The following is a 54,343-nucleotide window of genomic DNA, read 5'->3' as shown; positions in this document are numbered from 1 at the left end:
CGCTGGAGGGGGAAGACGGCGGAGCTGTTCCCGACGTGGCCGTAGGTGACGTGCGACTGGATGGAGAGGACGGCGGTCACGCCGGCCACCCTGGCACACCGCCTCGCCGCGGGGAGCAGCTCACCACCCGGCCACCGCTCGTCCTCCCTCACCTGGTGGGGTCCTCCCTCACGGTCTGCGGTGAGGGAGGGCGCCCGGCGATCAGGGAACCTGATCGTGGCGGGAGGTCAGGCCGTGGCGCCGGTGGCCCGCCCGGGGGAGAGCTCCACGTGCGGGCGGGACTGCCACAGCGCCCACTCGGCGCTGATGTCGCCGGCGGTGCGCAGCAGGCGGGGCAGGTGCTCGCCGACCAGCCGCTCGGTGGAGGTCTCCGCGGCGTGCACGGTGACGTTCACGGCCGCGCGGACGACGCCGTCGCCGTCCCGGACGGGGACCGCCACCGACCGCACCCCGGGCGCCAGCTCCTCGTCGGCGAGCGCCCACCCGCGGGCGCGCACCTCGGTGAGCTCGGCCCGCAGCTGCTCGGGGGTCCGGCCGATCACCGGCGGCAGCCCCGCGCGGCTGGGCTCGGCGAGGACGCCGGCCAGCTCGTCCGGCGGCAGTGCGGCGAGCAGCACCTTCCCCTGCGAGGTCTGGGCCGCGGGGAACCGGGTGCCGATGTCCACCCGCAGCGTGATCAGCTTGGGCACCGACACCCGCGCCACGTAGACGATGTCCGAGCCGTCGAGCTGGGCCATCGAGGAGGACTCACCGGTGCGGGCGACCAGCGCCTCCAGGTGCGGGCGGGCGATGTCCCAGAGCCCGAGGGCGCCGACGTAGGCCATGCCGAGGGTGAGCACCTTGGGCGTGAGCGCGAACGCGCCGCCCGAGGAGCGCACGAAGCCCAGCTCCTCGAGGGTCAGCAGCAACCGTCGCGCGGTCGGGCGCGCGAGCCGCGCCGCCGCGGCCACCTCCGACAGCGTCATGGCCGGGTGGTCGCGATCGAAGCACGCGAGGACGTCGAGGCCCCGTGCCAGCGCCTCGACGAAGTCGGGCCCGCTGCCGCGCCCTGCCATGTCCCTCGTCCTCTCCTCGGTGCCCGCGTCGCGGCCCCCTGCCCCCCGCCGCGACCGTGCGGGCGGCGGGGGGCAGGGGGTCCTTCCTCAGTGGTCGGTGACGGACCCGGCCGGCCGCTCGGTGGCCAGGTGCTCCTCGAACACCTGCTCACGGGCGGCGTGCGTCCCGTGGGACTTGTAGTCGGTGTACTGGTAGGGGTTGTCGAGCACCTGGGAGTCGGGCAGGTCCGGGTACATGCCCGACATCCAGGCCTCCTCGCCCATGGTGCTCCGCAGGTGGCCCACGGTCTCGTCGATCTCGCGGCGCGCGGCCGCCAGGTCGACGTCGACCAGGCGGTGCGCGTGCTTCACGACCCGGCCGTCGACCAGCACGGTGTGCACGTCGCCGCGCTGCGCCTGGAACGCCACGTGGCCGAACGGGTTGAGCAGCGGGAAGGAGACCGGCGAGGCGTCGTTCTTGATCAGCACGACGTCGGCCTTCTTGCCCGGCTGGAGGGCGCCCAGGTCGTCGCGGCCCAGCGCCAGCGCCCCGCCGCGGGTGGCCCACTGGACGACGTCCTGGGCGCGCAGCTGGAGGTGGGTGACGGTGTCGCCGGAGAGGTGGGCCTCGAAGTGCTCCCGGGAGCGGTCGGCGCCCAGCGTGGTGCGCATGGCGGAGAAGAGATCACCGCTCCACCACACGCTGGTGTCCATCGACAGCGAGACGGGGATGCCGTGCGAGCGCACCTGCCAGGTGGGCGGGTAGCCCTGCCCGGCGCTCTGCTCGGACTCCGTCGACACCGAGATCGAGCCGCCCGTGGCCGCGATGCGGTGGTAGGAGTCAGGCGTCAGGGTGGCTGCGTGCACGTACACCGTCTCGGGCGTCATGAAGCCGTGCTCGTGCATGAGCCGGATGCCGTCGTCGTTGGTGGCGCCCCAGACGCCGGCGTGCGTGGTGACGGGCAGGCCGAGCTCGCGGGCGACCTCGAACGCGGCCTTCTCGGGGAAGGCGGGGTCGCCGGTGACGTCGAAGGCGAGCTGCAGGCCGAGCATGTCGTCGGCGGCGTCGCGCTGGCGCTCGAGGAAGGCGCGGACGTCGGCGTCGGCGGTCCACTCCCACGGTGCGGCCTGGATGTTGCCGTAGGCCAGGACGAAGCGGCCGGGCACCGAGCGCAGGGCGTCGACGGCGGCCTCGGCGTGCTCGACCGACTGCAGGCCGTGCGACCAGTCGACGGTCGTGGTGACGCCGGCCTCCAGCGCCTCCAGCGCCGAGAGGCGGTTGCCCGCCGCGACGTCCTGGGGCCGGAACTTCCGCCCGTGCTCGAGGTAGTACCAGACGAAGTACTGGGTCAGCGTCCAGTCGGCGCCGTAGCCGCGCATCGCCGTCTGCCACATGTGCCGGTGGGTGTCGACCATCCCCGGCATGACGATGCCGCCCCGGGCGTCGATCTCCTGTGTGCCCTCGGGGACCTCCAGCGCCGGCCCCACCGCGGCGATGCGGTCGTCGACGACCAGCACGTCCGCGTCGGGCAGGACGGTGCAGGTCTCGTCCATGGTCAGCACGGTCCCCCCGCGCAGCACCACCGGGCGACCGGCCGCCGGAGCGGGCTCGGAGTGGGTCATCGTCTCCTCCTGGACGTCGTCGTCGCGTCGCCGGACCGGCGTCCGTACAGCGGACACCCTGTGCGACCTGCGTCACCATGTCCTGTGGACCAGGAGCTGTCAACCGGGTCGCGTGGAGATGGCGGGCCATCGGACCAGCGGTTGACAGCCCGGTACGGCCGTCGGAGACTGCGGACGCCGAATGCGGACGGTTGTCCGCAGCCGTCGAGGACGAGGAGTGTGCGACCCGGATGAGCGTTGACGCCGAGGACTCCGGGGGAGCGGCGGCGGGACCCCTCGCCGGCCTGCTGGTGGCCGACTTCTCCCGCATCCTGGCCGGGCCGTACGCCACGATGCTGCTCGCCGATCTCGGCGCCGAGGTGGTGAAGGTCGAGGGCCCGCACGGCGATGACACCCGCACCTGGCAGCCGCCGGTGCGCGAGGGCGTCTCCACGTACTACATGGGCGCCAACCGCAACAAGCGCTCGGTCGCCCTCGACCTGAAGGACCCGGGCGACCTCGCGGCCGCGCGTGAGCTGGCGCGGCGGGCCGACGTGCTCGTGGAGAACTTCAAGCCCGGTGGGCTGGCCCGCTTCGGTCTGGACTACGACGCCGTCGCGGCGGGCAACCCTCGCGTCGTCTACGCCTCCATCAGCGGCTTCGGCAGCGCCCCCGAGGGCGCCGCGCTGCCCGGCTACGACCTCATCGTCCAGGCGATCTCGGGCTTCATGAGCCTCACCGGTGACCCGGACGGCTCCCCGTACCGCGCGGGGGTGGCGCTCTTCGACGTCATGGCAGGCCTGCACGCCACCATCGGGGTGCTGTCGGCGCTCAACCACCGGCACGCCACCGGGCGCGGGCAGCACATCGAGGTGAACCTGCTCTCCTCGGCGCTGTCCGGCCTGGTCAACCAGACCAGCGCCTACGTCGCCGGCGACGTGGTGCCCTTCCGCATGGGCAACAGCCACCCGAGCCTGTTCCCCTACGAGCCGCTGCCCTGCGCCGACGGCGACCTGATCATCACGGCCGGCAACAACGGCCAGTTCCGCCGGCTGGTCGAGGTGCTCGGCATCCCCGAGCTCGCGGACGATCCGCGCTTCAGCCGCAACGAGGACCGCACCGCCCACCGGGAGGAGCTGCGCCCGCTGCTGGTGGAGCGGCTGCGCACCCGGAGCAAGCAGGAGTGGTTCCGCGACATCATCGGCGCCGGCGTGCCGTGCGGGCCGATCAACACCATCGACCAGGGCGTGGCGTTCGCGCAGGAGGTCGGCCTGGACCCGGTCGTCCGGGTGGGGGAGGGAGCGGCCGCGGTGCCCACGGTGCGCAACCCGATCACCTTCTCCGAGACGCCGGCGGCCTACCGGCTCCCGCCGCCAGGCCTCGACGAGCACGGCGCGGAGATCCGGCGCTGGCTCTCGACCGAGGAGGGGGCCCCGTGACCGCCGAGCGCCCGCGGTACCCGACGGCGCTCGGCGCCTCCAGCCTGGAGTCGATCACGCTCCTGGGCACGGACCTCGCCCGCGACGTCATGGGCAGCGTGGGCTTCGGGGAGCTGGCCTTCTGGCTGGCCACCCAGCGGCGGCCGACGCCGGGGGAGACCCGCGTGTTCGAGGCGGTGCTCGCCGCGCTCGCCGACCACGGGTTCACGCCGACCGCGATCGTCACCCGGCTCACCTACCTCTCGGCCCCCGACTCGATCCAGGGCGCCCTCGCCGCCGGGCTGCTCGGCGGCGGGTCGCGCTTCCTCGGCGTCACCGAGGACTGCGGCCGCTTCCTGCACGACGTCCTCACCTCCGTGGACGGCGACCTGCCCGCCGACGACGCCGGCTGGGACGCGCTCGCCCTCGAGACGGTGACCGCCCAGCGGGCCGCCGGCCGGTTCGTGCCGGGGCTGGGGCACCACGTGCACAAGCAGGGCGACCCGCGCACGCCGCGGCTGTTCGAGATCGCGGCCGAGGAGGGCCTGGTCGGCCCGCACCTGCGGCTCTTCGCCGCCATCGGCCGCACGCACGAGCAGGTGCTCGGCAAGCGGCTGCCGCTCAACGGCGCGGGCGTCTGCGGAGCGGCGCTGGCCGACCTCGGGCTGCCCCTGGAGCTGCTGCGGGGGTTCGCGCTGCTGGCCCGCACCGCCGGGCTGATCGGCCAGCTCGCCGAGGAGCTGCGGCACCCGGTGGCCGACGAGGTCTTCCTCTCCGTCGACCTCAACAACCGGCCGGTGCCGCCCGACCCCTACGTCCCCGCGCCCCTGCCCGGCGCGCGGCCGCGGGGCTGAGGGGCCGGCCGTGCGCGCCGCCGTCCTGCACACGCCGGGGGAGACCCCGCAGCTGCGGGAGCACCCCGATCCCGAGCCGGGCGCCGACCGGGCCGTCGTCCGCGTGACCGCCGCACCGCTGGTCCCCCTCGACCTGCTGTGCGCCTCGGGCACCTCCTACTTCGGGCGCCCCGCGGTGCCCTACGTGCCGGGCGTCCAGGGCGTGGGCGTGGTCGAGCACGGCCCCGGTGCCGCGCCGGGCACCAGGGTCTGGTTCGCCACCAGCGCCGGCATGGCCCCCGGCGACGGCAGCCTCGCGGAGCGCTGCGCGGTGGCACCCGAGGACCTGGTCCCGGTCGACGCCGACGTCCCCGACGCCGCGCTGGCCGCGCTGGGGCTCTCCGCCGTCGCCGCCTGGATGTCGCTGACCTGGCGCGGCGGGCTGCTGCCGGGTGAGCACGTGCTGGTGCTGGGCGCCGGCGGGGCCGTCGGGCAGGCCGCGGTCGGCGCGGCGCGGCTGCTCGGTGCCGGGCGCGTCGTGGCGGCGGCCCGCTCGGCGGCGGCCCGGGAGCGCGCGCTGGCCGCCGGCGCCGACGCGGTGGTGGCGCTCGACGCCGGCGTCGACGCGCTGGTGGAGCGCTTCGCCGACGCGGCGGGCGGGCGGCTGGACCTGGTCGTCGACCCGGTCTTCGGGGCGGCGGCGACCGCGGCGGCCCGGGCGCTCTCCGCGGGCGGGCGCCTGGTGAACCTCGGCGGCGCCGCGGGCGACACCGCGGACTTCTCCTCGGCCGTGCTGCGCGGGAAGTCCGCGTCGGTGCTCGGCTACACGAACAACGCGCTGACCCCGGCGCAGCGGGCGGAGGCGGTCGGCGCCGTCGCGCTCGAGGCGGCGGCCGGCCGGCTCGCCGTCGCCCACGAGCAGGTCCCCCTCGCCGACGTCGCCACCGCGTGGCGGCGGCAGGCGACCGGGGACCCCGGCGTCCGGCTGGTCCTGACGCCCTGAACGAGCACGCCCCACGCGGGAAGCGCGGGGGAGGAAGCGCGCGGCCGTCAGCGGCCGCGCCGGACGGCAGGAGGACCGTCGTGGACCTGGTCACCGAGGAGAACATCACCGAGCTCGCGGTGGAGCGCTGGGCCACCGCCCGCGACCCGCGGCTCGCGGAGGTCATGACGGCCCTCGTGCGGCACCTGCACGACTTCGCCCGCGAGGTGCGGCTGACCGAGGACGAGTGGATGGCCGCCGTCCAGTGGCTGACCGCCACGGGCAAGATCAGCAGCGAGAAGCGGGAGGAGTTCATCCTCGCCTCCGACGTGGTGGGCCTGTCGATGCTCGTCGTCCAGATGAACCACCGGCTGGACCCGCGGGCGACGCCGGCCACCGTGCTCGGGCCCTTCCACATCGAGGGCTCGCCCGAGCTCGGCTACGGCGAGGACATGTCCGAGGGGCTGCCCGGGACGCCGCTGTACCTGCACGGCCGGGTGACCGACCTCGACGGCGCCCCGGTGGCCGGGGCGGTGCTCGACGTCTGGCAGGCCGACACCGAGGGCGCCTACGAGTCGCAGATCCCCGACATCGACGAGGCCCGGCTGCGGGCGAAGTACACGACCGGGGAGGACGGCGAGTACTGCCTGCGCACCATCGCGCCGCTGGGCTACACCATCCCGATGGACGGGCCGGTCGGTGATCTCGTCGCCCGGACCGAGATCAGCCACTTCCGGCCGGCGCACATCCACTTCCTGATCAACGTGCCGGGCTTCGAGCCGCTGATCACCCACCTGTTCCAGCAGGGGGCGCCCTACCTGGACAGCGACGTCGTGTTCGGCACCAAGCAGGAGCTGGTGACGGCGTTCGAGGAGCGGGAGCCGGGCAGCACACCCGACGGCGGCTCGATCGACGTGCCGTGGCTGGAGTCGCGCTACGACTTCGTGCTGCAGCGGCAGGCCTGATCGCCCCCGGCCGGATCGCGGCGGCGCCCGCGACCGGCCACGATGGGGGGCCTCCACGCCGGACCGACCGAGGAGCACGGGATGACCGATCCGAACACCCAGCCGGAGCAGCCCGACGAGGGCTCGCACGCCAGCGTGGGCGACGACCCGGCCCGCCCGGGCGGCGGCCGCACCGACGGCGAGACCTCGGTCGACGAGGCGGTGGGTCAGGAGCCGGCCGACCCGGCCTGAGCTGAGGCGGCGGCGTGGCGGCGCGCGAGCTCGTCGTCCTGGGTACGTCGAGCCAGGCCCCCACCCGCGACCGCAACCACAACGGCTACCCCCAGCAGCGCGATCACCCGGATCTCCGTCTCCCACTTCCACGGGGACCACTGCCTCGGGCTGCCCGGCGTCCTGCAGCGGATGAACCTGGACCGGGCGGCGCACCCGGTTCCGGTGCACTTCCCCGCAGGCGGGCAGCCGTGGTTCGAGCGGCTGCGCCACGCGTCGGTGTTCCACGACGTCCTGGACGTCCGGGAGCGGCCCGTGACCGGGGACGGGCCGCTCGCGACGGGCGGCCCCGGGCTGCTGGAGGCGCGCCGGCTGGACCACCCGGTCGAGACCTACGGCTACCGCCTGGTGGAGCCCGACGGTCGCCGGATGCTGCCCGAGCGGCTGGCCCGCGCCGGCATCGCGGGCGCGGACGTCGGGCGGCTGCAGCGGCTGTGCGACGCCGTGTGGGCGCTGGCCGACGGCGCCGACCTCCTGCTCATCGAGTCGACCTCCCTCTCCTCCGACGAGCGGCTCGCCCGCCGGTACGGGCACCTCACCGCCCGGCAGGCGGCGACGGTGGCCGCCGACTGCGGCGTCCGGACGCTGGTGCTGACGCACTTCTCCCAGCGGTACGACGACCCCCGGCGATTCGCCGAGGAGGCGGGGGAGGCGTTCGGCGGGGAGGTCGTCGTGGCCGCCGACCTGCAGACGGTGCCGGTCCCGCGGCGCATCCCCGTCACCGCCGGGTGAACCAGGACGGGCGCGTGCCGGCGGCGGTGCGGGGTAGAGCCACCTGGGCCGGTTGCGAACCCCATCGAGCATCGAGGAGGCCTTCCGTGGCCCTGACCTACCCGACCCTGCCCGGCGACATCGACCACCTCATCGCCGACGACCACGCGATCGTCGAGCGGCAGTTCCAGCACCTGGAGGCCGGGCGCGGCAACCGCCGCGTGCTGGTCGACCAGGTCTCCTTCGAGCTGGCGCTGCACGCCTTCGCCGAGGAGACGGTGCTCTACCCGATCTGGACCGAGATCGGGATGACCGACGAGCACGACGACGCCGAGCACGAGCACCAGGAGATCAAGGAGCTGCTCGTCGTCCTGGGCCGCACCGAACCCGGGGAGCAGGAGTTCGAGGAGGCCCTCAGCAGGCTGATGCGCGTCGTCCGCCACCACGTCGGCGACGAGGAGGGCGAGGAGCTGCCGGAGTTCCGCCGCAAGGCCGGGCCCGAGCGCATGGCGCAGCTCGGCAGGGAGTTCCTGGCGGCCAAGCGGATGGCCCCGACCCGTCCGCACCCGCACGCCCCCGACGAGGGGATCGCCGAGCGGATCGCCGGCATGCTGGCCAAGCCGCTGGACCACGTGCGCGACCTGCTGTCGGGCCGGCAGAAGGAGATGGCCACCGACGCCTCCGGCCTGCTGGACCCGCAGGCGCAGGCGATCGTCGACGCCCACTCCTCGCTGGGCCCGCTGCCGTTCGAGATCCTCGAGCCCGACCAGGCGCGCTCCCAGCCGGGCCCCGACGACGCCGTCAGGAAGGTCATGGCCGACAAGGGCATCGAGGGGCCCGAGGAGGTCGGCTCGGTGGAGGACATCGTCATCCCCGACGCTGCGGGCGGCCAGCTGCGGATGCGGGTCTACAAGCCGGTGCGGGCGACCGAGGGACCGCTACCGGTGATCATGTGGATCCACGGCGGCGGCTGGGTGCTCTTCGACATCGACACCTACGACGCGTCCTGCCGCGGGGTCTGCAACAAGACCGGCGCGATGGTGGTCAGCCCGGACTACCGCCGGGCACCGGAGGCCGTGTTCCCGGCCTCGCACGACGACGTCCTCGCCGCCTACCGGTGGACGGTCGCGCACGCCGCCGAGCTGGGCGGGGACCCGTCGCGCATCGGCATCGGCGGGGAGTCCGTGGGAGGCACCATGGCGGCGGCGACGGCGCTCCAACTGGCGCAGGCCGGCGAGCAGGTGCCCGCCGCCGCGGTGTGCGTCTACCCCCTCACCACCGGGGAGCAGCTCGGTGAGTCGATGGAGGACGCCGCGGACGGCCGCCCGCTCAACCGCGCGCTGCTCTCGTGGATGGCGATGCACGCGTTCGAGGGGAGGCCCGAGGGCGCGCGGGACCCGCGGGTCGACCTGCTGGGGTGGAGCCGCGAGCAGCTGGCGCTGATGCCCCCCACGCTGGTGATCACCGACGAGCGCGACGTGCTGCGCAGCCAGGGGCAGCTCTTCGCGGAGAAGCTCGAGGCCGCGGGGGTGCCCACCACCCACCGCTACTACCCGGGCGTCATGCACGAGTTCTTCGGCGCCGCCGCCGTGCTGGAGAAGGCCGAGCAGGCCCAGCAGGAGGCGGCGCGGCACTTCATCCGCGCCTTCGGCGCTCCCCGCCCGGCCGTGGGCGCCGTGCCCACCAGCGGGGGGACGGCGTGACGACGGCGTGACGACGGCGCGGCCGGGAGGAGTGGCGCCCTCCCGGCCCGGCCCACCGCCCGGTTGCCGCGGCCGGGAACGGGCGGGAGGCTCCCTGGAGCGGCGGACCACCCACGGGAGGCACGACCATGGCGGCACGGGAACCCAAGGAGATCGCCCAGGTCGCCACGGCGACCGGCACCAAGAAGGTGGGTCGCACCTGGGACCGCGTGCTGGTGAGCGCCTTCCTGGCCGGGGCCTACATCGCCTTCGGCGGGTTGGTCGCGATCACCGTCTCCTCGGGGCTGGACCCGGAGACCTGGGGCACGCTGCCGACGCTCTTCACGGGCGCCACCTTCACCCTGGGGCTCGTGCTGGTCCTGGTGGCGGGCTCCGACCTGGCCACGGGGAACATGATGCTGGTCCCGCTGGGCGCGATGCACGGCAAGCTGGGCATGGACGACGTCGTCCGCAACCTCACCCTGGTCCTGCTGGGCAACCTGCTGGGCGCCCTGTTCGTCGCCTACTTCCTCGCGGTCCAGACCGGCGTGATCGGGGACGCCGACGCGACGGGGACGGGCGGGCTGACGTACGAGCGGCTCGCCTCCATCGCCGAGGGGAAGGCGCTGGAGGAGTCGCCCTGGCAGACCTTCCTGCGCGCCGTGGGCTGCAACTGGCTGGTCTGCCTGGCCGTGTGGATGTCGCTGGCGGCGACGTCGGTGTCCGGGAAGATCCTGGCGATCTTCTTCCCGATCATGGCCTTCGTCGCCATGGGCTTCGACCACGTCGTCGCCAACATGTTCTTCCTGCCCGCGGCGATCTTCGCGGGCGTCCCCGACCTCGGCTGGGACGACACCCTGCTCAACTGGCTGCTCGCCGGGGCGGGCAACCTGGTGGGCGCCGTCGTCTTCGTCGCGACGTCGTACTGGTACCTCTTCCTCCGCGACGAGCCGGAGCCCTCGCCGGAGGAGGCCGCCGCCGAGGACGCCGAGCGCGCGTGACGGCCGCGCGGCGCGCACCCGTCACGGGATCGTCATGGGCCGGGCTGCGTGCCGGAGCCGGCGACGGGGGTACGGCGGGTGCGGCGAGAGCCCCCGGACGCATCCGCGTCCCGGACCACCACCACGGAGGAGACCGACGTGACCGTCGCCGCCCAGATGCTCGACACCTACCCGAAGGACCTCGGCGGTGTGGACAAGCAGAAGCTGCTCGAGTGCATCGAGGCCTGCGTCGAGTGCGCGCAGGCCTGCACCGCCTGTGCCGACGCCTGCCTGAGCGAGGACTCGGTGGCAGAGCTGACGAAGTGCATCCGCAGCAACACCGACTGCGCCGACATCTGCGACACCACCGGCCGGGTGCTCTCCCGGCACACCGGCTACGACGCGAACCTGACCCGGGCCGTCCTGGAGGCCTGCGCCGCCGCGTGCAAGTCCTGCGGCGACGAGTGCGGCAGCCACGCCGAGATGCACGAGCACTGCCGGGTCTGCGCGGAGGCGTGCCGCCGCTGCGAGACGGCGTGCCGGGAGCTCATCGCCAGCCTGGGGTGACCCCGTGACCGCGATCAGCGCGGCGGCCGGTGCTCCCCGGTGACCGTCGACGTGCTGCTGGCGACGGCGGGCGCACTCGCGCTCGTCGCCGCCGCGTGGTCGGACCGGATCCGCCGGCTCCCGTTCAGCGAGCCGCTCCTGGCGCTCGCCATCGGCGTCGTCCTCGGCCCGGCGGTGCTCGGCGTCCTGCCCCTGCCCGATCTGCTCGAGGACCACGGCTGGCTGCACACCGCCGCGCGGCTGCTGCTGGCCGTGTCCGTCATGGCGGTGGCGCTGCGCTACCCGGCCCGCGTCGTACGCGCCCGCTGGCGGCCGGTCCTCCTGCTGCTGGCCGTGGTGATGCCGGTCATGGCCCTCGTGACCGCCGGGCTGGCCGGGATCACGCTGGGTGCCGGGGTCGGGGTCGCCGCGCTCCTGGGCGCCGCGCTGGCGCCGACCGATCCGGTGCTCGCGTCCAACGTGGTGACCGGCAAGCCCGCCGAGGAGGACCTTCCCGACCGCGACCGGGAGGTGCTCTCCCTGGAGTCCGGCGCGAACGACGGCCTGGCGCTGCCGCTGGTGCTCGTCGCGATCGCGCTCGCCGGCCCCCTCTCGGTGGGGGAGGCGCTGCTCGAGTCGCTCTGGCAGGTCGCCGGGGCCATCCTGCTCGGCGCCCTGCTCGGCTGGCTGGGCGGCCGTGCCCTGCGGGCCGGAGCCGACCACGGGGCGACCGACCCCGGGCCGGAGCTGGTGTTCACGGTCGTCCTGGCCCTCGCCGTGCTCGGCGTCGGAGGCCTGATCCACATCGACGGCATCCTGGCCGTCTTCGTCTGCGGCCTGGCGTTCAACGCGGTGAGCACCGGACGCGAACGGGTTGCGGACGTGCGCATCGACGAGGCCGTGAACCGGTTCGTCATCCTCCCGCTCTTCGTGGCGTTCGGTGCGCTGCTGCCGTGGGCGCAGTGGCGGGAACTGGGCTGGTCCGGGGTGGTGTTCGCCGTGCTCACCCTGCTGCTGCGCCGGCCGCCGGTGATCTACCTGCTGCGCCGTCCGCTGCACCTCGCCCCGCCGGACGGGGTCTACCTCGGCTGGTTCGGCCCCATCGGGATCTCGGCGCTCTTCTACCTGACGCTGGAGTCCGAGCGGCTCTCGATCGACCCGGTGGTGCTCGCGGCCGGTTCGCTGGTGGTCGCGGCCAGCACCCTGGCGCACGGGCTGACCGCCACGCTCGGCCGGCGGTTGTACCGCCGGGCCACCGGCCCGCCGCGGGATGCCGGAACGCGCAGCGCTGCGTCGTCGCGGGGGTCGGCGGGGTAGGGGGCGTCCATGTGGTTCGACGAGTGGTCCGGAATCATCCGAGTTCTGCTGGTGGGATCGGCGGCCTACGTCACCGTGGTGGTGATCCTCCGGTTCACCGGCAAACGGACGCTGACCAAGCTCAACGCCTTCGACCTGGTGGTCACCGTGGCGCTGGGCTCCACGCTGGCCACCATCCTCCTCAGCACCGACGTCGCCTGGACCGAGGGTGCGGTCGCCCTCGGGCTGCTGGCCCTGCTGCAGCTCGTCGTCGCCTGGCTGACGGTGCGCTGGCCCGCCCTCCGGGGGGTGGTCACCTCCCGGCCGACGCAGGTGCTGCGCGACGGGGAGCCACTGCAGGACCGGATGCGGGACGTCCGCGTCGGGATCGACGAGATCCGCCAGGCGGTCCGCTCGTCGGGAGCCGGGGACCTGTCCGCGGTGGCCGCGGTCGTCCTCGAGAGCGACGGCTCGCTGAGCGTCATCCCGGCGGAGAAGTACGGCGCGGGGACGGCGCTCGAGGGGGTCGCGGGGGCCCACGAGCACCACGGGTGACCTGCTCGTCCCCTGGCCGGGCTCTTCATGACGAAGTCGTGTCAGCCGTCTGGGCCTGTCCGCTCCACCGTTTCACCGCGCCGGTCGGGGGAAGGGTGGCCCAGGCCCCGCCGGTGCAGCAGCCGCCGGCCCGTCCCGCGCAGGGGCACCGCCGGCACGACAGCGCGTGCACCCACCTGCGCCGATCCCCGCACGACAGACGCTTCCTGCCGGAGGACGCACGTGACGCGCATCGACCGAATCGCGGAGCCCTGGGGCACCCGCACGCCGTACGGCCCGGGCGAGGAGTGGCCCACCCGGGTGGACGTCCACCTCGCCGACGGGCTCACCGAGGACGACGTCGACCGCTGGGTGCAGTCGGCGACGATCCTGCACAGCAACGGCGACGGCCTGGACATCGCGGTCAAGGACGACCGGATCGTCGGGGTCCGCGGGCGGGCCGTCGACCGGGTCAACCACGGCCGGCTCGGGCCGAAGGACCTCTTCGGCTGGCAGGCGAACAACTCCCCGGACCGGCTGACGAAGCCGTTGATCCGCCGCGGCGGGAAGCTCGTGGAGACCGACTGGGACACGGCGATGGAGGCGGTGGTCGGCCGGGCGAAGGAGCTGCTGGACGAGCAGGGGCCCAGCGCGATCAGCTTCTACACCACCGGGCAGCTGTTCCTGGAGGAGTACTACACCCTCGGCCTGATCGCGCACGGCGGCATCGGCACCAACCACGTCGACGGCAACACCCGGCTGTGCACCGCCACCGCGGCGGCGGCACTCAAGGAGTCGTTCGCCTGCGACGGGCAACCGGGCTCCTACACCGACATCGACCACGCCGACGTGATCGCCCTCTACGGCCACAACATGGCCGAGACGCAGACGGTGCTCTGGACGCGCATCCTCGACCGGCTGGCCGGCCCGAACCCCCCGAAGGTCGTCTGCATCGACCCGCGCGAGACGCCGGTCGCCCGGCACGCCACCGTGCACCTGGCGCCGCGGCCGGGCACGAACGTGATGCTGGCCAACGCCCTGCTGCACGAGATCATCGCCAACGGCTGGGTCGACACCGAGTACGTGGGGAAGCACGCCGTCGGCTTCGAGGAGCTCAGCAAGCGGGTGGCGAACTACTCGCCGGAGGTCGCCGCCGAGGTGTGCGACGTCCCGGCGGAGCAGATCCGCGAGGCCGCCCGGCTCATCGGCACCGCCGAGCGGCTGATGTCCACGGTGCTGCAGGGCTTCTACCAGGCGAACCAGGCCACCGCATCGGCCGTGCAGGTCAACAACATCCACATCCTGCGCGGCATGCTCGGCAGGCCCGGCTGCGGGATCCTCCAGATGAACGGGCAACCGACCGCGCAGAACACCCGCGAGTGCGGCGCGGACGGCGACCTGCCCGCCTTCCGCAACTGGTCCAACGACGAGCACATCCAGGACCTGGCCCGGGTCTGGAACGTCGACCCGATGGACATCCCGCACTACTCGCCGCCCACCCATGCCATGCAGATGTTCCGGTACGCCGAGGAGGGCTCCATCCGCTTCATGTGGGTGCAGGCCACCAACCCGGCGGTCTCCCTGCCCGAGCTCGGCCGGATCCGCGAGATCCTCGCCCAGGACCGGCTGTTCCTGGTGGTCCAGGACATCTTCCTGTCCGAGACCGCGCAGCTCGCCGACGTGGTGCTCCCGGCCGCCACCTGGGGCGAGAAGACCGGCACCTTCACCAACGTCGACCGCACGGTGCACCTGTCGGAGAAGGCCGTGGAGCCACCGGGCGAGGCGAAGCCGGACTTCGACATCTTCCTGGACTTCGCCCACCGGATGGGGCTGAAGGACAAGGACGGCGCGCCGCTGGTGAAGTGGTCGACGCCCGAGGAGGCCTTCGAGGGCTGGAAGGAGTGCTCCCGCGGGCGCCCCTGCGACTACACGGGCATGAGCTACGACAAGCTCCGCGGCGGCAGCGGGATCCAGTGGCCGTGCAACGACGAGCACCCGGACGGCACCGAGCACATCTACGTCGACGGGCAGTTCTGGTCCGACCCGGGCTACTGCGAGAGCTACGGCCGCGACCTCGTCACCGGGGCGCCGCTGTCGCCGGTCGAGTACAAGGCCATGAACCCCTCGGGCAAGGCGGTGCTGAAGGCGACGGAGTACGTGCCGCCGCACGAGGTGATCAGCGAGGAGTTCCCCTTCCAGCTCATGACCGGGCGGACGCTGTACCACTTCCACACCCGGACGAAGACCGCCCGGGCACCCCAGCTGCAGCAGGCGGCGCCCGAGGTGTGGGTGGAGATGTCGGCGAGCGATGCGGCCGACCGTGGGTTCGCCGAGGGCGACCTGCTCGAGGTGAGGACCCCGCGTGGCCGCGTCGAGGCCAAGCTGCGGATCAGCGGTATCCGGCCCGGAGTGGTCTTCCTGCCCTTCCACTACGGGTACTGGGACGAGCCCGACGGTCACCAGCCGGCGGGCAAGCGGGGCAGGGCCGCCAACGAGCTGACGATCACCGACTGGGACCCGGCCTCCAAGCAGCCCATCTTCAAGACCGCGGCCGCCGCCGTGAAGCGGCTCGGGAAGGGTCGTGGGCCGTCCCTCGCGCCGACGACGACCGGATCGAAGCCCGTCACCGACGGTGTGCCGCCCACCACCGGCGGTGACGCCGCCCTCTCCACCGAGAAGCTGACCACCGAGGAGCTGCCCGCCGGGGAGCCGGCGACCGTGTCGGGAGGCACCCGATGAAGCTGCACCTGGCGATCGAGGAGCTGCACCGCTCCGAGAACCACCTGGCCGGCGCCCTGCTGGCGATGTCCGACCGGCACAAGGCCGACCACGAGGTCTTCCACGTGGCCAGGGACATCGCCCGCTGGTCGCAGGACCACGTCCGGGCCCTGGCCGAGGTCGGCAGGGACTTCGGACTGGAGCTGGACCCGGAGCCGAAAGGGGACCCCACCGTCCTGGAGAAGGCCCGGCAGAAGGCGTCCGACCTGATGGGGCGCAGCAGCACGCCCGGGATGCTCCTGCTGGCCGACCTGCGGCACATCTACCGCGAGGCGTCCGGCACGTCGCTGGACTGGGAGCTCCTCGCCCAGGGCGCGCAGGGCGCCCGGAAGAAGGAGCTGCTCGAGCTCGCCGAGCGCTGCCACCCCGAGACCCTGCGGCAGGTCCGGTGGGCCAACGGCAAGCTCAAGGAGTCGGCGACCCAGGTGCTGGTCAGTTGAGCCCCGACGGCGCGACGGGGGCGGCCGGAACGCGGATCGTCCTGCGGCCGCTGGCCACCCCCCTGCCCCTGGGGTTCCTCGCCCTGGCGCTGGCGACGACGATGTTCAGCGCCGTGCAGCTGGGCTGGATCCCCGCCGCCGAGGGGCGGGTCGCCGGCTGCACCGCGTTGTTCGCCACGTTCCCCCTGCAGCTGCTGGCCTCCGTCTTCGGGTTCCTCAGCCGCGACCCGGTGGCGGCGACGGGGATGGGGATCCTCAGCGGGACGTGGGCGGTCGCCGGGTTCACCACGCTGACCAGTCCGCCGGGCTCGGTCAGCAGCGGGCTGGGCGTCCTGCTCCTGGTGGCCGGACTGGGCATGTTCACCCCGGCCGCCGTCGCGATGGGCAGCAAGGTCGTGCCGGCAGCGGTGATGGCGCTGGCGGGGACCCGGTTCGTCGTCACCGGCGTCTACGAGATGACCGGGTCGCAGGCGTGGAAGACGGGGGCCGGGTGGATCGGCGTGGCCCTCGCGGTCCTCGCGCTCTACGCCGCCCTGGCCCTGGAGCTGGAGGGGGCCCAGGAGAAGACCGTCCTCCCGCTCGGCCGGCGCGGACCCGGCCGCACCGTGATGGCCGGTGAGGGACCACTGGCACCTGAGGAGCTGATCGAGGAAGCCGGGGTCCGCCCGCAGCTCTGACCGTGGCTCCGGCCCGCGGCCCCGCGGGCCCGGCGCTCACCCCGCCGGCGCGTCCGACACCGGCGATCGCGGGCTGAGCCGACGGGCGGGCGACCAGCGCCCGGCCAGGGCGTCCTCGAAGGCCGCCCGCCAGGCGCTGGTCTCGCGGTTCTCGATCGCGGTGCTCTCCAGCGCCAGGTCCACGGTGCGGTCGAGCAGGCTGCGCAGGGCGTCGTCGAGCCCCTCCCCGCGCACCTGCCACGCCACCTCGTGCAGCAGCCCCGCGATCCGGCGCAGCACCGCCGGCTGCCCCGACGCGTACTGCAGGGGCTCCTCCAGGCCGACGGTGAGGAGTTCGTCGGCGGTCCACTGCGGCACGAGCAGCCGCACCGCGCCGTCGTCGTCGCACCAGGACCGGACGGTGCCGCGGCGGCGGAGGAGGACACCGAGCAGGGCGGAGACGTGCGACAGGGCGTGCACGGCGGTCGTCGGGTCGTTGATGCCGGGCGAGAGCGCCCGACCGGCGATGTCGACGATCTTGCGGAGGCTGTAGGCCGGGTCCTGGTCGGGGGAGCGCTCGTAGGACAGACGGACGCCGCGGGAGAGCGCGTCCCGCAGCGGCGCCACGTCCTCGACGGGCCCCCCACCGCGCCGCCAGGCCTCGGCGAGCGGTGTCCCGGCGACGACGGCGTCGCCCATGCGCGGGGAGAGGGCGAGGACGACGTCGGCGTCCCGGGCCGCTTCCACCAGGTGCTCGACGTCGACGTCGATGACGAAGCCGCTGCCGGTGGCCTCGACGGGAGTCCCGGGCCTCTCCGGGAGCCGGCCGCCGTCGTCCGGCTCGTCGTCCTCGTCCCGCACGGCCCGGGTCGCCTCGGCGTGGACGTCGCGCAGCATCGTCTCCACCCGGAGGGAGCGGGCGAGGTGGCCCAGGAAGACCACCAGGGCCACGACGCTGCCCACCGCGAACAGGAACGCCAGCGTGATCGACACCCGGGGGACGAACGAGTCGTCGCCGGCCGCGGCCTCTGCCGTCCGCACCGTCCGCAGCACCGTGAGGGCGTAGACGAAGGTCCCGGTCAACTGGGCCAGGGTCAGCTGGACGACGCGGTCGGTGGCGAAGGTCTGCAGCAGTCGCGGCGAGTACTGGCTGCTGCCGAGCTGGAGCGCCACGACGGTGAGGGAGAAGATCACACCGGTCACCGAGATCAGCGAGCCGGCGATCGAGGCCAGCAGGTCACGGGCGGCGGCCGGGCCGCCGCCGAAGACGAAGCTCAGCGGCGACGCCGGACCGCCCGTGCCGAGGTACCCGTCGACGATCGGCATCCCGACCCCGAGCCCGACCGCGAGGGTGACCGTGAGCAGCGGGATCGGCCACAGGGTGCTGCGCATGCCGCGCCACAGGCGCTGGACGGGGTGGACGTCGTTCATGGGCTCAGTCCTCGCTCGCCGGGTCGGAGCCCGGTGTCTCGGGGTCGGTGGCCGGGGCGACCGAACCGAACTGCTCACGGCCGACCGGCCCGTTGGTCAGCCCACCGTCGGTGGGTACCTCCACCGGCGCGCCGTCGACGAGGAAGCGCACGCGGGCGGTGCCCGGCAGCTCGGTGAGCGTCCAGACCACCTGCGCCACGGCGAGCAGCTGGTTGCCCCCGGTGATCCTGGCGAACTCCTCGGTCACGGCCACCGCCGTGATGCCGCCGGGCAGGCCCTCGTCGGCGACGATGGACTGCGGCGCGACCGCGGTGCGCAGCCCGCCGACGACCTCCGCCCGGGTGGGGCCGATCGCCAGCAGGTCGAGGGCGCGCTCGGCGGTCACCGTGCGGCTCGCCCGGGATACCGGCTCGAGCCGGGTGCCGCGGACGAAGAAGACGATCACCTCGGGGCCGACCCCGTCGCGCGGTGGCGCAGGGGTGTCGAGCGTGGCGGCGGGCACCGCGATGCGTTCGGGCTGCGGCTGCGGGTCGACCCCGCACCCGGTCAGCGCGACGAGGGCGCACAGCAGGACCGCCAGAGCCCTCATGAGCCGGCCTCCACGGGCAGGTCCACCACGAACCGGGCGCCGCCGTCGGGGCCGTCCTCGACGTGCACCGCGCCGCCCATCATCCGCACGTGGCGGACGACGAGGGCCAGCCCGAGACCGGCTCCCTCCGTGTGCGTGCGGATGCTGCCCGTGCCCCGGGCGAACCGCTCGAAGATCCGGTCGCGCTCGTCCTCGGCCACGCCCGGACCGGCGTCGTCCACGGCCACCCGCGCGACGTCGCCGGCCCGCGAGACGGTGACCCCGGTGAGGCCGCCGCCGTGCTTGTCGGCGTTGTCCATGAGGTTGCCCAGCACCCGCTCCAGGCGGCGCTTGTCCGCGTGGACCAGCACCTGCTCGGCGTCGGGGTGCACGGTGAGCAGCGCCGCGGCCGTGCCGTCCAGCCGGTGCCGGCCCACGACCTCCCGGGTGAGCGCGGACAGGCGCACGGGTTCGACGGCGATGTCGGTGCTCCCCGCATCGGCGCGGGAGATCTCCAGCAGGTCGGCGACCAGGCGCTCGAACCGCTCCACCTCCGAGCGCAGGAGCCCGAGCGCCTCGGCCTGCTCCGCGTCGCCGGGGTCGGCGGTGGCCTCCACCAGGTCCAGCGCGCCCAGCATCGTGGTCAGCGGGCTGCGCAGCTCGTGGCTGACGTCCGCGGCGAACCGGGCGTCGCTGCGCACCCGCTGCTCGAGGGCTTCCGCGGTCTGGTTGAACGAGGCGGCGATGGGGGCCAGCGAGGGGTCGCCGCGCGGGTCGATGCGGGTGTCGAGCGCACCGGAGGCGACAGCCGCTGCCGCGGCGGAGATCCGGTCCAGCGGGCGCAGCGCAGGGCCGGTGACCCACCACCCGACCACGAGCGAGAGCGGCACCGAGCCGAGGACCGCGACCGCCAGCACCGTGGCCAGGACGCGGTAGGTCCGGTCGAGCTCGCCGAGCGGGAAGACCTCGATGTAGGCCGACCCCAGCTCGGCCAGCGGCACCGCGACGGCCATCACCGTCTCGCCGTCGATCTCGATGCGCTGCCGGACCGAGGTGCCGGCGACGGCGAGCTCGCGCAGCTGCTCGGGCAGGTCGTCCCGGCCGACGAGCAGCGACGTGGTGGTCCAGGTGCCGCCGTCCACGAGCAGCGAGGTGGAGCCCGTCTCGCGCGGCAGCTGGGCGAGGACCTGGGCGACGTCCAGCCCCTCGGTGGCCAGCGAGCGCTGCACCTGGGCCGCATTGTCCGAGGTCTGCACGAGCGTGACCCGCTCGCGCTGGAGGAGGAGGAACTGGGACACCGCCACCCAGACCGCGAGGGCCAGGACGGCGGAGACCACGAGGGTGACCGCCGCGAAGGCGGCGGTCGCCCGGGCCCGCAGGGTGGCGAGACGGAAGGAGGCGCGACGCGGCCGGCGGGCTCGCGCCGGCGCTGCGCCCGCGTCGGGGGCGGCTCCGTCGACCGGCCCCGTCACCCAGGGACCCGGTAGCCCATGCCCCGGACGGTCGTCACCAGCGTCGGGTTCGACGGGTCGGGCTCGATCTTCTTCCGCAGCCGGCGGATGTGGACGTCGACCAGGCGGGAGTCGCCGAAGTAGTCGTACCCCCACACCCGCTCGAGCAGCTCCTCCCGGCTGAGCACCCGTCCGGGGTCGGCGGCGAGCTCGCAGAGCAGCCGGAACTCGGTGCGGGTCAGGCTGAGCGTCTCTCCGTCGCGGGTGATGGTGCCCTCGGCCGGCGAGATGTGCAGGTCGCCGACGGTGAGCGTCACCCGGGGCTCGGGGGCGCGGGTGCGGCGGGCCAGCGCCCGGATGCGGGCGGAGAGCTCCTTGACGACGAAGGGCTTGGAGACGTAGTCGTCGGCACCCGCTTCGAGCCCGGCGACCACGTCGTGGCTGTCGGCCCGGGCCGTGAGCATGATGACGGGGGTGTTGGAGGTGCGCCGGATCGCCCGGCACACCTCGAAGCCGTCCATCCCGGGCAGCATGAGGTCCAGCAGGATGACGTCGAACGACTTCTCGGCCAGCCGCGCCAGGCCGTCCTCGCCGCTCCCCGCCTCGGTGACCTCCAGGCCCTCCCGCTGCAGGGTCAGTTGCAGCATGCGCCGGATCCGTGGGTCGTCCTCGATGATCAGCACAGACCGGGACATGCCGGTCAGTCTGCCCAGCCCCGCGCGAACTAGTCACCGCGCTCCCGTCCGTGTGACCCGCCGGACCCCGTGCACCGTCCGGGGAGATGACGAATCCGTGACGTCCGGGTCGGCCGGCCCGCCGGCGGATACGGGCCGGCGGAGCGCCGGCGCGCAGGGCTCCGGTGACGGTGGAACCGTGCACCGGACATCCCGCATGCGGCCCACCCCGCCGGCGCGCCGCAGCACCGGCGCGGCCGCGTGGACGCCGGGGTCTCCGTCCTCGCCGTCGTGCTCGGCCTCATGGTCGTGCACCGTCATCTCAACCCCCGGCGCGCAGCTCGAAGAGGACCAGCTGCGGCGGGGCGTTGATCCGCACCGGCACCGTGCTGAACCCCAGCCCGCAGGAGACGAACATGCGGTTGCCCTCGGCGCCGTACTCCTCGGGAGCCCAGCCGTCGGCGACGAGCGCCTCCTCGGAGGTGAGGCCGAGGTAGGACCAGCGCGGGGTCCCGGGCAGGGCCACCTGACCGCAGTGCGTGTGACCGGCGAAGGTCAGCGGCGCGGTCCCGGCGGGCATCTCCGGAAAGGTCGTCGGGTTGTGCATCAGCACGACGCGCGGGGCCCCGTCGGGCACCTCGGCGAGGGCGGCGTCCACGTCCACCTCGCCGGGCCAGGCCGGCCCGATGCCCACGACGTGCAGCGCCTGGTCGCCTTCCCCGGTGCCGGGGACCGCGGCCGCCTCGTTGCGCAGCACCGTGATCCCGGCGGCCTCGAACGCGCGGACCAGCTCCTCGGCCGCCCCCACCTTGTAGTCGTGGTTGCCGAGCACGGCGTAGGTCGGGATGCCGGAGTCGACCAGCGGCTGCAGCAGCTCCATCACCGACTCGACCTGCTCGGGGATGCCGGGATCCTCGCTGTAGACGTAGTCGCCGCCGAGCAGGGCGATGTCCGGCTGCGCCTCCACCATCTCCTCCACGGCCCGGGCCACCATGCCCTCGTTGGCCCACCACATGCCGATCTGCGGATCGGAGATCATGGCGACCTCCGTGCCGTCGGCCGACTCGTCCAGCTGCGGGATCGGCACCTGCTCCCGCTCCTCGTCGAGGATCAGGCGCGGCTCGACGAGCACTCCGTAGAGCACGAGGAGGACGAGCAGACCACCGAGGACGGCGGCGGTCCGTTTGAGCCAGGTCATGGGGTGGGTCCTCCGGGTCGGGGCAGGGTCGGCAGGGTGGCGGGGAGCGGCGCGGACAGCACCGTTCCCCGCCGGTCCGAGGGCATGCGGCCCAGGTCCGGTTCGCCACGGGCTCGTCACACCGGCGAGGGCGGTCGTGTGACGCCGACGCGACGCCGGCGCCGCCTGTCTTGCGATGTCGTGACGAACGCCGCGCCGTGGAGATGCCCCGCCCCGGAGTGGGCAGGACCGGCCCAGCGACCAGCTGCCACGCGGCGCTCCGAGAAGTGGAGGACCACCGAGATGACGACCAGCCGTTCCAGCCTCCGCCGGGTGCCCGCCGCTCTGTTGGCGGGCCTGCTCGCCGGGGCCGTGCTCGCCGGCTGCGGGGAGGGCGACGAGGACCCCACCACCGCGGCCGACGTCGACGTCCGCCCGTCGGAGGACCTCCGGGACCCGTACAACGGGGCTTACGACGCGGACTTCCGCGAGGACCTCGACGGCTACGAGGGGGTCGAGGTCAGCCTGCTCGGGGAGGTGGGCCGCATCGTCTCGCCCGTCGCCTTCACGCTGACCGGCGACGACGTCGAGCCGATCCTGGTCATCACGGACCAGGAGCTGGCCGACCTCCGCCCGGGCGCGACGGTGGCGGTGGCCGCGCAGCCCGCGGACGAGTTCGAGCTCGCCGGGCTCGAGGAGGCGCTGGGCACCGACCTGCCCGACGACGCCTACGAGGAGTGGGAGGGCGAGCCCTTCCTCGACGCGGCCCGGGTCGAGCCGCAAGCCTGAACGCGCGGCCGCCCGGGACGCTGAGCGCGTCCCGGGCGGCCGGTGGGGAGGTGGCGCCCGCCGGGGCGGGCGCAGGTGCGGTCAGCGGCGGGCGCCGAGCGCGGCGATCTCGTGCGCGGACTCGAGGGTCGGGGCCGTGGCGAGCGCCCGGGCGAGCGCGCGCTCCTCGCGCAGGTGGGCGCGGACGGCGTGCCGGCGGGCGAGGACGGTGCGGAGGCGGGTCATGGCGTGTCCTTCCGGAGCAGCGGTGGTGGTGCGAGCGCTGCAGGGGGCCGGGCGGGCCGGCCGGAGACCGTCCGCCTCCTGGGTTCGCACCCTGAACTCTGCTCCTCCGTGCACAGTTCGTCAAGCGAACTCAGCATGGCTATCCTCACACCGTGAGCGACGCCTCCTTCGACCGGTCCCGCTGCTCCGTCGCCGGCACGCTGGCCGTCGTGGGGGAGAAGTGGAGCCTGCTCGTCCTGCGGGAGGCGTTCCTCGGGGTCCGGCGGTTCGCCGACCTCCAGCAGGCGCTCGGCGCACCGAAGGCGGTGCTCACCGACCGGCTGGCCACCCTGGTCCGCGAGGGCGTGCTCAGCCGTGAGCCCTACCGCGCCGAGGGCGAGCGGCAGCGCCACGAGTACCGGCTCACCGACAAGGGGCGCGACCTCTACCCGACGCTGGTGGCCCTCATGGCGTGGGGCGACCGCTACCTCACCGACGGCCCGCCGCCGCTCGCGCTCGAGCACCGCGGCTGCGGTGCCTCCGTGCGCGTGGCGCTGGTGTGCGAGGACGGCCACGAGGTCGCCGGGCCGCGCGAGGTCCGCCCGCGGCCCCGGACGCCGGACGCCCGCCCGGCGGGGTGAGCGCGCGCCCGCACCGGTGAGTTCGCGCGGGTTCCGTCGTCCTACCGACGAGCCCGGCCGACGGAGCCGGGCACGCCGATCGAGGAGTTCTCCCGTGCGCATGATCTTCGTGAACCTGCCGGTCGCCGACCGCGACCGGGCCGACGCCTTCTACGCAGCACTGGGCTTCCGGCGCAACGACGAGTTCTCCGACGACCGGACCGTCTCCTACCAGATCGAGGAGAACATCGCGGTCATGCTCCTGACCCGCGAGCGGTTCGCCGACTTCGTCGCGGGCGAGGTCGGGGACCCGGCCCAGGCGACCTCGGTGCTCACCTGCCTGTCGGCGGACAGCCGCGAGGAGGTCGACCGGATGGTGTCCGCCGCGATCGCGGCCGGCGGCAAGCCCTGGCTGCCGGCCCAGGACCACGGCGTCATGTACGGCTCGAGCTTCGCCGACCCCGACGGCAACGTCTGGGAGGTCATGTGGATGGACCCGGCGCTGCTCGCGGGTTGAGCCCGCCGGCTGGCGCCGGTGCCCACTCTCCGGAACCCTGTCGTCACCGGCCGCTCCCGGCGGTCGGTGGTGGCGTCGCCGGCGCGGCGGCCCACCGGGGCGCGGAGGGGGAGCGGTGATCGAACCGGAGGTCCCGGAGGGACCGGAGAACGTGCGCCACGGGGCGGTCGGCCCGCTGATCCGCACCACCGGCCGGCAGGTGCTCGTGCTCGCCGACGACGCCGGGCCGGTGGACTGGGGGCGGGCCGGCGTCCGCGACGTCGCGGACTCGCGGGACTTCGCCGACGGGGTGGTGCCCGCGGAGACCCTCCGCGAGTCCGGGGCGGTGCTGTTCGCGGCGCTCGGGATCGCGGTCGTCTCGGCCGACGCCGCGCAGGTCGGCGCCCTGGCGGGCGGCGGGACCGGGCGCCCGGTGCTCTCCGTCTCCCCGGAGCTGGTCCACCGCGTGCTCGAGGGGCCGGGCGCGGGCTACGCCCGCGGCTACCGCGACGGGGTCACCGACCTCACCGCCCGGCTGCTGGCCGCCCCCGGCGACGCGCCGGCCGGCTCCCGGGCGCGGTTCGAGGACACCCGCTCCTCGACGTGGGGGGTGCAGGCGGTCGGCGCCGACTCCTCCTCGCGGTCCGGCCGCGGCATCCGGGTGGCCGTGCTGGACACCGGGTTCGACCTCGACCACCCCGACTTCGCCGGCCGCGCGGTCACCGCCCGCTCGTTCGTCGCCGGCGAGGGGCCCCAGGACGGGCACGGCCACGGCACGCACTGCATCGGCACCGCCTGCGGGCCGCGGACCCCGCCGTCGGGGCCGCGGTACGGCGTCGCCCACGAGGCGGAGATCTTCGCCGGGAAGGTCCTCGGCGACGACGGCAGCGGCACCGACGCCGGCATCCTCGCCGGGATGAACTGGGCGGTGACCAACCGGTGCCCGGTGATCTCGATGTCGCTGGGCGCCGACGTGACCCAGGCCCACCCGCCCTACTCCGCCGCCGGGCGGCGCGCCCTCGCCCAGGGCTCGCTGGTCGTGGCCGCGGCCGGGAACAACGCCGACCGGCCGGCGGGCTCGTGGGGGTTCGTCGGCGCCCCGGCGAACAGCCCGGAGATCCTGGCGGTCGGTGCGCTGGACCAGGCGCTCGGGACGGCGTACTTCTCGGCCCGGAGCCTCCCCGGCCGGGGCGGACAGGTCGACGTCGCCGCTCCCGGGTTCGAGGTCTGCTCGGCGTGGCCGATGCCGACCCGCTACAACACCATCAGCGGCACCAGCATGGCGACCCCGCACGTCGCGGGCGTCGCCGCGCTGTGGGCGGAGGCGACGGGCCGGCGCGGGCTGGAGCTCTGGGCCACGCTGGTCCAGGAGGGTGAGCGGTTGCTCGAGGGCTCCGTGGACACCGGCAGCGGGCTGGTCCTCGCGCCGCGGTGAGCGGTTCCCGGTCTCGCGGGTTCCTTGTAGCGTCGGTGGCATGACCCACGTCAGCGTCACCGTGGACGAGCGGCACCTCAGCGCTCTCGACGGCGTCGTCCAGGGACTGCGGGCTCGCGGCATGCAGGTCGACCAGGTGCTGGATGCGCTCGGGATCATCACCGGCTCGGTGCCCAGGGGGACCCTCGGCGCGCTGAGCGCCGTCGCCGGCGTCGCGTCGGTCGACGAGCAGCGGGGCCACCGGCTGCCGCCGCCGGGGGCGCCCGTCCAGTGAGCCCGCCGGCGCTCAGGGCCGGCGCTGGGCGGGGACCGTCGTGGCGCGCTGCGCGGCCCGCAGCGGCCCCGCGGACGGCAGCGGACGGCCACCGCCGACCGTCGGCGGGGGCGCCGCGCGGTCGGCGTGCACCTCGAGCAGCTCGTCGAGGCCCACCAGCACGAGGAGCCGGTGCAGGACCGGGCTCGGGCGGTCGAGCACCAGCGCGCACCCCTGGCGCCGGGCGAGGTGGTGCGCGGTGACGAGCGCCCGCAGCCCCGCCGCGTCGCAGAGGGTCACCTGCCGGGTGTCCACGGTCCACCGGCGGTGCTCCGTGCCCACCAGCGCGGCGAGCGCCTCGACGAGGTGGTGGGAGTGCTCCCGGACGAACTCCCCGGCCAGGGCCACCGTGCCGCCCGCGAGGTCGACGACGACCCCGAACGGCGCCGCGTCGGCGGTCGCGTCGCCGGGGACGGTGTCCGGTGCCATGGGCTGCCTCCCACCCGGCGGCCGGGCCCCGGGGTGCCCGGGGCGGTGTGCGCGGGTCGGCGTCTCGACCCGGCGCGAGGCTACCGGCTGTGGCGCACGTCACGGTGGCGCTCCGGCGCGCCCACCGCCGCGGCGTGTCCGGGGCGCTGCAGCGCGTCGCGGCGGTCGTGGTGGGATGGACGGCGATGAGCGAGAACGCGAGCCGCCTGCGTGATGTCCGCCCGGAGGACGCCTTCGACGTCGAGGCCGTGCACGCGTGGCTGGCGCCGCGGGTCCCGGCGCTGGCGGGGCGGCCCGCACCGGCCGTCCGGCAGTTCTCCGGCGGGGCCAGCAACCTCACCTACCTCCTCGACTACGGCGACCCGCACCTGGTGCTCCGCCGTCCCCCGCACGGGCACAAGGCGGCCTCGGCGCACGACATGGGCCGGGAGGTGCGCGTGCAGCAGCGGCTGCGCCCGCATCTCGACGTCGTCGCGGAGATCCACGGCTTCTGCACGGACCACGCGGTCATCGGCAGCGACTTCTACGTCATGGAGCGGCTCGTCGGCACCGTGCTCGGCCGGACGCTGCCCGAGGGCGTGCAGCTGTCCCCGGGGCAGGCGCGGGTGCTGGGCGAGACGGCCTACGACACCCTCGCCGAGCTGCACTCCATCGACGTCGACGCAGCCGGGCTGGCCGACCTGGGCAAGGGCCCCGGCTACGTCCGCCGGCAGGTGGAGGGCTGGTCCCGCCGCTTCCGCGACGCGCTCACCGACGACGTCCCGCCCGCCGAGGAGCTGATGGCCTGGCTCGACCGCCACCGGCCGCAGGACGTGCGGGCGAGCCTCCTGCACGGTGACTGGAAGCTCGACAACCTGGTGCTCGACCTCTCCGGCACCCCCCGCATCACCGGCGTGCTGGACTGGGAGATGGCCACCGTCGGCGACCCGCTCATGGACCTCGGCGCCTCGCTGGCCTACTGGGTCACCGCCGGGGACGACGAGGAGTTCGGCCTGGTCTCCACCCAGCCGAGCACGCTGGCCGGGATGCCGACCCGCGAGGAGATCGTGGCGCGCTACCTCGAGCGCACGGGGCTGTCGACGCCGAACTGGACCTTCTACGAGGTGTTCGGCCTGTTCCGGCTCGCGGTGATCATCCAGCAGATCTGGGCGCGGTACCGCTCCGGGCACACGACCAACCCGCGGTTCGCCCACTTCGGCATCGCCGCAGCGGTCCTGCTGCAGCGTGCGGAGCGGCTGGCCGGATGCCGCTGATCTGCCTGGTCCGGCACGGGCAGGCCTCGTTCGGCGCCGACGACTACGACGTGCTCAGCGACCTGGGCCGCGAGCAGTCCCGCCGCGTGGGGGAGGAGCTGCGGCGCCGGGAGCTGCGCGACCCGATGGTGGTCTCCGGGACGCTGCGCCGGCAGCGGGACACCGCCGCGCTGCTCGCCGAGGCGGCCGGCTTCGGCCCGGTGGGGGCGGCCGACGCCCGGCTGGACGAGTACGACCACCTCGACCTGCTCAAGCGCTACCCCGGCGAGGACCCCGGACCGGCCGGGAACCCCGGGTCCCGGGAGATCCAGCGGCTGCTCGACGGCGCGCTCCGGTCCTGGATCGCGGCCGGCGAGGCCGACGGCTGGCCGGACTTCTCCTCGGGCGCCGCCGCGGCCGTCGCCGACCTGGCCGCCGGGCTGCCGCGCGGGCGCGACGCCGTCGTCGTCAGCTCCGGCGGGGTCATCGCCGCGCTGGTGGCCGGGCTGATCGGCGCCCCGGCCGACGGCGTGGTGGCGCTGAACCGGGCCGCCGTGAACGTGGGGGTCACCTCGGTGCTGGCGGGCGCTTCGGGTCTGTCGCTGCTGGCCTTCAACGACCACGCGCACGTCACCGGCGACCGGCGGCACCTGCTCACCTACCGATGAGCCGGCCGCCCGCCAAGCCGGTGCCCGACGTCGTGGCGCCCGGCCTCGACGTGTTGTTCTGCGGGATCAACCCGTCGCTGCTCTCGGCCGAGGTCGGGCACCACTTCGCCCGGCCCGGGAACCGGTTCTGGCCGGCGCTGCACCTCGCCGGGTTCACCCCGCGGCAGCTGCGCCCGGACGAGGACCGCGAGCTGCTGCGGTACGGGCTCGGGGTGACCAACGTCGTGGACCGGCCGACACGCACGGCCGCCGAGCTCTCCCTCGAGGAGCTGCAGGCCGGCGCCGTCGCGCTCGAGCGGCTGGTGGGCGACATGCGCCCGCGGGTCCTGGCGGTGCTGGGCATCACCGCGTGGCGGCAGGGGTTCGGGCGGCCGAAGGCGGTCGCCGGCCGCCAGCCCGAGCGGGTGGGCGGCGCGGTGACCTGGGTGGTGCCCAACCCCAGCGGGCTCAACGCCCACGTGCAGCTGCCCGACCTGGCCCGCATCTACGGGCAGCTGCGCCGGCGACCGGGTGGCTGACCCGGCGTCAGCCGACGACGACGCTCCAGGGCCGGATCGTCCACGCCGTCACCAGGCCGTGCGTGACGTAGGGGTCCTGTGCCACGAACCGCTCCACGACCTCGCGCGGCGCCGTCCACACCAGCAGCGCGCGGTCGTACGGGTCGGGCAGGGCGCCGGCCAGGAGGAGTTCACCGCGCTCGTGCGCCGCCCTTGCCAGGTCCAGGTGGTCCGACCGCAGGGCGGTGCGGCGTTCCAGGTAGTCGTCGGCCAGCACGTACTCCAGCACCAGATGCACGGCTCCACCCTCACACCTCCCGGGCCGGCGGTGGTGCCCGGGGGCAGGGCGGCGGCGAGAATGCCGGGATGCCCCGTCTCCTGGTGGTCCACCACACCCCCTCGCCTGCGCTGCAGGCGGTGCTCGAGGCGGTGCGGGAGGGGGTGGCGCTCGTCGACGACGTCGAGCCGGTCCTGCGCCCCGCGCTCTCGGCGGGAGCCGCGGACCTGCTCGCCGCCGACGGGGTGCTCCTGGGCACCCCGGCCAACATCGGCTACATGTCGGGGGCGCTCAAGCACTTCTTCGACACCGTCTACTACCCCTGCCTCGAGGCCACGCCCGGGCTGCCCTTCGGTGTGTACGTGCACGGCAACGACGACACCGCAGGCGCCCTGCGCAGCATCGAGCGCGTCACCGGCGCCCTGCGCTGGAAGCAGGTGGCCGCACCGCTGAGCCTCACCGGTGCCCCGGGACCGGCGGACCTGGAGGCCTGCCGGGAGCTCGCGGCGACGGTGGCGGTCAGCCTCTGAGGCAGCGGCACCGGGCCTGACCGGCGGCCACCCCGCACGGGCTGGCTAGCGTGGGGCGGGTGGGTGAGATGAGGGACCGGATGCTCGCCGGGCTGCCGTACCGCCCCGACGACCCCGACCTCGCCGCGGACTCCCGGCGGGCCGGCGCCCTGGTGGCCTCCTACAACGCCGAGGCCGATCCGCACCGCCGGCACGCGCTGCTGACCGAGCTCCTCGGCGCGGTGGGCGGCGGGACGACGATCCGGTCGGACTTCCGCTGCGACTACGGCTACCGGATCAGCGTCGGGGCCCACTGCTTCGTGAACTGGGGGGCGGTCTTCCTCGACGTCGGCCCCATCACGCTCGGCGACCACGTCCAGCTCGGCCCCGGCGTCCAGCTGCTGACCGCGGTGCACCCGCTCGACCCGGCGGAGCGGCGGGCGGGCTGGCAGCACGCGTCGCCGGTGACCATCGGGGACAACGCCTGGCTCGGCGGCGGCGTCATCGTGCTGCCAGGGGTGACCGTGGGCGCCGACACGGTGGTGGGCGCCGGGTCGGTGGTCACCGCGGACCTGCCGCCGGGGGTGGTCGCCGTGGGCAACCCGGCCCGGGTGGTGCGCAGCCTGGTCTAGGCCGAGCGCGCCGACCCGGCGGGGGTGAGGGGCCGCCCGAGCCCCGCGTCGAGCCACTCGCCGGCGCGCCGATCCCAGGTGCGGGCGGCGGCCCAGTCCCGGCGACGCGACGCGTACGCGGGGGGCTCCTCCGCGGCGGCGCGCACGGCGGCGGCCATCTCGTCGGCACCGGAGACGATCGCGGTGTGCGGAGGAAGCTCCGCGGCGTGCTCCAGGTGTCCCGCGGTCGCGACCAGCGGCAAGCCGCGGGCCGCGTAGTCGTAGCTCTTCATCGACGACTGCCCCAGCGCCCGGTGCGGGACGTCGGGCACCAGCCCCACCGTCGCCGCGTCGAGGACGACGGCCAGCCGCTCGCGCGGCAGCAGCCCGCGGTAGGTCAGCCGGCCGCCGGAGCCCGCGACGAGCGCGCGGAAGCGCTCCGCGGCCGGGCGGGCCCGGTCGGGGAAGACCAGCTGCCCGTGCACGGCGATCGTCCAGTCCGGCAGCGCCCGGAGGAGCTCCTGCACCAGGTCGACGTCGAAGCGCTCGGCGACGCTGCCGACGTAGACGGCGTGCCGCTCGGCGCGCTCGGCCGTCCGGGGGGCGGTGAGCAGGTCGGCGTCGGTGCCGTTGGGGACGACCACGGGCCGACGCCCCGGGAAGAGGCCGGCCAGCACCGGGTTCACCACGACGACCTCGTCGGCCTCGTCGGCGATCCGGCGGAGCTGGTCGGGCAGCCGCCGGGCGTGGGGCAGCAGCCGCGCCCAGTCGTCGGTGCAGTCGAACACCGCCCGCCCGCGGACGGCCCCGGCGGCGCGCCACTCCCACGGCAGCATGAACGCGGTGACGTCGACGTCCCAGTCCGACCTCCGGAGGAGGGTTCCCAGCAGGGTGGCGTCCAGCTGCTCGGCGAGCCGGCCCCGGGAGCCGGGCAGCACGGTCGAGCGCTCGGAGACGCGCACGCCGGGCGCGGCCGGGGCGAACCGCGCGCGGAGGAGGTGCCCCGACCAGTTGGCGGGATCGCTGCGCAGCCGGCGCCAGTCGGCGGGGGCCTGCAGGAAGCTCACCGGGCGGCCCTGGCGGACCAGCTCCCGGGCGATCATGTGCTCGCGCCGGATCGCCGGGTGCCACGGGTCCTTGGCGACGAAACCCACCCCGCGAGGGGCTCCCCGATCGTCGGTCGTGCTCAGCGCGGGGCCCCGTCCGTCGTCACGGCGCCACCCTAGGAGGGGACGGCGCGGTCCGCCCGAGCAGACTGTTCGCCGAGCGCGGTCGCCGACGGCCGCTCGGAGCCCCAGGAGGCGACGTGCCCGCGGTGCCCGACCGGTTGCGCCGGGCCGCGGTGCGGCGGCTGCCGATCGCCGCCAAGCGCGCCCTGCTCTACGCCGAGGCGCACGGCCGCCTGCCGCGTCTGCGCGACCCCCGCACCTTCACCGAGAAGCTGAACTGGCGGATCGTGCACGACCGTCGGCCGCTGATCGGGCAGCTGGGCGACAAGCTGGCGATGAAGGAGCACGCGGCCCGCACCTGCCCCGGGCTGGCGGTTCCGCGGGTGCTGTGGACCGGCACCGACGTGGGCGAGCTGGCCGCGGCCGAGCTGCCGGAGCGCTGGGTGCTCAAGCCCAACCACGGCACGATGCGCGTGCACCGCGGCGCGGGCCGCCCCGACGTACCGGTGCTGCGGCGGCTGACCGCGGACTGGCTCGGGGAGCCGCTGTGGCCCGAGCGCGGCGAGTGGGTCTACAGCCAGGCCCGCCGGCTGCTGCTGGCCGAGGAGTTCCTCGGCCGGCCGGGCGAGGTGCTCGCCGACCACAAGTTCCTGGTGTTCGGCGGCCGGGTGCGGCTGGTGCAGGTCGAGACCGGCCGGCTCACGGGGAGCCACTCCCGGCGGCTCTACACCCGCGACTGGGTACCCGTGGCGGCGCGGGAACCGCACGTCGCCACCGGCCCGGTGACGCCGCCGCCGGCAACGCTCCCGGCCATGCTGGGGGTCGCCGAGACGCTGGGGGCGGCCTTCGACTTCGTCCGCGTCGACCTCTACGACGTCGACGGGGAGGTGTGGTTCGGCGAGCTGACGCCGTACCCGGGCGGCGGGCTGGACCCGTTCGACCCCGAGCTGGACCGGCTGCTCGGCAGCTGGTGGACGCTCCCGGCCCGCACGGAGGTGCAGGCGCGCTAGCTCACCAGCGCAGCGGGTGGGTGGACCGGGAGTGCGCGGTCCGGCAGGCCCGGCAGTTGCCCCAGGAGACGATGGCCAGCGGGGTGGTCGGGCCGCCGCACTCGGGGCACTCGACGCCCTCCCCGGAACTGGCGCGCGCCTCGCTGAGGGCGTGGGTGCGCTCCTCGTGGATCCGCTCGTCACCCCGGCAGGGGCACCCGAGATGGGCTTCCTCGCAGCGTCCGCCGTGTCTGGTGATGGGGTGCTCCTCGGTCGTGCGGTGGTCGGCGCGGGGACCGGCGCCGGTAGGGACGCAGAGGGGGCCACGGCGCAGTGCGCCGTGGCCCCCTCCTCACACGTCGATCAGATCGCGCGGACGTTCTCCGCCTGCGGGCCCTTCTGGCCCTGGGTGACGTCGAACTCGACCTGCTGGCCCTCGTCGAGGGACTTGTAGCCGTCGCCGGTGATGGCGGAGTAGTGGCAGAAGACGTCGGCGCCGCCGCCGTCCTGGGCGATGAACCCGAAGCCCTTCTCCGCGTTGAACCACTTCACAGTGCCCTGAGCCATGTCGTTCTTCTTCCGTGCTGGGAGGTGACCGCACAGGTACGTACCGGGTGCGGGGCCGCCGCACCGACCGGAAGGACCGAGAGGAACGTCAGGCAGAGACGACTGCGGACGTCCAAGAACGAAAGCAGAGGCGCAACAGCGACCGAGGTGAACTGTACGCCTCCTGCACCCGTCGTGGGAAGAGCCTGGTCACGGGCGTGTCCACCCGGTGGGGTGGTCCTCGAGGGCTGACCGCCCGGCCGCGCGGGTCAGGCCCGGCTCGCCAGGTCCTTCGCGGCCTTCACGACGTACATCACCGAGAGCGCCAGGAAGACGGCGCCGATCACCGCCCGCACCTGGTCGTCGGTGACCGGCGCCCGCTGGCTCACCGGCCCGGCCACCGCATCGGCCACGCGCGCCCGCCAGCCCTTGAGGCCGGCCTTCCCGAGAGTGATCGCGTCCATGACCGGGGTCACTACCCGCGCCGGCGAGGAGGTGAACGGGAGAGCGAGGTGGACGCCGCATCGGTGCATCGGTGCCGGCGCGGCGGGGCAGTGCACCCGGCATGGAGCTCCCCACCGGTGCCACCCGCAGGATCGACGTCGACGGCCGCCGGCTGGACGTGTGGGAGGCCGGTGACGCCGGGCCGACCGTCCTGCTCGTGCACGGCATCCCGACCAACTCCCGGCTGTGGTGGGACGTCGTCCCCGGGGTGGCCGGCTCGGCACGGGTGCTGGCCGTCGACATGCTCGGGTACGGCGACTCCGATCCCTCGGGCGGCCACCCGGTCGACCTCGCGGCCCAGGCGGCGCTGCTGCTCGGGCTGCTCGACACCCTCGACGTCGAGCGGGCGGTGGTGGTCGGGCACGACCTCGGCGGCGGCGTGGCGCAGATCCTGGCGACCACGAGCACCGACCGCGTCGCCGGGCTCGGCGTCGTGAACGGGGTCTGCTACGACGCCTGGCCGGTGCCTGTGGTGCGCGCGCTGAAGGCCACCTGGCCGGCGCTGCGGTTCCTGCCGCCCCCGGCGCTGGCGACCGCGCTGCGCCCGGCGCTGCGGACGCTCTTCGCCCACCAGGAGCGGGCGGCCCCGTTCGTGGACCGCTTCGTCGAGCCGTGGTCCCGCCCCGGCGGCCCGGAGCAGCTCGCCGCCCACCTGCGCTCGCTGGACTCGGTCTACACGCAGACGGTGGCGCCGTTCCTGCCCCGGCTGACGATGCCGGCCGAGATCGTGTGGGGCCGCCGGGACCACCAGATGAAGCCGCGGTACGGGCAGCGGCTGGCCGACGACCTGCCCGGCGCCCGGCTCACCTGGGTCGACGACGCGAGCCACTTCGTACCCGCGGACCGGCCCGACGTCGTCGTCGAGGCGGTGCTGCGGCTGGTCGAGCGGGCGTGACCGGGAGCGCCGAGGTGTCGCCGCGGGGGTGGCCGGGTAGGGGCCCCAGATGACGAGACCGCTGGTCAGACCACGTGGACGGAAGATGATCGCCGGGGTGTGCGCCGGGCTCGCCCAGCGCTTCGGCCTCTCGACGGGGCTGGTGCGCGTCGGGTTCGTGCTGTTCGGACTCTTCGGCGTCGGCGAGATCGCCTACATCGTGCTCTGGATCATGATCCCCAAGGAGCGCTGAGCACCGCCTCCGCGGGGCTGTGATTGGCTGTCCGCCGAGCCGCCGGCCCCACGGAGGAACCGCGATGTCGATCCTGTCCACCCTCGCCGAGGCGCTGGTCAGCGCGCGGGTCGAGGTCGTCGACCTCACCGCGCCCCTGTCGGCGGAGACGCCGGTCATCCAGCTGCCCGAGCAGTTCGCGCAGACGGCGCGCTTCGAGCTCGAGGAGCTCAGCCGGTACGACGACCGGGGCCCGGCCTGGTACTGGAACAACTTCCGCACCGGCGAGCACACCGGTACGCACTTCGACGCCCCGAACCACTGGGTCACCGGCCGGGACGGCGACGACGTCGCCTCGGTGCCGGCGGCGCGGCTGATCGCCCCCGCCGTCGTCCTCGACTTCTCCGCGCAGGCCGCCGCCGACCCCGACTTCCTGCTCGAGGTGGAGCACGTCCGCGCGTGGGAGGCCGAGCACGGGCCGCTGCCCGAGGGCGGGTGGTTGCTCTTCCGCACCGGCTGGGACGCCCGGTCGGCCTCCCAGCAGGAGTTCATCAACGCCGACGACACGGGCCCGCACACCCCCGGGCTCTCCGTGGAGTGCGCGCGCTGGCTGGCTGAGGAGTCGCCGGTGCTCGGGCTGGGCGTGGAGACCGTGGGCACCGACGCCGGGGCCGCGCACTCCTTCGACCCGCCCTTCCCCTGCCACGCCGCCCTGATGGGCAGCGGCAAGTACGGCCTCACCCAGTTGCAGAACCTCGCACTGCTCCCGCCCACCGGGGCCCTCCTCGTGGCGGCGCCGCTGCCGATCGTCTCCGGGTCCGGTTCGCCGTCGCGGGTGCTGGCGCTGGTCGAGCGGGGATGAGCGGCGCGGCCGGGCGGACCGTCGCGCAGGCGGTGGGGGAGACCCTCGTCGCCCGCGGGGCCGACGCGGTGTTCGGCGTCGTCGGCTCGGGCAACTTCGTGGCCACCAACGCGATGGTCGCCGCCGGGGCCCGGTACGTCGCCGCACGGCACGAGGGCGGCGCGGCCACGATGGCCGACGCCCACGCTCGGGTGAGCGGCCGGCCGGCCGTGCTGAGCCTGCACCAGGGGTGCGGGCTCACCAACGCGCTCACCGGCATCACCGAGGCGGCCAAGAGCCGGACCCCGCTGGTGGTGCTGACCGCCGAGGCGAGCTCGCCGCGGTCCAATTTCGCCGTCGACCAGGCAGCGCTCGCCACCGCGGTCGGCGCCGTCCCGGTGCGGGTGACCTCCGCGGAGGACGCCGTCGCGGTGGCCGCCGCCGCCGTCGACACCGCCCGGCTGGAGCGGCGCACGGTCGTGCTCAACCTGCCGCTGGACGTGCAGGGGCTCCCCGCCGGGGCCGGCACGCCGCCGGCCGCGCCGGCGCCGTCGCCCGCCCTACCGGACGACGGGGAGGTGGCGCGCCTGGCCGCGGCGCTGGTCGCCGCCCGCCGACCGGTGTTCGTGGCCGGCCGCGGCGCCCGGGCCGCCCGCCCGGCGCTGGAGGCCCTCGCCGACCGCTGCGGGGCCCTGCTGGCGACGTCGGCGGTGGCGAAGGGGCTGTTCCGGGGCAGCCCCTGGGACCTCGACGTCTCCGGTGGTTTCGCGACCCCGCTGGCCGCGGAGCTGATCTCCGGCGCGGACCTGGTCGTGGGCTGGGGCTGCCAGCTGAACATGTGGACGATGCGGCACGGCCGGCTGATCGCCGACGACGCCGTCGTGGTCCAGGTCGACGACGACCCGTCGGCGATCGGGACCCAGCGCGAGGTCGCGCTCGGCGTGGTCGGCGACGTGGGGGCGACGGCGGAGGCGGTCGCCGCGCTTCTGGCCGACCCCGGGCACGCCGCCTACCGCACGCCCGAGGTGCGGGCGGCGATCGCCGCCCGCGGGCGCTGGCGGGACGAGCCGTTCCCGGACGGCGGCGGCGGGCGCGTCGACCCGCGCGCGCTGACCGCCGCCCTGGACGACCTGCTGCCCGCCGAGCGGATCGTCGCGGTCGACTCGGGCAACTTCATGGGCTACCCGAGCATGTTCCTCGACGTCCCCGACGAGCAGGGCTTCTGCTTCACCCAGGCGTTCCAGTCCGTGGGCCTGGGGCTGGCGACGGCGATCGGCGCGGCGCTGGCCCGGCCCGACCGGCTCCCGGTGGCCGCGCTCGGCGACGGCGGAGCGCTCATGGGGGCCGCCGAGCTCGAGACCGTCGTCCGGCTGGGCCTGCCGATGGTCGTGGTGGTCTACGACGACGCCGGCTACGGGGCGGAGGTGCACCACTTCGGCCCCGACGGGCACCCGCTGGAGATCGTCCGGTTCCCCGAGACCGATTTCGCGGCGATCGCTCGCGGCCACGGCTACGACGCCGTCACCGTGCGGCGGCCCGCCGACCTGGACGGCGTCGCCACCTGGCTCGCCGGGCCCCGGTCGGCGCCGCTGCTCGTGGACGCCAAGGTCACCCGCGACCAGCCCTCCTGGTGGCTGGAGGAGGCCTTCCGCGGCCACTGAGGCCGCGGCCGGCTACCAGGCCGTGGTGGCCTGGAGGACCGCCTCCGTCAGCGCGCGGGTGCGCAGGCCGGTCACCTGCTGGTACTCGGGGTCGGCGACCATGCGGCTGAACGCCTCGCGCGAGGGGTAGCGGACCAGCAGCACCGCGTCCCAGTCCTGCCCGTCCTCGGCCACCAGCGGCGTGGACCCGTCGCCGGCGTAGAGGACCTCGCCGCCGTACCGGGGGAGGAACGTGGTGTCCAGCGCCTCGGCGTACTGCGCGTACAGCTCCCGCCCGCCCTCGGCGAACCGGAGCAGGTTGAGCATCACGACGGGCCCGCCCGGGTCCTCCTGCAGGTAGCGCTTCAGGTCCGCACCGCGTGGATCGATCGCCATGCCCGGCAAGCTACCGGTCCGCTCCTGGCGCGCTCAGGGCCAGCCCTGCTCGTGCAACGGGGTGACCGTCACCTGGTTGAGCACCAGCTCACCCGGTGCTCGCACCAGCCACGACACCAGTTCGGCGACCCGCTCGGGCGGGAGCGCTTCCCGCGGGTCGGGAGCGTCCCCGGTGGCGGCCGCCCGGCGCGATCCCGGGTCCCAGACGCCCCACGACGTCGCCATCGCCCCCGGGTAGAGGACGCACGCCCGGATCCCGTGCGCACGCCCCTCGGCGGCGAGCGCCTGGGTGAACCCGGTGAGGGCGAACTTCGACGCGGAGTAGGCCGCGGCGTCGGCCCAGCCGCGGAGGCCGGCGACCGAGGAGACGTTGACGATGGTCCCGCCGCCGGCGCCCCGCATGTGAGGGAACACCGCCCGGCTCAGCACGAACGGAGCTCGCAGGTTCACGGCGAGGACACGGTCCCAGTCCTCCACCGTGGTCGTCTCGACCGGTCCGGGCGCGTCGGTGGCCGCAGCGTTGACGAGGACGGCGACCTCCCCCCACGCACCCACCACCTCCTCGACGGCGGTCCGGGTCGCCGCCGCGTCGGCGAGGTCGACGACGAACGGCAGCGCCGTCCCGGCGGACCGCTCGACCTCCGCGGCCACGGCCGCGAGGTCCTCGGCCCCCCGGGCGAGGAGAGCGACTCGGTGACCGTCGGTGGCCAGCCGGAGGGCGACGGCCCGGCCCAGCCCGCTGCTCGCGCCGGTGACGACCGCCACCGGGCGGCGGTCGTCACCGGCGTCCGCCGGGTGCCGACCCGGAGATCCGTCCACGGCGCGGGCGCTCAGCACTGCCTCGCCGGATCGAGCAGCCGGTCGAGGACCGGGCCCGGGCCCCGCGCCCGGACGTACGCGTCGACGACATCGACCACCCGGTGACGAGGCATCTCCTCGCCATACCCGTGACCGGCGGCGCGACACGGCACCGGACACGAGGCCTACGGCTGCCGGGTGAGGAGTGGCGCTCCGGGTAGGGGTGCGACATGCCTCTGGAACCTGAGCCGCGTGAGGGCAGCCTCCGGCTCCGCGACGGCCGCACCCTCGCCTGGGCCGAGCACGGCGACCCCGCGGGCCGGCCGGTCCTGGGCTGCCACGGGTCGCCCAGCTCGCGGCTCGAGCGGCACGTCGAGGACCCGGAGGACTACCGCCGGTGGGGGGTGCGGTTCATCGTCCCCGACCGGCCCGGCTTCGGGCGCTCGGACCCGCACCCCGGGCGCCGGGTCATGGACTGGCCCGACGACGTCGCCCAGCTGCTGGACCACCTGGGCGTCCACCGGTGCGCGGTGCTCAGCCTCTCCGGCGGCGCCGCCTACGCGCTGGCCTGCGCGCACGCCCTCGGGGAGCGGGTGACGACCGTGGGCATCCTCGGCGGCGCGCCCCCGCCGGACGTGCCGTGGCCCTGGCCGCGCTGGGTGCCGGGGCAGCTGCGCGCGGCGCTGCACCGCCCGGGCCGGCTGGCGACGGTGCTGCGGCCGGCGCTCGCGCCGATCGGGCTGCGGCCGGCGATGATCCCCCGCTACCTGCAGCTGCGGCTCAACGCGGCCGACCGGCGGGTGATCGGGCGCCCCGCGGTCCGGCGGATCCTCGCCGACACCTTCACCGAGGGGCTGCGCAACGGCACCGCGGTGCTGGCCGAGGACCGCGCCCTGCTCTTCCGGCCGTGGGGGTTCCCGCTGTCGGAGGTCGGCCAGCAGGTGCACATCTGGCACGGCACGCAGGACTGGCAGGTGCCCGTCGTGCTCGGCCAGGTGCTGAGCGCGATGCTGCCCCGGTGCTCGGCGCACTGGCTGCCCGGGGAGGGCCACTTCCTCGTGTTCGACCACGCGGAGGAGGTGTACGGGGCGCTCCGGCCCTGACGCGCGTCAGGCCAGCTGGGCGGCGACGAGTGGTTCGAGGGTGGCCCGCGGGTGCCGCTGCTGCAGGATCCGCAGCGCCCACTTGTCGGGGAAGAGCGCCAGCAGCTCGCCGCTGGGCCGCCGCACCACCTCGACCCCGCCCGAGGAGGCGATCATCGGCAGCGACTCCTCGTCGGTGCGCATGGCCAGGCTGTAGGGCAGCCGGTCCAGCGCGACGGGGGCGTTGAACTCGTGCTCCATGCGGTGCGTGGCCACCTCGAACTGCATCGGCCCGACGACGGCCAGCACGGGTGAGCCGTCCCCGCGGCGGTCCGAGCGGAGCACCTGGACGACGCCTTCGGAGTCCAGCTGCTCGATGCCCTTGCGGAACTGCTTGTGCTTGGCGGTGTCCCGGCTGCGGACGACGGCGAAGTGCTCCGGGGCGAAGGTGGTCAGCGGCGGGAAGGCGACCGGCCGCTCGGTGTACAGCGTGTCGCCGACGCCCAGCGCGGAGGCGTTGACCAGGCCGACGACGTCCCCGGGGTAGGCGACGTCGACGCTCTCCCGCTCCCGACCGAACACCTGCTGGGCGTACTTGGTGGCGAACGGCCGGCCGGTGCGGCCGTGGGTGACGACCATGCCGCGCTCGAAGACGCCGGAGCAGATGCGGATGTAGGCGAGCCGGTCGCGGTGCGCGGCGTCCATGCCCGATTGCACCTTGAACACGAAGGCGCTGAACGGCTCCTCCAGGTCGCGGACCGCGCCGTCGGCGTCGGAGCGCCCGGTCGGGGGCGGTGCCAGGTCCACCAGCGTGTCCAGCAGCGCCCCCACCCCGAAGTTGGAGACGGCGGAGGCGAACAGCACCGGCGTGGTGACCCCGCCGAGGAAGGACTCCTGGTCGTGCTCGGCGCCGGTGGCCTCGAGCAGTTCGGCCTCCTCCACGGCCTGGGCCCAGACCTCGCCCTCCCGCTCGGTGGCCTCCGCCGCGGTCAGCAGCTCCTCGGGGGCGATCGTGGCGCCGCCGGCGGTGCGGGTGAACCGGCGGAAGGTTCCGTCGCGGCGGTCCAGGACGCCGCGGAAGTCACCGGCGATGCCCACCGGCCAGGTCAGCGGGGTGGGGGTGAGCCCGGTGCGCTCGGCGATCTCGTCCATCAGCTCCAGGGCGTCCTTGCCCGGGCGGTCCCACTTGTTGATGACGGTGACGATCGGGATGCCGCGGTGCTTGCAGACCGCGAACAGCTTCATCGTCTGGGTCTCCAGGCCCTTGGCGGCGTCGACGAGCATCACGGCGGCGTCGACGGCGGTGAGCACCCGGTAGGTGTCCTCGGAGAAGTCGGCGTGCCCGGGGGTGTCGAGCAGGTTGATCACCGCGTCCCGGTAGGAGAACTGCAGCGCCGCGGAGGTGATGGAGATGCCGCGGGCGCGCTCCATGTCCATCCAGTCCGACACCGTGCCCCGGCGGCCGGCCTTGCCGTGCACCGCGCCGGCCTGGCCGATCACCCGGGCGTGCAGCGCCAGGGCCTCGGTGAGGGTGGACTTGCCGGCGTCGGGGTGGCTGATGACGGCGAAGGTGCGCCGCCGGGCGGCCTCGGCGACCGCTGCCCGGCCGGTGCGGTCCGCGTCGCCGGCGGGGTGGGCGGCACTCACGGTGGTTCTCCTCGGTGTCCGTGGGCGCGCAGGTCCTTCGGACGGCGGCCCGGGGGTGCTCCGGGACACCGGGCGGGGGAGGGGCCAGCGGTCAGCGGGCCGGCCGGCGGCGTCCGAGCGCCCCAACGCTACAGGCGTCAGCCGATGTAACCGCCGCGCATGTCCTCGACGACGAGCGGCCGGTCCAGGGTCGAGGGCTCCAGCCGCTGCCGCGGCCGGTCGGCGGGGAACACCCCGGCGGCCGCCAGCACCGCCTCGTCCAGGAACCGGGTCGACGGCACGGCAGGGGAGAGGGCCAGCGGCGGGGGCTCCTGCCCGTGCCCGGCCAGCGCGAACCCCCAGTCGCCGAAGCTGGGCACGTGGACGTGGTACGGGGTGGCCGCCAGCCCCGCCGCCTCCAGCGTGGAGACGGTCCGCCAGTAGGCGTCCGGGGTCGAGTAGGGGCTCCCGGCCTGCACCGTGAGCAGCCCGCCGGGCGCGAGCGCGGTGGCCACCAGGCCGTAGAACTCGACGGAGTACAGCCGCCCGAGCACCGGGGTGTCGGGGTCGGGCATGTCCACGACCACCGCGTCGAAGCCGGTCGCCGCCGGGGAGCGCAGCCAGCGGAACGCGTCGTCGACGACGACCCGCACCCGGGGGTCGTCGAGCGCACCGGCGTTCAGCCCGGCCAGCCGGGTGCGCGCCAGTGCCACCACGTCGGGGTCGAGCTCGACCTGGACCACCTCCCGCACCGAGGGGTGCCGGAGCACCTCCCGGGCGGCGAGGCCGTCCCCGCCGCCGAGGACCAGCACCCGGCGGGGGTCGCGCGCGAGCGCCGGGTGCACCAGCGACTCGGTGTAGCGGTGCTCGTCGCGGCTGGAGAACTGCAGGTCGCCGTCCAGGTACAGGCGCAGGTCGCCGGAGCGCTCGGTCAGCACGATCTCCTGGTAACGGGAGCGTTCGGCGGCCACCACGGGGTCCGCGTAGAGCCGCTGCCGGGCCGTCGTCTCGATGTCGCGCGCCTGCACGAGCAGGACGCCGAGCAGCAGCGCCGCCGCGAGGAGCGCCCCGCCGGCGGCCTGCCGGGCCCGGCGGCTCATCTGCCGCCGCAGCAGCAGGCCGCAGACCACCGCCGCGGCGAGCAGGTTGACCAGACCGGTGAGGGCCGCGCCGCGCACCTGGCCGGCCAGCGGCAGGAGCAGGAAGGGCCACACCAGCCCGCCGAGCAGCGCTCCGGCGTAGTCGGCGGCGTTGAGGTCGGCGAGGACCTTGCCGCTGCCCTCGGCGTCGATGCCCTCCCGTCCGGTCTGCAGCAGGGTCATCAGCAGCGGCACCTCGGCGCCGACCAGGATGCCGAGGACCGCCGTCGCGGCGAGCAGCACGGCGGTGCTGGTGCCGTAGAAGGAGAACGAGACGTAGAGCGTCACCGCGCTCAGGCCCCCGGCGACGCCGAGCAGGATCTCGACCGCGACGAAGGTGGTCGCCGCGTGCGGGAGGAACGGCTTGACCAGCAGGGCCCCGGCGCCGAGCGCGGCCACGAACCCGGCGACGATCAGCGAGGTCTGGGTGATGCCGCCGCCGACCAGGCTCGCCGACAGGGTCAGCAGCACCAGCTCGTAGACCAGCCCGCAGGCGGCGCAGACGGCGACGGCGGCCAGCAGCAGCGGACGGGAGCGCACCCGCTCCCGGCTCGCACCCGGTGCCACCTCGGGCGCGGACGTGGTCACGGCGTCACGACAGCGCGGCGGCGTTCACCGCGCCGATCGCGACCAGGCTGACGCCGATCGCCCACGCCGAGCCGCGCATCCGCGGCTCGTTGACCAGGTCGCGCAGGTGCTCGGGGACCACCGCGTCCAGCAGCCGCAGGGCCACGGCCTGGAGCACCACGCCGAGCAGGCCGTAGACGGCGGTGTCGACCAGGCCCTGCCCGAGGCTGTCGGCGCTGGTCATGATCGCCGTGACCACGATGATCGCCAGAGCCAGGTGGTTGGCGGCCAGCAGGATCGCGGCGTTCGGGTTGTGGTCGGTGTAGACCTGGGTGCGCAGGTTCCCGGGCGTGATCAGGTCCAGCGCGAGGAAGCCGACGGCGAGCACGCCGAAGCCGATGGCGAACCACAGCAGCGTCGCCAGGACGCCGTCCACCAACGCCCCGCCCTCGACGGTGCCGAACTCGAGGGCCTGCCAGGTCGTGGTCACGTCGGGAACTCTCCTGGGATCGGGACAGGGGTCGGGGAGGAAGCGGGGGAGCGGCGGGTCACTTGACGTCGCCCGGACCCCCGCCGCCCCCGGTGCCGGCGGGCGAGCCGGGGCGGAAGCCGGGCCCGAGGAAGGCGAAGAAGCCGCTGCGGTACCGGCCGTCGAGGTCCTCCACGCGCACCGTGCTGCCGTCGGGCGCCGCGGTCACGACGACGATGTCGTCGTCGTAGCGCAGGTACTCGCTGCCGCCGTCGGCCTGCCGCTCGGCGGGCTGGACGGCGTCGACGATGGCCGCTGTCGTGGTGCCCACCGGGTCGGGGGAGGCGTAGACCGAGGTGTCGTCGACGACCTCGGTGCGCTCGTAGGTCTCGTCCAGGAAGTCGCGCACGCGCGTCCCGCTGCCGCACCCGGCGAGCAGGACGGCGGCCAGCACCACGGCGGCCAGCCGGCGGAGGGTGCTCACGGGGCCCACCTCGTCCGGGTCGTGACGACCTCGCCGGCGTCCCCGGCGGGGTAGAGGTGCCAGGTCTGCCAGGCCCAGCCGCCGGCGGGCAGCGCCTGCGCCGTCATGGCGGTCAGCGCGTCGGCCGCACCGGGGAACGCGCCGCAGAGCCACGCCGGGTCGTCGGCGGCCAGGGCCCGCAGCCGGGCGGCGGTCGCGTCGAGCTCGCCCCGCGTCGTGGCGGTGGTCGCCGAGGTGAAGTCGTAGCCGCCCGCGCGCAGGCCGGCGGGCAGCGGGCGGCCTCCGGCGCCGACGGCGTCGCAGGACACCTCCTCGGTGAGCCGGTGCCCGCCCGCCTCCGCGCACACCACGTGGGAGGCGCCGAGCACGCCCAGGGTGACCACCGCCCCCGGGCGGCCTTCGAGGCGCAGCCGCGCCAGCGGAGCGGGGGCCGGCCCGTCGAGCAGCAGCCCGAGCGCTCCGGCGGAGACGTCGCGCGGGGCGACGTCGAGCTGGTGCAGGCTCATGTCCCGGGCGTCCGGTGGTAGACGGTGAGCTCACCGCGGCTCACGGCGCGCCCGGTCGAGACCTCCCAGGACTGGGTGGGGGCCCAGCGCTCGAAGGCGAGCAGCCCGGTCTTGTCCGCCGTCGCGTAGTCGGCGTACTCGACGGTGCCGCTGGGCGGGGTGCCGGTGGTGCCCTCCGCCGTGTAGCTGGCCCGGCCGCGCTCGATCTGCCGGTGCACCCGGTCGTCGAGGATCACGTCGCCGTCGGGGGTGAGGTTCGTGCCCTCGCGGCGCATCCACAGCGTCATCTCGAGGTCGCCCTCGTCGTCCTCCACGGTGAGCCAGCGGCGGCCGGTCGACCCGTCGAGCAGGTGCTCGCGCCAGGTCATCCCGCCCTCCTCCAGCACGATCGTGCCGCGGACGACGTGGTCGACGCCGGCGTAGGTGATCACGTCGCCCACCCCGATGGCGTGCGGGTCGTAGACGTCGGGCTCGTCGGCCAGCGGGTCGACCCGGGGGCGCGGGGCGGCGGCCCGGGCCAGGTTCCGCCGGCGGAGCACCAGCACGACCACGGCCAGCACCGCGAGGGCCACGAGGACGACCACCAGCAGGACGAGGAGGACGTCGGACATCGGGTGGCCTCCTGGAGGGTCGGCGGCTGCCGCTGGAAACCTACCGCGCCCGGCCCGTCGGGCCCGGTGCCGATCGCGCAACACGGCAGCGGGTCCGGGTTTCGGTCGCGGCGCACCGGGAAGAGCGGCCGGGACGTGGCGATGGCCCCAGCCCCGGGTTGCGCCGCCGACAGCGCTCCGGAGACGCCCATGACCGGCTTCGACCTGCTCGCCGACGCCGCCGAGAACCTCTACCCGGCGCGGATGCAGATGGCGCTCTCGCTCGGGTGGCACATCATCTTCGCCTGCTTCGGCATCGCCTTCCCCCTGATGACGGTGTTCACCGAGTGGCGCGGGCACCGGCGGGGGGACGCCCAGCTGACCCGGCTGGCGCACACCTGGGCGAAGGCGATGGGGGTGCTCTTCGCGGCGGGGGCGGTCTCGGGCACCCTGCTCTCGTTCGAGCTCGGCATCCTCTGGCCGGGCCTCATGGACCGGTTCGGCGAGGTGTTCGGCTTCCCCTTCGTGCTGGAGGGCTTCGCCTTCTTCATCGAGGCGATTTTCGTCGGGGTCTACCTCTTCGGCTGGAACCGGCTCTCGCCGCGGGCGCACATGCTAAGCGCCATCCCGATGATCGTCTCCGGCATGGCCGGCGCCTTCTTCGTCGTCGCCGCCAACGCCTGGATGAACAACCCCACGGGCTTCGACCTGGCCGAGGACGGGTCGGTGGTCAACCCCCGGCCGTGGGCGGCGATGTTCAGCGAGTCCACCTGGCCGCAGGTGACCCACATGCTGCTGGCCGCCTACATGGTCACCGGCTTCACCATCGCGTCGGTGTACGCCGTCGGCATGCTGCGCGGCCGGCGCGACGCCTACCACCGCGCGGGGCTGCTGATCCCGCTGACCTTCGCGGCGGTCCTGACCCCGGTGCAGATCGGCGTGGGCGACTGGATCGCCAACGTCGTCGCCGACAACCAGCCGACGAAGCTGGCGGCGATGGAGGCCCAGCAGGAGACGATGGCCGGTGCGCCGCTGTCCGTCGGTGGCTGGTACAGCGACGGCGAGCTGCACTACGCCCTCGAGATCCCGAACGGGCTGTCGCTGCTGGTCCACCACGACCCCGACGGCGTCATCCTGGGCCTGGAGGCGTTCCCCGACGAGCTGATCCCCCCGGTCAACGTGGTGCACCTGGCCTTCGACGTGATGGTCGGCATCGGGTCGGCGCTGCTGCTGCTCGCCGCGTGGTTCGCCTGGGCCTGGTGGCGGCGCCGGGAGATCCCGCGCAGCCCGTGGTTCCTGCGGGCGGTGGCGGTCTCCGGGGTGGCCGCGATCGTCGCCATGGAGGCGGGCTGGGTGGTGACCGAGGTCGGCCGCCAGCCGTGGATCGTCTACGGGATCATGCTCACCGAGGAGGCGGTGAGCCCGGCGCCCGGCCTCTACCTCGGCTTCTACGCCGTCGTCGTCATCTACGTGCTGCTCACCGCGCTCACCGTCTTCGTCCTCCGCCGGCTGGCCGGCGCCCCGGGCACCCCGGCCCCGCAGGAGGCGGACGCCCGGCCCCCGGACGCGCACACCGGGGAGGTGGCGGTGAAGTGACCTTGCCCGAGGTCCTGCTGAGCGTGATGTTCGTCGGGCTGCTGGCCTACGCGCTCTTCGGCGGTGCGGACTTCGGCGCCGGCATCTGGGACCTGCTGGCCGGCGGCACGCGGCGCGGCACCCCGCAGCGGGAGCTCATCGAGCGCTCGATCGCCCCGGTGTGGGAGGCCAACCACGTCTGGCTGATCTTCGTGCTGGTCGTGCTGTGGACCGCGTTCCCCGGAGCGTTCGCCGCCGTGGTGACCACCCTCTACATCCCGCTCACCCTCGCCGCGTTCGGGATGATCGCCCGCGGCGCGGCCTTCGCCTTCCGCAAGAGCATCACCACCCTGGGCATGCGCCGGTTCCTCGGCGGCGGGTTCGCGCTCTCGTCCCTGGCCACGCCGTACTTCCTCGGCGCGGTCGTCGGCGGGGTGGCGTCGGGCCGGGTCCCGCCGGGCATCGCCGCCGGCGACGTCGTCACCAGCTGGATCAACCCGACTTCCACGCTGGGGGGCGTCATGGCGGTGCTGGTCTGCGCCTACCTGGCGGCCGTCTTCCTGTGCGCCGACGCCCGGCGCGAGGGCGCCGAGGACCTGGTCGAGCAGTTCCGGGTGCGGGCGCTGGGGACCGCCGCCGTCACGGGCGCCGCGGGCATCGCCGGGCTGTTCGTGCTCCGGGCCGACGCGCCGGTGCTCTTCGACCGGCTGACCGGCCGGGCCGCCCCCGTGATCGCGGCGTCGGTCGTGGCCGGGGTGGCGGCCCTGGTCCTGCTCTGGACGCGCCGGTTCGTCGCCGCCCGCGCCGCCTCGGGCCTCGCCGTCGCGACCGTCCTGGTGGGCTGGGCGGTGGCGCAGTACCCCTACGTGCTGCTGCCGTACCTGACGATCGAGGAGGCCGCCGGCGGGCGGGCGACGCTGCTCGCGATGCTGGTGGCCCTGATCGCCGGCGGGGTGGTCCTCCTGCCGGCGCTGGTCTACCTCTACTCGCTCTTCCAGCGGCCGGAGCGCGGGCCGGAGCCGGAGCCCGCCGGGAACCGTGCCGGCCCGTCCGCTGCGGGCAGCACCGCCCCGGACCCGCCGCCGGCGGGCCGCTGAGCGTGCTCCGTCAGGAGCCGGTCGAGCGGGCCCCCGCGGGCGCCGGCCGGTTGTCCTCCACGTCGGCGCCGCCCGCGCTGTTGTCGTGGAAGGTCGTCTGCGGGGACCCCGTCGGCCCGGGTCGCCGCCCCGGCCCGGCGGCGGCGAGGGCCTCGGGCGCCAGAGCCGGGTCGACCCGGCCCCACTCGGTCTCGACGTCGGTGAGCAGCGCCTCCAGGTAGGCGCGCAGCTGCGCCCGGCAGGCCTGGGCGAACGCCTTGAGGAAGGCGACCTGCTCCTCGAGCTCGGCGGTGGTGCGCTGCCCGGCGGCGTCGCCGTCGGCACCGGTGGCCACGCTGAGCCGCGCAGCCGCCTCCTGGGCCGCCTGCATGATGGCGCCGGCGTTCTCACGCGCCAGCCGCAGCTGCTCCTCGTACTGGTCGCGCGCCTCGGCGGTCATCTGCCGGCTGAAGTCCTCGGCCTCGGCGACGTACTCGTCGGCCGTCTGCTGGGCGCTGGCGAGGATCTTCACCGCCTGCTCGCTGGGCGGCTCGGGCACCGTGATGCCCGACAGGCGCTGCTGCAGCTCGGCCACCTGGCGCTGCAGGTCGTCGCGCTCGCCGGCGAGGCTGCGCACCTCTGCGGCCACCATCTCCCGGAAGCGGTCGACCTCGGACTGGTCGTAGCCGGGGTGCAGCATCGTGCCGGCGGTGAAGCGGGCACCGCGGATCTGCTCCGGCGTGAGCCGCCGCGCACCCCCTCCGGTCCCGGACGTCTCGGTGGTGGTCATTCGGTCACCTTCCCCTCGGCACTGGGCCCCGGTCGGCTGGGGGCGAACACCTCGCTGCGCACCCGTTCCCGTGGCACGCCGTGCCGCAGGAGGCCCTCGACGGTCGCCTCCACCATGGGCGCCGGGCCGGCCACGTACACCTCCCGGCTGAGCCACGGCCCCTGCCGGAGGACGACGTCACCGACGTCCCCGTGCTCCAGGCCGGACAGGTCGTCGTCGGACACCGCGAAGGTCACGTCGAGCCACGGATGGGCCGCCTGCAGCTCACCGAGGGGTGCGCGGTCGTAGAGCTGGGCCTCGGTGCGGGCTCCGGCGAAGAGGTCGACCCGGCGGGGCGGACCCTGCCGGGCCACCTGGTCGACCAGTGCCTTGAGCGGCGCCAGGCCCATGCCGCCGGCGACGAGCAGCAGGTCGCGGTCGGAGTCCGGGGGCAGCGTCAGCTCGCCGAGCGGGGGGCCGAGGCGCAGCAGGTCGCCCACCTCGGTGCTGCGGACGAGGGCGGTGCTGACCGGGCCGCCGGGCCGGGCCTTGACGTGGAGCTCCAACGTGCCGTCCTCGCGCGGGGCGTTGGCCGGGGAGTAGTACCGCCACAGCCGGGGACGGCGGTCGATCTCCAGCGACATCGACTGCCCGGCCAGGTAGTTGACCGGCACCTCGGGCCGCACCTGGAGCACCGCGACGTCGACCGCTCGGCGTTCGTGGGCCACCACCTCGGCCCGCCAGGTCGCCGGCTGGTCCGCGGACTCCTCCGCGCCCTGGATCATCACCGAGGCGACGATCTCGTAGGCCTCGGTCCAGGTGCGGGCGCGGTGCTCGTCCCACTCGTCGTCGAAGTGCTCCAGCGTCGCGAGCAGGCTGGGCATCACCGCGGGGTAGTGCGCCGGCAGGGTGCCGAACTTGCGGTGGTCGTGCCCGAGCTGCTTCAGGATCGGCACCAGCGCGTCGAGGTCGTCGACGTGGGACACCACCTCGCCGAGGGCGTGGAAGAACCGGTCGCGCTGGTGGGCCATCGAGACGGGGAACATCGCCCGCGTCTCGGGGTGGCTGAGGAACAGGTGCGAGTAGAAGTACAGCGGTGCCTCGTCGCCGGTGGCGGCCGCCTTGGCGAAGCTGGCCCGCATCGCGGCGATGTCCATCCGTGCGTGCCTCCTCGCGGCGTGTTCCCCCCGACCGGGCGAGCGCGCGCACCGGCTCGGTGCGACGACGCCTGCGCGTTCCGCTGGGCCCTTCCCCGGTGCACCCGGTGTCACACGGACCGCGCCGAGGTTTCTGGACACGCCCCAGCGGGCCGGGGGAGAAAACTCGCTCGCCGCCGATGAGCCCGGCGGGGAGAGTCGGTCCACACCACGAGGAATCCGCACGACGCGAACCCGGGTGAGGTACCCATGGCGCTGCACGCACCACTGGCCGTCGAGGCGACGGCCCTGACCAAGTCCTACGGCGCGACGACGGCGGTGAGCGGGCTCGACCTCGCCGTGCCGGCCGGGACGATCTACGGCGTGCTCGGCCCCAACGGGGCGGGCAAGACCACGACCATCCGCATGCTGGCCACGCTCATCCGCCCCGACTCGGGCAGCGCCCGGGTGCTGGGGCACGACGTCGTCGCCGAGGCCGACGCCGTCCGCGGGCTGGTGAGCCTCACCGGGCAGCTGGCCTCGGTCGACGAGGAGCTGACCGGCCGCGAGAACCTCGTGCTGCTCGGCCGCCTCCTCGGGCTGTCCCGCCCCGGTGCGCGGGCCCGCGCCGACGAGCTGCTGGAGGCCTTCGGCATCGCCGCCGCCGCCGGGAAGCTCGTCAAGCACTACTCCGGGGGCATGCGGCGCCGCCTGGACATCGCGGCGAGCATCGTGGTCACCCCGCGGCTGATGTTCCTGGACGAGCCGACGACCGGGCTGGACCCGCGCTCGCGCAACCAGGTGTGGGAGATCGCCCGCGCGCTCGTGGCCGGGGGGACGACGATCCTGCTCTGCACCCAGTACCTGGAGGAGGCCGACCAGCTCGCCGACGGGATCGCCGTGATCGACCGGGGGCGGGTGATCGCCGAGGGCACCCCGGCGCAGCTCAAGGCGTCGGTGGGCACCGGCGCCCTGCACGTCCGGCTGCTCGACCCGGCCCGGCGCCCCGACGCGGCCGACGTCCTGGGACGTGCGCTGGGCGCGGTCACCCTGGAGGCCGACCCGGCGGCCTTGTCCGCCGTCTGCCCGGACCCGGCCCGGGCGGCGGCGGGGGTCGCCGAGCTCGCGCGGACCGGCATCGGCCTGGCCCACTTCTCGCTCGACCAGCCCAGCCTGGACGAGGTCTTCCTGGCGCTCACCGGCCGGGGCGCGGAGGAACCGCCCGGCCCCGCACCCACCCTCGAGGAGCAGACGTCATGACCACTGCGACCACGGACGCCGACACCGCGGCGGTGCGCCGGGCGATCGCCGGCACGGAACGCCCGCCCCGGCCCGGGGCGCTGCAGACCGCCCTCACCTTCGGCTGGCGCGGCATGCTCAAGGTCAAGCACGTGCCCGAGCAGCTGCTCGACGTCACGGTCACGCCGGTGATGTTCCTGCTGATGTTCACCTACCTGTTCGGCGGCGCCATCGCCGGCTCCACCAGCGCCTACCTGGACTACACGCTGCCCGGCCTGCTGGTGATGTCGGTGCTCTTCACCACCGTCTACTCCGGCATCTCGCTGAACACCGACCTGACCAAGGGCGTCGTCGACCGGTTCCGCTCGCTGCCCATCTGGCGGCCGGCCCCGCTGCTCGGGGCGCTGCTCGGCGACAGCGTCCGCTACGTCGTGGCCGGCACGGTGCTCATCGTCGTCGGCGTGCTCCTGGGCTACCGCCCGGACGCCGGGGTGTCCGGAGCCCTGGCGGCGCTGGCGCTGGTGGTGGTGTTCTCCTTCGGGCTGTCGTGGGCGTTCTCGGTGCTCGGCCTGCTGCTGCGCAGCCCGAACGCGGTCATGAACGCGGGCTTCATGGGGATCTTCCCGCTGACCTTCCTGTCCAACGTCTTCGTCGACCCGGCCACCCTCCCCGGGCCGCTGCAGGCGTTCGTCGACGTCAACCCCATCTCGATCCTGGCGACGGCGTGCCGCTCCCTGATGGACGGCACCCCGGACGGCGGCGCGATCCTGGTCTCGCTGGCGGTGGCCGCGGCGCTGGCGTTGGTGTTCCTGCCGCTCACCACCCGGCTCTACCGGAGCCGCTGAGGGTCACGACGCCGGCGCGGCGGCGGGGGCGGGCCGCGGTGCACCCCGCGGGATGGCCAACCCGCCGACCAGACCGGCGGCGAGCACCGCGGTGCTCACGCCGAAGGCCACCTGGAAGCCGGCGACGTCGGTGAGCCACCCGGCGACGAGGGGGCCGGCGATCGCGCCGAGGTCCGCCGACATCTGGAACACCGCCACCACCCGGCCGCCCCGCCCGCCGCTGAGGTCGCCGACCAGCGCCGCCGGTGCGCTGGCCAGCAGGGAGGCGCCCAGCCCGAAGACGGCCATGGAGAGCAGGAAGGCCCAGATCGCCGGCGGCAGGACGAGCACCGCCATGGCGGCGGTCGCCAGTGCGGCGCCCAGCACCAGCGAAGGCCGCCGTCCCCAGCCGTCGACGAGCCGGCCCGAGCGCAGCAGGCCCAGCGCCTGCGCGAGCGACCCGGCGAGCAGGCCCGCCCCGGCCCAGGCCACCGTGCGCCCCAGCTCCTCGGTGACGTACAGCGGCACGAGGGAGTTGCGGACCCCGAACAGCACCCAGCCGACGCCGAAGTTGGCCACCAGCGCGGCCAGGTAGACGCGGGAGCGCAGTGCGCTGCCGAGCCGGACCGGTCCGGCGTCGAGGTCGGGGCCGGCGACGTCGGCCGCCGCGGGCGCGGCCGGGTCGGGCTCGGCGGTGCGCAGGAGCGCGATGCCGACCGCGCCGGCGACCAGCAGGAAGCCGGCGTAGAGGAAGAAGGGCAGCCGGGGGGAGAGCTCGGCGAGCAGGCCGCCGGCGGCGGGGCCGGCGATCCCGCCGAGGATGAAGCCGCCCTGCCAGGTCGCCGCGGCGCGGCCGCGGTGCGAGGGAGGGGCGACCCGCAGCAGCAGCGACAGCGCCGCCACGGTGAACATGGCGCTGCCGATGCCGCCGGCGGCGCGCAGCCCCAGGAAGACCGGGAAGGACCCCGCGAGCCCGGCGAGCCCGGTGGTGACGGCGACGATCACCAGCCCGGAGGCGAGCACCAGTCGCTCGCCGAAGCGCTCGACCAGGGTGCCGCCGCTGAACGCCGAGACGAAGCGGAAGAACGCGAAGGCGCTGACGGCCAGGCCGACGGCCGTGGTGCCGACGCCGAAGGAGCGGGCGAAGAGCGGGATGGCCGGCGCGACGATGCCGAACCCGAGGGCCACGACGAAGGCGATGACCGCCAGGACCCTGACCTCGCGGGGCAGCCCGCCCCCCGTCCCGTCCCGCACGAGGGATCATGCTCGCACGAGGCCGTGCTGCTGAGCGCCGGACGTACGGGGCGGCGGTCGCTCCGTACGTCCGGCGCTCAGCGGGTCAGGCGATCCGCCGGGCGAAGGGGGCGTCGCCCATGGAGTGGATCGACGCCACCTTCACCGGCACGCCGGAGGTCGACGCGTGCACCATCTGCCCGTTGCCGATGTACATGCCCACGTGGCTGACCGGTGAGTAGTAGAAGAGCAGGTCGCCGGGCTGCAGCGCCGACAGGGGCACCGAGGTGCCCATCGTCGACTGCATGCGGCTGGAGTGCGGCAGGCTGATGCCGGCGGCCGCGTAGGCGTACTGCATCAGGCCCGAGCAGTCGAAGGCGTTCGGGCCGGCGGCCGCCCACACGTAGGGGTCGCCGATCTGCGCCATGGCCGTGCTCACCGCGGTCTGCGCCGCCCCGCTGCCGCCGGACGGGGCGGGCGGGGGCGGAGCCGGGGCCGCCGGGGCCGGGGTAGCCGCCGGGGCGGGCGCCGGAGCCGGGGCCGCCGGGGCCGGAGCAGCCGCAGCGGGCGCCCCGGGGGCCGGCGCGGCCTGGGCGGCCGGGGCCTGCGCCGCGGCCTCCTCGGCGGCGTGCCGCTCGGCGGCGGCCCGGGAGGCCCGCTGCTCCTCGTCGGTCAGCCGCTCGTACTGGGCCTGGTAGACCGCGATCTGCTCGTCGAGCCGCGCCCGCTGCGCGTCGACGCGGTCGACCTGCTCCTGGGCCGCGGTGGCGGCCTCCTCGGCGGCGGCCCGCGCCCGCTCGGCGTCCTCGCCGGCGCTGCGCGCCTCGCCGAGGACGCCGTTGTTGTGGGCGGCGATGGTGTCGAGCAGCCCCACCCGGTCGACCAGGTCGCTCGCCGACTCGCTGGTCAGCACGGCCTCGAGGGTGCCGAGCCCCTCGCCGGTGTAGGCGCTGCGGGCCACGGTCCGGACGCGGTCCTGCGCCTGGGCGAGCGCGGCCTGCGCAGCGGTCAGCTCCTCGGCCGCCGCGTCGGCGGCCGCCTGCGTGGCCTTGAGCTGCTCGCGGGTCTCGTTGAAGCGCTCGGTGAGGACCTCCAGGTCGTGCGCGCGGGCGGCGATGAGCTGCGCGGCCTCCTGGGAGGTGGCCGGCCGCTGGGGGTCGGCGAGTGCGGGGAGGGGCGTCAGGGCGACGCCGCCGGCGGCCACGAGGGCCAGCAGGGCCCGCCGTCCGGTGACGCGGCGGTGGGCAGGGCTGAGCGAACTCGCCATGTTCGGCGGGTGGTCCTTTCTTCCACGGCCGCCTACCGGGTTAGCTGACGGGTTCGGGAGGGAAGTCGCCCGGCGTCCGGCCGGCCCTGCAGGCCGATCGGTCGCTTCACCCCAGGTGGTGCGGTGGGTCCCCGGTCCTGATGCCGGCGGGTGCCGGCGGATGGTTCGGCGGCGTCCGGACGGCTGTCGCCGGTTGAGCGACGGACGGGTCCGTCCGGACGCGCCCACGCTAGGGGGCGATCCGTGGCACCACCATGCCTGGAGACGACTTCGTCGGGGACCATCGCGCTCCGCTCATCGGTGGCTCACCCGCCGTGACCGGCACGCCGCGACACACCGTCAGTCGGCGGACGTGAGCTGCGCCACCTCGCCGACGACCCAGACCGCCGGGGGGCGGACGGTGTGCTCGGTGAGGGTGGCGGGGAGGCCGGCGAGGGTGGTGCGCAGGGTGCGCTGGGTGGGGGTGGAGCCGTCGGAGACGACGGCGACGGGGGTGTCGGGTGCGCGCCCGTGCTGGATGAGGGCGGCGGCGATGGTGGGGGCGGTGTCGACGCCCATGAGGACGACGAGGGTGCCGCGGAGGCGGCCGAGGGCGGGCCAGTCGACGAGGGATGCGGGGTGGTCGGGGGGCAGGTGGCCGGAGACGACGACGAACTCGTGGGTG

61 protein-coding genes and 1 riboswitch (1 of these 62 cut by a window edge) are annotated in these 54,343 nt (G+C 75.0%); of the genes, 34 read left to right on the top strand and 27 right to left on the bottom strand.

The features are described 5' to 3' along the window. From pdxY to ACI794_RS19045, 3 genes are all read right to left on the bottom strand, one after another. Positions 1 to 80, bottom strand: partial view of a pyridoxal kinase PdxY gene (gene pdxY, locus ACI794_RS19055; RefSeq protein ID WP_456604026.1) — the 5' portion only. The gene continues 772 nt to the left of window position 1, outside the view; only the first 80 of its 852 coding nucleotides appear in the window; the start codon lies at positions 78 to 80; its stop codon lies beyond the left edge, outside the window. 147 nt (positions 81 to 227) lie between these two features. Beyond that, positions 228 to 1,055: an IclR family transcriptional regulator domain-containing protein gene (locus ACI794_RS19050; protein ID WP_456604027.1), complete on the bottom strand. Its 828-nt coding sequence runs from the start codon at positions 1,053 to 1,055 to the stop codon at positions 228 to 230. An 87-nt stretch (positions 1,056 to 1,142) separates the two neighbouring features. Continuing rightward, positions 1,143 to 2,657, bottom strand: coding sequence for an amidohydrolase family protein (locus ACI794_RS19045; RefSeq protein ID WP_456617104.1), 1,515 nt, complete (start codon positions 2,655 to 2,657; stop codon positions 1,143 to 1,145). A gap of 230 nt (positions 2,658 to 2,887) precedes the next feature. Between ACI794_RS19045 and ACI794_RS19040 the strand changes: the two genes are divergently transcribed. The 14 genes from ACI794_RS19040 (at position 2,888) to ACI794_RS18975 (ending at position 16,748) form a co-directional block, all read left to right on the top strand. Continuing rightward, the gene (locus ACI794_RS19040; RefSeq protein WP_456617103.1) at positions 2,888 to 4,075 is read left to right on the top strand and encodes a CaiB/BaiF CoA transferase family protein; all 1,188 of its coding nucleotides are present in this window, start codon (positions 2,888 to 2,890) and stop codon (positions 4,073 to 4,075) included. Beyond that, the gene (locus ACI794_RS19035; RefSeq protein ID WP_456604030.1) at positions 4,072 to 4,908 is read left to right on the top strand and encodes a citryl-CoA lyase; all 837 of its coding nucleotides are present in this window, start codon (positions 4,072 to 4,074) and stop codon (positions 4,906 to 4,908) included. Before ACI794_RS19040 ends, ACI794_RS19035 begins: the two co-directional genes overlap by 4 nt. Positions 4,909 to 4,918: 10 nt before the next feature. Then, positions 4,919 to 5,890, top strand: a complete 972-nt coding sequence (locus ACI794_RS19030) for a zinc-binding dehydrogenase (protein WP_456617102.1) — start codon at positions 4,919 to 4,921, stop codon at positions 5,888 to 5,890. An 80-nt stretch (positions 5,891 to 5,970) separates the two neighbouring features. After that, complete coding sequence (locus ACI794_RS19025; protein WP_456604032.1) at positions 5,971 to 6,834, top strand: dioxygenase family protein; 864 nt, start codon at positions 5,971 to 5,973, stop codon at positions 6,832 to 6,834. An 81-nt stretch (positions 6,835 to 6,915) separates the two neighbouring features. Further along, on the top strand, positions 6,916 to 7,065 hold the full coding sequence (locus ACI794_RS19020; protein WP_456617101.1) for a hypothetical protein: 150 nt from the start codon (positions 6,916 to 6,918) through the stop codon (positions 7,063 to 7,065). 102 nt (positions 7,066 to 7,167) lie between these two features. Beyond that, positions 7,168 to 7,836 (top strand): ribonuclease Z, encoded by a 669-nt coding sequence (locus tag ACI794_RS19015; RefSeq protein WP_456617106.1) that lies wholly within the window; start codon positions 7,168 to 7,170, stop codon positions 7,834 to 7,836. An 86-nt stretch (positions 7,837 to 7,922) separates the two neighbouring features. Continuing rightward, entirely contained in the window at positions 7,923 to 9,518 is a 1,596-nt protein-coding gene (locus tag ACI794_RS19010) for an alpha/beta hydrolase fold domain-containing protein (protein ID WP_456617100.1), read from the top strand. Between the two features lie 128 nt (positions 9,519 to 9,646). Continuing rightward, entirely contained in the window at positions 9,647 to 10,498 is an 852-nt protein-coding gene (locus ACI794_RS19005; protein ID WP_456604035.1) for a formate/nitrite transporter family protein, read from the top strand. Positions 10,499 to 10,636: 138 nt separating this feature from the next. After that, positions 10,637 to 11,044 carry a four-helix bundle copper-binding protein gene (locus ACI794_RS19000; RefSeq protein ID WP_456604036.1) on the top strand — a complete coding sequence of 136 codons (408 nt, stop codon included), beginning with the start codon at positions 10,637 to 10,639 and terminating at the stop codon, positions 11,042 to 11,044. A gap of 39 nt (positions 11,045 to 11,083) precedes the next feature. Continuing rightward, complete coding sequence (locus tag ACI794_RS18995; RefSeq protein ID WP_456617099.1) at positions 11,084 to 12,340, top strand: cation:proton antiporter domain-containing protein; 1,257 nt, start codon at positions 11,084 to 11,086, stop codon at positions 12,338 to 12,340. Between the two features lie 9 nt (positions 12,341 to 12,349). Then, on the top strand, positions 12,350 to 12,874 hold the full coding sequence (locus ACI794_RS18990; RefSeq protein WP_456604038.1) for a DUF421 domain-containing protein: 525 nt from the start codon (positions 12,350 to 12,352) through the stop codon (positions 12,872 to 12,874). A gap of 222 nt (positions 12,875 to 13,096) precedes the next feature. Then, positions 13,097 to 15,592: a molybdopterin oxidoreductase family protein gene (locus ACI794_RS18985; RefSeq protein ID WP_456617098.1), complete on the top strand. Its 2,496-nt coding sequence runs from the start codon at positions 13,097 to 13,099 to the stop codon at positions 15,590 to 15,592. Next, positions 15,589 to 16,071 (top strand): hypothetical protein, encoded by a 483-nt coding sequence (locus ACI794_RS18980; RefSeq protein WP_456604040.1) that lies wholly within the window; start codon positions 15,589 to 15,591, stop codon positions 16,069 to 16,071. Before ACI794_RS18985 ends, ACI794_RS18980 begins: the two co-directional genes overlap by 4 nt. Beyond that, complete coding sequence (locus ACI794_RS18975; protein WP_456604041.1) at positions 16,068 to 16,748, top strand: GPR1/FUN34/YaaH family transporter; 681 nt, start codon at positions 16,068 to 16,070, stop codon at positions 16,746 to 16,748. Before ACI794_RS18980 ends, ACI794_RS18975 begins: the two co-directional genes overlap by 4 nt. 36 nt (positions 16,749 to 16,784) lie before the next feature. Here the strand turns inward: ACI794_RS18975 and ACI794_RS18970 are convergent, their stop codons facing one another. The 5 genes from ACI794_RS18970 to ACI794_RS18950 form a co-directional block, all read right to left on the bottom strand. Beyond that, positions 16,785 to 18,158 (bottom strand): DUF2254 domain-containing protein, encoded by a 1,374-nt coding sequence (locus tag ACI794_RS18970; RefSeq protein WP_456604042.1) that lies wholly within the window; start codon positions 18,156 to 18,158, stop codon positions 16,785 to 16,787. 4 nt (positions 18,159 to 18,162) lie between these two features. Next, a complete protein-coding gene (locus tag ACI794_RS18965; RefSeq protein WP_456604043.1) occupies positions 18,163 to 18,747 on the bottom strand; it encodes a GerMN domain-containing protein in 585 nt (194 codons plus the stop codon). Further along, on the bottom strand, positions 18,744 to 20,198 hold the full coding sequence (locus ACI794_RS18960) for an ATP-binding protein (protein WP_456604044.1): 1,455 nt from the start codon (positions 20,196 to 20,198) through the stop codon (positions 18,744 to 18,746). Before ACI794_RS18960 ends, ACI794_RS18965 begins: the two co-directional genes overlap by 4 nt. After that, complete coding sequence (locus tag ACI794_RS18955) at positions 20,195 to 20,872, bottom strand: response regulator (protein ID WP_456604045.1); 678 nt, start codon at positions 20,870 to 20,872, stop codon at positions 20,195 to 20,197. Before ACI794_RS18955 ends, ACI794_RS18960 begins: the two co-directional genes overlap by 4 nt. Positions 20,873 to 21,173: 301 nt before the next feature. Then, a complete protein-coding gene (locus ACI794_RS18950) occupies positions 21,174 to 22,049 on the bottom strand; it encodes a metallophosphoesterase (protein WP_456604046.1) in 876 nt (291 codons plus the stop codon). A gap of 282 nt (positions 22,050 to 22,331) precedes the next feature. Between ACI794_RS18950 and ACI794_RS18945 the strand changes: the two genes are divergently transcribed. After that, on the top strand, positions 22,332 to 22,817 hold the full coding sequence (locus tag ACI794_RS18945; RefSeq protein ID WP_456604047.1) for a hypothetical protein: 486 nt from the start codon (positions 22,332 to 22,334) through the stop codon (positions 22,815 to 22,817). An 81-nt stretch (positions 22,818 to 22,898) separates the two neighbouring features. On the opposite strand, the gene ACI794_RS18940 is transcribed toward ACI794_RS18945, so the two are convergent. Beyond that, positions 22,899 to 23,042, bottom strand: a complete 144-nt coding sequence (locus ACI794_RS18940; protein ID WP_236826088.1) for a hypothetical protein — start codon at positions 23,040 to 23,042, stop codon at positions 22,899 to 22,901. Between the two features lie 152 nt (positions 23,043 to 23,194). Between ACI794_RS18940 and ACI794_RS18935 the strand changes: the two genes are divergently transcribed. The 4 genes from ACI794_RS18935 (at position 23,195) to ACI794_RS18920 (ending at position 25,846) form a co-directional block, all read left to right on the top strand. Next, entirely contained in the window at positions 23,195 to 23,662 is a 468-nt protein-coding gene (locus ACI794_RS18935) for a winged helix-turn-helix transcriptional regulator (protein WP_456581230.1), read from the top strand. A gap of 100 nt (positions 23,663 to 23,762) precedes the next feature. Further along, complete coding sequence (locus ACI794_RS18930) at positions 23,763 to 24,158, top strand: VOC family protein (RefSeq protein ID WP_456617105.1); 396 nt, start codon at positions 23,763 to 23,765, stop codon at positions 24,156 to 24,158. Between the two features lie 115 nt (positions 24,159 to 24,273). After that, positions 24,274 to 25,572 carry a S8 family serine peptidase gene (locus tag ACI794_RS18925; RefSeq protein ID WP_456604048.1) on the top strand — a complete coding sequence of 433 codons (1,299 nt, stop codon included), beginning with the start codon at positions 24,274 to 24,276 and terminating at the stop codon, positions 25,570 to 25,572. A 40-nt stretch (positions 25,573 to 25,612) separates the two neighbouring features. Then, a complete protein-coding gene (locus tag ACI794_RS18920; RefSeq protein ID WP_456581232.1) occupies positions 25,613 to 25,846 on the top strand; it encodes a hypothetical protein in 234 nt (77 codons plus the stop codon). A 12-nt stretch (positions 25,847 to 25,858) separates the two neighbouring features. Here the strand turns inward: ACI794_RS18920 and ACI794_RS18915 are convergent, their stop codons facing one another. Further along, positions 25,859 to 26,314, bottom strand: coding sequence for an STAS domain-containing protein (locus ACI794_RS18915; protein WP_456604049.1), 456 nt, complete (start codon positions 26,312 to 26,314; stop codon positions 25,859 to 25,861). 89 nt (positions 26,315 to 26,403) lie between these two features. On the opposite strand from ACI794_RS18915, the gene ACI794_RS18910 reads away from it, so the two are divergent. The 3 genes from ACI794_RS18910 to mug are packed head-to-tail and all read left to right on the top strand — an operon-like array spanning position 26,404 to position 28,732. Continuing rightward, a complete protein-coding gene (locus ACI794_RS18910; RefSeq protein ID WP_456604050.1) occupies positions 26,404 to 27,567 on the top strand; it encodes a phosphotransferase family protein in 1,164 nt (387 codons plus the stop codon). Next, positions 27,558 to 28,214, top strand: a complete 657-nt coding sequence (locus ACI794_RS18905; RefSeq protein WP_456604051.1) for a histidine phosphatase family protein — start codon at positions 27,558 to 27,560, stop codon at positions 28,212 to 28,214. Before ACI794_RS18910 ends, ACI794_RS18905 begins: the two co-directional genes overlap by 10 nt. Further along, complete coding sequence (gene mug / locus ACI794_RS18900; RefSeq protein ID WP_456604052.1) at positions 28,211 to 28,732, top strand: G/U mismatch-specific DNA glycosylase; 522 nt, start codon at positions 28,211 to 28,213, stop codon at positions 28,730 to 28,732. Before ACI794_RS18905 ends, mug begins: the two co-directional genes overlap by 4 nt. Positions 28,733 to 28,739: 7 nt before the next feature. Here mug and ACI794_RS18895 read toward each other — a convergent pair whose 3' ends face one another. Beyond that, complete coding sequence (locus ACI794_RS18895) at positions 28,740 to 29,009, bottom strand: YciI-like protein (RefSeq protein ID WP_456604053.1); 270 nt, start codon at positions 29,007 to 29,009, stop codon at positions 28,740 to 28,742. A 68-nt stretch (positions 29,010 to 29,077) separates the two neighbouring features. Here ACI794_RS18895 and ACI794_RS18890 point away from each other — a divergent pair, with 68 nt between their 5' ends. Both ACI794_RS18890 and ACI794_RS18885 read left to right on the top strand, forming a co-directional pair. Further along, positions 29,078 to 29,518 carry an NAD(P)H-dependent oxidoreductase gene (locus ACI794_RS18890; RefSeq protein WP_456581238.1) on the top strand — a complete coding sequence of 147 codons (441 nt, stop codon included), beginning with the start codon at positions 29,078 to 29,080 and terminating at the stop codon, positions 29,516 to 29,518. Between the two features lie 68 nt (positions 29,519 to 29,586). Then, positions 29,587 to 30,129, top strand: a complete 543-nt coding sequence (locus ACI794_RS18885) for a sugar O-acetyltransferase (RefSeq protein WP_456581270.1) — start codon at positions 29,587 to 29,589, stop codon at positions 30,127 to 30,129. Here ACI794_RS18885 and ACI794_RS18880 read toward each other — a convergent pair. Then, complete coding sequence (locus ACI794_RS18880) at positions 30,126 to 31,262, bottom strand: glycosyltransferase family protein (RefSeq protein ID WP_456604054.1); 1,137 nt, start codon at positions 31,260 to 31,262, stop codon at positions 30,126 to 30,128. The two genes, ACI794_RS18885 and ACI794_RS18880, sit on opposite strands and share 4 nt — an antisense overlap. A 152-nt stretch (positions 31,263 to 31,414) precedes the next feature. On the opposite strand from ACI794_RS18880, the gene ACI794_RS18875 reads away from it, so the two are divergent. After that, a complete protein-coding gene (locus ACI794_RS18875) occupies positions 31,415 to 32,287 on the top strand; it encodes an ATP-grasp fold amidoligase family protein (protein WP_456604055.1) in 873 nt (290 codons plus the stop codon). 342 nt (positions 32,288 to 32,629) lie between these two features. On the opposite strand, the gene ACI794_RS18870 is transcribed toward ACI794_RS18875, so the two are convergent. Further along, a complete protein-coding gene (locus tag ACI794_RS18870; RefSeq protein ID WP_456581241.1) occupies positions 32,630 to 32,833 on the bottom strand; it encodes a cold-shock protein in 204 nt (67 codons plus the stop codon). Between the two features lie 248 nt (positions 32,834 to 33,081). Continuing rightward, positions 33,082 to 33,276, bottom strand: coding sequence for a hypothetical protein (locus ACI794_RS18865; RefSeq protein ID WP_456581242.1), 195 nt, complete (start codon positions 33,274 to 33,276; stop codon positions 33,082 to 33,084). Between the two features lie 101 nt (positions 33,277 to 33,377). Here ACI794_RS18865 and ACI794_RS18860 point away from each other — a divergent pair, with 101 nt between their 5' ends. The 4 genes from ACI794_RS18860 (at position 33,378) to ACI794_RS18845 (ending at position 36,924) form a co-directional block, all read left to right on the top strand. Further along, positions 33,378 to 34,211, top strand: coding sequence for an alpha/beta fold hydrolase (locus ACI794_RS18860; RefSeq protein WP_456604153.1), 834 nt, complete (start codon positions 33,378 to 33,380; stop codon positions 34,209 to 34,211). Positions 34,212 to 34,260: 49 nt separating this feature from the next. Further along, positions 34,261 to 34,443, top strand: coding sequence for a PspC domain-containing protein (locus ACI794_RS18855; protein WP_456604152.1), 183 nt, complete (start codon positions 34,261 to 34,263; stop codon positions 34,441 to 34,443). Between the two features lie 64 nt (positions 34,444 to 34,507). Further along, positions 34,508 to 35,284 carry a cyclase family protein gene (locus tag ACI794_RS18850; RefSeq protein WP_456604151.1) on the top strand — a complete coding sequence of 259 codons (777 nt, stop codon included), beginning with the start codon at positions 34,508 to 34,510 and terminating at the stop codon, positions 35,282 to 35,284. Continuing rightward, on the top strand, positions 35,281 to 36,924 hold the full coding sequence (locus tag ACI794_RS18845; protein ID WP_456604150.1) for a thiamine pyrophosphate-binding protein: 1,644 nt from the start codon (positions 35,281 to 35,283) through the stop codon (positions 36,922 to 36,924). Before ACI794_RS18850 ends, ACI794_RS18845 begins: the two co-directional genes overlap by 4 nt. Positions 36,925 to 36,936: 12 nt before the next feature. On the opposite strand, the gene ACI794_RS18840 is transcribed toward ACI794_RS18845, so the two are convergent. Next, complete coding sequence (locus tag ACI794_RS18840; protein WP_456604149.1) at positions 36,937 to 37,299, bottom strand: DUF1330 domain-containing protein; 363 nt, start codon at positions 37,297 to 37,299, stop codon at positions 36,937 to 36,939. A gap of 33 nt (positions 37,300 to 37,332) precedes the next feature. Continuing rightward, positions 37,333 to 38,118: an SDR family oxidoreductase gene (locus ACI794_RS18835; RefSeq protein ID WP_456617097.1), complete on the bottom strand. Its 786-nt coding sequence runs from the start codon at positions 38,116 to 38,118 to the stop codon at positions 37,333 to 37,335. Between the two features lie 209 nt (positions 38,119 to 38,327). On the opposite strand from ACI794_RS18835, the gene ACI794_RS18830 reads away from it, so the two are divergent. Beyond that, positions 38,328 to 39,200, top strand: a complete 873-nt coding sequence (locus ACI794_RS18830) for an alpha/beta fold hydrolase (protein ID WP_456604147.1) — start codon at positions 38,328 to 38,330, stop codon at positions 39,198 to 39,200. A gap of 6 nt (positions 39,201 to 39,206) precedes the next feature. On the opposite strand, the gene ACI794_RS18825 is transcribed toward ACI794_RS18830, so the two are convergent. From ACI794_RS18825 to ACI794_RS18800, 6 genes are all read right to left on the bottom strand, one after another. Next, entirely contained in the window at positions 39,207 to 40,826 is a 1,620-nt protein-coding gene (locus ACI794_RS18825) for a peptide chain release factor 3 (protein ID WP_456604146.1), read from the bottom strand. Positions 40,827 to 40,963: 137 nt separating this feature from the next. Further along, positions 40,964 to 42,532 (bottom strand): polyamine aminopropyltransferase, encoded by a 1,569-nt coding sequence (locus ACI794_RS18820; RefSeq protein WP_456604145.1) that lies wholly within the window; start codon positions 42,530 to 42,532, stop codon positions 40,964 to 40,966. 4 nt (positions 42,533 to 42,536) lie between these two features. Then, the gene (locus tag ACI794_RS18815) at positions 42,537 to 43,001 is read right to left on the bottom strand and encodes a DUF350 domain-containing protein (protein WP_456604144.1); all 465 of its coding nucleotides are present in this window, start codon (positions 42,999 to 43,001) and stop codon (positions 42,537 to 42,539) included. A 58-nt stretch (positions 43,002 to 43,059) separates the two neighbouring features. Beyond that, positions 43,060 to 43,464 carry a DUF4247 domain-containing protein gene (locus ACI794_RS18810; protein ID WP_456581254.1) on the bottom strand — a complete coding sequence of 135 codons (405 nt, stop codon included), beginning with the start codon at positions 43,462 to 43,464 and terminating at the stop codon, positions 43,060 to 43,062. Beyond that, positions 43,461 to 43,970, bottom strand: a complete 510-nt coding sequence (locus ACI794_RS18805; RefSeq protein ID WP_456604143.1) for a DUF2617 family protein — start codon at positions 43,968 to 43,970, stop codon at positions 43,461 to 43,463. Before ACI794_RS18805 ends, ACI794_RS18810 begins: the two co-directional genes overlap by 4 nt. Continuing rightward, positions 43,967 to 44,581, bottom strand: a complete 615-nt coding sequence (locus tag ACI794_RS18800) for a DUF4178 domain-containing protein (protein WP_456617096.1) — start codon at positions 44,579 to 44,581, stop codon at positions 43,967 to 43,969. The genes ACI794_RS18805 and ACI794_RS18800 overlap by 4 nt, the downstream gene beginning before the upstream one ends. Positions 44,582 to 44,770: 189 nt before the next feature. Here ACI794_RS18800 and ACI794_RS18795 point away from each other — a divergent pair, with 189 nt between their 5' ends. Beyond that, the gene (locus ACI794_RS18795) at positions 44,771 to 46,156 is read left to right on the top strand and encodes a cytochrome ubiquinol oxidase subunit I (RefSeq protein ID WP_456604141.1); all 1,386 of its coding nucleotides are present in this window, start codon (positions 44,771 to 44,773) and stop codon (positions 46,154 to 46,156) included. Further along, a complete protein-coding gene (locus tag ACI794_RS18790) occupies positions 46,153 to 47,232 on the top strand; it encodes a cytochrome d ubiquinol oxidase subunit II (RefSeq protein ID WP_456604140.1) in 1,080 nt (359 codons plus the stop codon). Before ACI794_RS18795 ends, ACI794_RS18790 begins: the two co-directional genes overlap by 4 nt. Before the next feature lie 10 nt (positions 47,233 to 47,242). Here ACI794_RS18790 and ACI794_RS18785 read toward each other — a convergent pair whose 3' ends face one another. Together ACI794_RS18785 and ACI794_RS18780 are read right to left on the bottom strand one after the other, a co-directional pair. Further along, entirely contained in the window at positions 47,243 to 48,001 is a 759-nt protein-coding gene (locus tag ACI794_RS18785) for a DivIVA domain-containing protein (protein ID WP_456604139.1), read from the bottom strand. Continuing rightward, positions 47,998 to 49,137 carry a globin domain-containing protein gene (locus ACI794_RS18780; RefSeq protein ID WP_456581260.1) on the bottom strand — a complete coding sequence of 380 codons (1,140 nt, stop codon included), beginning with the start codon at positions 49,135 to 49,137 and terminating at the stop codon, positions 47,998 to 48,000. The genes ACI794_RS18785 and ACI794_RS18780 overlap by 4 nt, the downstream gene beginning before the upstream one ends. A 249-nt stretch (positions 49,138 to 49,386) precedes the next feature. On the opposite strand from ACI794_RS18780, the gene ACI794_RS18775 reads away from it, so the two are divergent. Together ACI794_RS18775 and ACI794_RS18770 are read left to right on the top strand one after the other, a co-directional pair. Further along, positions 49,387 to 50,376 (top strand): ATP-binding cassette domain-containing protein, encoded by a 990-nt coding sequence (locus ACI794_RS18775; protein WP_456604138.1) that lies wholly within the window; start codon positions 49,387 to 49,389, stop codon positions 50,374 to 50,376. Further along, the gene (locus ACI794_RS18770; RefSeq protein WP_456581262.1) at positions 50,373 to 51,200 is read left to right on the top strand and encodes an ABC transporter permease; all 828 of its coding nucleotides are present in this window, start codon (positions 50,373 to 50,375) and stop codon (positions 51,198 to 51,200) included. Before ACI794_RS18775 ends, ACI794_RS18770 begins: the two co-directional genes overlap by 4 nt. Positions 51,201 to 51,203: 3 nt before the next feature. Here the strand turns inward: ACI794_RS18770 and ACI794_RS18765 are convergent, their stop codons facing one another. The 3 genes from ACI794_RS18765 to ACI794_RS18755 all read right to left on the bottom strand — a co-directional run. Further along, positions 51,204 to 52,433, bottom strand: coding sequence for an MFS transporter (locus ACI794_RS18765; RefSeq protein WP_456617095.1), 1,230 nt, complete (start codon positions 52,431 to 52,433; stop codon positions 51,204 to 51,206). 85 nt (positions 52,434 to 52,518) lie between these two features. Then, positions 52,519 to 53,679, bottom strand: coding sequence for a C40 family peptidase (locus ACI794_RS18760; RefSeq protein WP_456604136.1), 1,161 nt, complete (start codon positions 53,677 to 53,679; stop codon positions 52,519 to 52,521). Positions 53,680 to 53,693: 14 nt separating this feature from the next. After that, positions 53,694 to 53,848, bottom strand: a riboswitch (cyclic di-AMP (ydaO/yuaA leader). Between the two features lie 170 nt (positions 53,849 to 54,018). After that, on the bottom strand, positions 54,019 to 54,343 hold a 325-nt coding region (locus ACI794_RS18755; protein ID WP_456617094.1), incomplete at its 5' end, for a uroporphyrinogen-III C-methyltransferase.

This window comes from Blastococcus sp. SYSU DS0541 (assembly GCF_054050875.1).
Note: the sequence above shows the minus strand (reverse complement) of the source record. Positions and strands in the feature narration are given on the sequence as shown.

What these genes read in the sequence shown, in the direction of transcription:
- ACI794_RS18990 (WP_456604038.1), top strand. Translation starts at nt 12,350, where the DNA reads ATGTGGTTCGACGAGTGGTCCGGAATCATCCGAGTTCTGCTGGTGGGA.
- ACI794_RS19040 (WP_456617103.1), top strand. Translation starts at nt 2,888, where the DNA reads ATGAGCGTTGACGCCGAGGACTCCGGGGGAGCGGCGGCGGGACCCCTC.
- ACI794_RS18905 (WP_456604051.1), top strand. Translation starts at nt 27,558, where the DNA reads ATGCCGCTGATCTGCCTGGTCCGGCACGGGCAGGCCTCGTTCGGCGCC.
- ACI794_RS18980 (WP_456604040.1), top strand. Translation starts at nt 15,589, where the DNA reads ATGAAGCTGCACCTGGCGATCGAGGAGCTGCACCGCTCCGAGAACCAC.
- ACI794_RS18945 (WP_456604047.1), top strand. Translation starts at nt 22,332, where the DNA reads ATGACGACCAGCCGTTCCAGCCTCCGCCGGGTGCCCGCCGCTCTGTTG.
- ACI794_RS18840 (WP_456604149.1), bottom strand. Translation starts at nt 37,299, where the DNA reads ATGGCGATCGATCCACGCGGTGCGGACCTGAAGCGCTACCTGCAGGAG.
- ACI794_RS18885 (WP_456581270.1), top strand. Translation starts at nt 29,587, where the DNA reads ATGAGGGACCGGATGCTCGCCGGGCTGCCGTACCGCCCCGACGACCCC.
- ACI794_RS18800 (WP_456617096.1), bottom strand. Translation starts at nt 44,581, where the DNA reads ATGTCCGACGTCCTCCTCGTCCTGCTGGTGGTCGTCCTCGTGGCCCTC.
- ACI794_RS18760 (WP_456604136.1), bottom strand. Translation starts at nt 53,679, where the DNA reads ATGGCGAGTTCGCTCAGCCCTGCCCACCGCCGCGTCACCGGACGGCGG.
- ACI794_RS18970 (WP_456604042.1), bottom strand. Translation starts at nt 18,158, where the DNA reads ATGAACGACGTCCACCCCGTCCAGCGCCTGTGGCGCGGCATGCGCAGC.
- ACI794_RS18830 (WP_456604147.1), top strand. Translation starts at nt 38,328, where the DNA reads ATGCCTCTGGAACCTGAGCCGCGTGAGGGCAGCCTCCGGCTCCGCGAC.
- ACI794_RS18860 (WP_456604153.1), top strand. Translation starts at nt 33,378, where the DNA reads ATGGAGCTCCCCACCGGTGCCACCCGCAGGATCGACGTCGACGGCCGC.
- ACI794_RS18955 (WP_456604045.1), bottom strand. Translation starts at nt 20,872, where the DNA reads ATGTCCCGGTCTGTGCTGATCATCGAGGACGACCCACGGATCCGGCGC.
- ACI794_RS19050 (WP_456604027.1), bottom strand. Translation starts at nt 1,055, where the DNA reads ATGGCAGGGCGCGGCAGCGGGCCCGACTTCGTCGAGGCGCTGGCACGG.
- ACI794_RS19045 (WP_456617104.1), bottom strand. Translation starts at nt 2,657, where the DNA reads ATGACCCACTCCGAGCCCGCTCCGGCGGCCGGTCGCCCGGTGGTGCTG.
- ACI794_RS18890 (WP_456581238.1), top strand. Translation starts at nt 29,078, where the DNA reads ATGCCCCGTCTCCTGGTGGTCCACCACACCCCCTCGCCTGCGCTGCAG.
- ACI794_RS19020 (WP_456617101.1), top strand. Translation starts at nt 6,916, where the DNA reads ATGACCGATCCGAACACCCAGCCGGAGCAGCCCGACGAGGGCTCGCAC.
- ACI794_RS18845 (WP_456604150.1), top strand. Translation starts at nt 35,281, where the DNA reads ATGAGCGGCGCGGCCGGGCGGACCGTCGCGCAGGCGGTGGGGGAGACC.
- ACI794_RS18930 (WP_456617105.1), top strand. Translation starts at nt 23,763, where the DNA reads ATGATCTTCGTGAACCTGCCGGTCGCCGACCGCGACCGGGCCGACGCC.
- ACI794_RS18775 (WP_456604138.1), top strand. Translation starts at nt 49,387, where the DNA reads ATGGCGCTGCACGCACCACTGGCCGTCGAGGCGACGGCCCTGACCAAG.
- ACI794_RS19005 (WP_456604035.1), top strand. Translation starts at nt 9,647, where the DNA reads ATGGCGGCACGGGAACCCAAGGAGATCGCCCAGGTCGCCACGGCGACC.
- ACI794_RS18865 (WP_456581242.1), bottom strand. Translation starts at nt 33,276, where the DNA reads ATGGACGCGATCACTCTCGGGAAGGCCGGCCTCAAGGGCTGGCGGGCG.
- ACI794_RS18795 (WP_456604141.1), top strand. Translation starts at nt 44,771, where the DNA reads ATGACCGGCTTCGACCTGCTCGCCGACGCCGCCGAGAACCTCTACCCG.
- mug (WP_456604052.1), top strand. Translation starts at nt 28,211, where the DNA reads ATGAGCCGGCCGCCCGCCAAGCCGGTGCCCGACGTCGTGGCGCCCGGC.
- ACI794_RS18870 (WP_456581241.1), bottom strand. Translation starts at nt 32,833, where the DNA reads ATGGCTCAGGGCACTGTGAAGTGGTTCAACGCGGAGAAGGGCTTCGGG.
- ACI794_RS18785 (WP_456604139.1), bottom strand. Translation starts at nt 48,001, where the DNA reads ATGACCACCACCGAGACGTCCGGGACCGGAGGGGGTGCGCGGCGGCTC.
- ACI794_RS18915 (WP_456604049.1), bottom strand. Translation starts at nt 26,314, where the DNA reads ATGGCACCGGACACCGTCCCCGGCGACGCGACCGCCGACGCGGCGCCG.
- ACI794_RS18855 (WP_456604152.1), top strand. Translation starts at nt 34,261, where the DNA reads ATGACGAGACCGCTGGTCAGACCACGTGGACGGAAGATGATCGCCGGG.
- ACI794_RS18770 (WP_456581262.1), top strand. Translation starts at nt 50,373, where the DNA reads ATGACCACTGCGACCACGGACGCCGACACCGCGGCGGTGCGCCGGGCG.
- ACI794_RS18940 (WP_236826088.1), bottom strand. Translation starts at nt 23,042, where the DNA reads ATGACCCGCCTCCGCACCGTCCTCGCCCGCCGGCACGCCGTCCGCGCC.
- ACI794_RS18965 (WP_456604043.1), bottom strand. Translation starts at nt 18,747, where the DNA reads ATGAGGGCTCTGGCGGTCCTGCTGTGCGCCCTCGTCGCGCTGACCGGG.
- ACI794_RS18805 (WP_456604143.1), bottom strand. Translation starts at nt 43,970, where the DNA reads ATGAGCCTGCACCAGCTCGACGTCGCCCCGCGCGACGTCTCCGCCGGA.
- ACI794_RS18920 (WP_456581232.1), top strand. Translation starts at nt 25,613, where the DNA reads ATGACCCACGTCAGCGTCACCGTGGACGAGCGGCACCTCAGCGCTCTC.
- ACI794_RS18850 (WP_456604151.1), top strand. Translation starts at nt 34,508, where the DNA reads ATGTCGATCCTGTCCACCCTCGCCGAGGCGCTGGTCAGCGCGCGGGTC.
- ACI794_RS18950 (WP_456604046.1), bottom strand. Translation starts at nt 22,049, where the DNA reads ATGACCTGGCTCAAACGGACCGCCGCCGTCCTCGGTGGTCTGCTCGTC.
- ACI794_RS18780 (WP_456581260.1), bottom strand. Translation starts at nt 49,137, where the DNA reads ATGGACATCGCCGCGATGCGGGCCAGCTTCGCCAAGGCGGCCGCCACC.